General features: G+C 44.7%; 40 protein-coding genes and 2 tRNA genes (1 of these 42 only partly in view). 24 read left to right on the top strand and 18 right to left on the bottom strand.

Features of this window, described 5'->3' with window-relative positions; all coding sequences use genetic code 11:
• Together V202x_RS16755 and V202x_RS16750 are read left to right on the top strand one after the other, a co-directional pair.
• The coding region (locus V202x_RS16755; protein WP_232098533.1) for a hypothetical protein at positions 1–221 on the top strand (221 nt) is incomplete at its 5' end.
• Positions 222–1192: 971 nt separating this feature from the next.
• Positions 1193–1654 (top strand): Flp family type IVb pilin, encoded by a 462-nt coding sequence (locus tag V202x_RS16750; protein WP_145177374.1) that lies wholly within the window; start codon positions 1193–1195, stop codon positions 1652–1654.
• A 178-nt stretch (positions 1655–1832) separates the two neighbouring features.
• Here the strand turns inward: V202x_RS16750 and V202x_RS16745 are convergent.
• Positions 1833–1905, bottom strand: a tRNA-Ala gene (locus tag V202x_RS16745).
• A gap of 275 nt (positions 1906–2180) precedes the next feature.
• Here V202x_RS16745 and V202x_RS16740 point away from each other — a divergent pair.
• Positions 2181–2738, top strand: a complete 558-nt coding sequence (locus tag V202x_RS16740; RefSeq protein ID WP_145177371.1) for a DinB family protein — start codon at positions 2181–2183, stop codon at positions 2736–2738.
• Positions 2739–2759: 21 nt separating this feature from the next.
• Here V202x_RS16740 and lexA read toward each other — a convergent pair whose 3' ends face one another.
• From lexA to V202x_RS16725, 3 genes are all read right to left on the bottom strand, one after another.
• The gene (lexA, locus tag V202x_RS16735) at positions 2760–3365 is read right to left on the bottom strand and encodes a transcriptional repressor LexA (RefSeq protein ID WP_145177368.1); all 606 of its coding nucleotides are present in this window, start codon (positions 3363–3365) and stop codon (positions 2760–2762) included.
• Positions 3366–3557: 192 nt separating this feature from the next.
• A complete protein-coding gene (locus V202x_RS16730) occupies positions 3558–7085 on the bottom strand; it encodes an acyl-[ACP]--phospholipid O-acyltransferase (RefSeq protein WP_145177363.1) in 3528 nt (1175 codons plus the stop codon).
• Positions 7086–7383: 298 nt separating this feature from the next.
• Positions 7384–8361 carry a vWA domain-containing protein gene (locus V202x_RS16725; RefSeq protein WP_145177360.1) on the bottom strand — a complete coding sequence of 326 codons (978 nt, stop codon included), beginning with the start codon at positions 8359–8361 and terminating at the stop codon, positions 7384–7386.
• Positions 8362–8655: 294 nt separating this feature from the next.
• Between V202x_RS16725 and V202x_RS16720 the strand changes: the two genes are divergently transcribed.
• The 7 genes from V202x_RS16720 to V202x_RS16690 all read left to right on the top strand — a co-directional run bounded on the left by V202x_RS16720 (position 8656) and on the right by V202x_RS16690 (position 17675).
• Entirely contained in the window at positions 8656–9171 is a 516-nt protein-coding gene (locus V202x_RS16720; protein ID WP_232098532.1) for a thiol-disulfide oxidoreductase DCC family protein, read from the top strand.
• A 36-nt stretch (positions 9172–9207) separates the two neighbouring features.
• Positions 9208–10593, top strand: a complete 1386-nt coding sequence (locus tag V202x_RS16715; protein ID WP_232098531.1) for a sulfatase — start codon at positions 9208–9210, stop codon at positions 10591–10593.
• A gap of 98 nt (positions 10594–10691) precedes the next feature.
• A complete protein-coding gene (locus V202x_RS16710) occupies positions 10692–10967 on the top strand; it encodes a hypothetical protein (protein WP_145177357.1) in 276 nt (91 codons plus the stop codon).
• 16 nt (positions 10968–10983) lie between these two features.
• Positions 10984–12636, top strand: a complete 1653-nt coding sequence (locus V202x_RS16705; RefSeq protein WP_145177354.1) for a PQQ-binding-like beta-propeller repeat protein — start codon at positions 10984–10986, stop codon at positions 12634–12636.
• 280 nt (positions 12637–12916) lie between these two features.
• Positions 12917–14653: a DUF1549 domain-containing protein gene (locus tag V202x_RS16700; protein ID WP_145177350.1), complete on the top strand. Its 1737-nt coding sequence runs from the start codon at positions 12917–12919 to the stop codon at positions 14651–14653.
• 65 nt (positions 14654–14718) lie between these two features.
• Positions 14719–15993 (top strand): DUF1501 domain-containing protein, encoded by a 1275-nt coding sequence (locus V202x_RS16695; protein ID WP_145177347.1) that lies wholly within the window; start codon positions 14719–14721, stop codon positions 15991–15993.
• Positions 15990–17675, top strand: coding sequence for a hypothetical protein (locus V202x_RS16690; RefSeq protein ID WP_145177344.1), 1686 nt, complete (start codon positions 15990–15992; stop codon positions 17673–17675). Before V202x_RS16695 ends, V202x_RS16690 begins: the two co-directional genes overlap by 4 nt.
• Before the next feature lie 8 nt (positions 17676–17683).
• Here the strand turns inward: V202x_RS16690 and V202x_RS16685 are convergent, their stop codons facing one another.
• Positions 17684–18145: an SRPBCC family protein gene (locus tag V202x_RS16685; RefSeq protein ID WP_145177341.1), complete on the bottom strand. Its 462-nt coding sequence runs from the start codon at positions 18143–18145 to the stop codon at positions 17684–17686.
• A gap of 71 nt (positions 18146–18216) precedes the next feature.
• Positions 18217–18960: a hypothetical protein gene (locus V202x_RS16680; protein WP_197992930.1), complete on the bottom strand. Its 744-nt coding sequence runs from the start codon at positions 18958–18960 to the stop codon at positions 18217–18219.
• Between the two features lie 368 nt (positions 18961–19328).
• Here V202x_RS16680 and V202x_RS16675 point away from each other — a divergent pair, with 368 nt between their 5' ends.
• The 12 genes from V202x_RS16675 to V202x_RS16620 all read left to right on the top strand — a co-directional run bounded on the left by V202x_RS16675 (position 19329) and on the right by V202x_RS16620 (position 30558).
• A complete protein-coding gene (locus V202x_RS16675) occupies positions 19329–20171 on the top strand; it encodes an MlaE family ABC transporter permease (protein ID WP_144987759.1) in 843 nt (280 codons plus the stop codon).
• Between the two features lie 40 nt (positions 20172–20211).
• Positions 20212–21027, top strand: coding sequence for an ABC transporter ATP-binding protein (locus V202x_RS16670; RefSeq protein ID WP_145177338.1), 816 nt, complete (start codon positions 20212–20214; stop codon positions 21025–21027).
• An 80-nt stretch (positions 21028–21107) separates the two neighbouring features.
• The gene (locus V202x_RS16665) at positions 21108–22259 is read left to right on the top strand and encodes an MlaD family protein (protein WP_145177335.1); all 1152 of its coding nucleotides are present in this window, start codon (positions 21108–21110) and stop codon (positions 22257–22259) included.
• A 426-nt stretch (positions 22260–22685) separates the two neighbouring features.
• The gene (locus tag V202x_RS16660) at positions 22686–24059 is read left to right on the top strand and encodes an alkaline phosphatase PhoX (RefSeq protein ID WP_145177332.1); all 1374 of its coding nucleotides are present in this window, start codon (positions 22686–22688) and stop codon (positions 24057–24059) included.
• 289 nt (positions 24060–24348) lie between these two features.
• Positions 24349–25203 (top strand): GntR family transcriptional regulator, encoded by an 855-nt coding sequence (locus V202x_RS16655; RefSeq protein WP_145177329.1) that lies wholly within the window; start codon positions 24349–24351, stop codon positions 25201–25203.
• A 727-nt stretch (positions 25204–25930) separates the two neighbouring features.
• Entirely contained in the window at positions 25931–27181 is a 1251-nt protein-coding gene (locus V202x_RS16650; RefSeq protein WP_145177326.1) for an RNA polymerase sigma factor, read from the top strand.
• Between the two features lie 87 nt (positions 27182–27268).
• A complete protein-coding gene (locus V202x_RS16645) occupies positions 27269–27664 on the top strand; it encodes a YciI family protein (RefSeq protein ID WP_232098530.1) in 396 nt (131 codons plus the stop codon).
• A gap of 14 nt (positions 27665–27678) precedes the next feature.
• A complete protein-coding gene (locus V202x_RS16640) occupies positions 27679–28158 on the top strand; it encodes a DUF1579 domain-containing protein (RefSeq protein ID WP_145177323.1) in 480 nt (159 codons plus the stop codon).
• A 21-nt stretch (positions 28159–28179) separates the two neighbouring features.
• Complete coding sequence (locus V202x_RS16635) at positions 28180–28566, top strand: YciI family protein (RefSeq protein WP_145177320.1); 387 nt, start codon at positions 28180–28182, stop codon at positions 28564–28566.
• 50 nt (positions 28567–28616) lie between these two features.
• The gene (locus tag V202x_RS16630; RefSeq protein ID WP_145180632.1) at positions 28617–28994 is read left to right on the top strand and encodes a YciI family protein; all 378 of its coding nucleotides are present in this window, start codon (positions 28617–28619) and stop codon (positions 28992–28994) included.
• 92 nt (positions 28995–29086) lie between these two features.
• The gene (locus V202x_RS16625; protein WP_145177316.1) at positions 29087–29983 is read left to right on the top strand and encodes an SgcJ/EcaC family oxidoreductase; all 897 of its coding nucleotides are present in this window, start codon (positions 29087–29089) and stop codon (positions 29981–29983) included.
• A gap of 167 nt (positions 29984–30150) precedes the next feature.
• Complete coding sequence (locus V202x_RS16620) at positions 30151–30558, top strand: DoxX family protein (RefSeq protein ID WP_145177313.1); 408 nt, start codon at positions 30151–30153, stop codon at positions 30556–30558.
• Here the strand turns inward: V202x_RS16620 and V202x_RS16615 are convergent, their stop codons facing one another.
• Positions 30559–31782, bottom strand: coding sequence for an anion transporter (locus tag V202x_RS16615; RefSeq protein ID WP_145177309.1), 1224 nt, complete (start codon positions 31780–31782; stop codon positions 30559–30561).
• A complete protein-coding gene (locus tag V202x_RS16610; RefSeq protein WP_145177306.1) occupies positions 31779–33008 on the bottom strand; it encodes an MFS transporter in 1230 nt (409 codons plus the stop codon). The genes V202x_RS16615 and V202x_RS16610 overlap by 4 nt, the downstream gene beginning before the upstream one ends.
• A 712-nt stretch (positions 33009–33720) precedes the next feature.
• On the opposite strand from V202x_RS16610, the gene V202x_RS16605 reads away from it, so the two are divergent.
• Positions 33721–34149 (top strand): PilZ domain-containing protein, encoded by a 429-nt coding sequence (locus V202x_RS16605; RefSeq protein ID WP_145177303.1) that lies wholly within the window; start codon positions 33721–33723, stop codon positions 34147–34149.
• A 451-nt stretch (positions 34150–34600) separates the two neighbouring features.
• On the opposite strand, the gene V202x_RS16600 is transcribed toward V202x_RS16605, so the two are convergent.
• The 5 genes from V202x_RS16600 to V202x_RS16580 form a co-directional block, all read right to left on the bottom strand.
• Positions 34601–38008, bottom strand: a complete 3408-nt coding sequence (locus tag V202x_RS16600; RefSeq protein ID WP_145177299.1) for an ATP-binding protein — start codon at positions 38006–38008, stop codon at positions 34601–34603.
• Positions 38009–38019: 11 nt separating this feature from the next.
• A complete protein-coding gene (locus V202x_RS16595) occupies positions 38020–38601 on the bottom strand; it encodes a DUF4194 domain-containing protein (protein WP_145177296.1) in 582 nt (193 codons plus the stop codon).
• A complete protein-coding gene (locus V202x_RS16590; protein WP_145177293.1) occupies positions 38598–40082 on the bottom strand; it encodes a DUF3375 family protein in 1485 nt (494 codons plus the stop codon). Before V202x_RS16590 ends, V202x_RS16595 begins: the two co-directional genes overlap by 4 nt.
• A gap of 375 nt (positions 40083–40457) precedes the next feature.
• A complete protein-coding gene (locus V202x_RS16585; protein ID WP_197992928.1) occupies positions 40458–41060 on the bottom strand; it encodes a class I SAM-dependent methyltransferase in 603 nt (200 codons plus the stop codon).
• A gap of 130 nt (positions 41061–41190) precedes the next feature.
• A tRNA-Pro gene (locus V202x_RS16580) sits at positions 41191–41264 on the bottom strand.
• Between the two features lie 404 nt (positions 41265–41668).
• Here V202x_RS16580 and V202x_RS16575 point away from each other — a divergent pair.
• Positions 41669–42142 carry a PEGA domain-containing protein gene (locus V202x_RS16575; RefSeq protein WP_145177287.1) on the top strand — a complete coding sequence of 158 codons (474 nt, stop codon included), beginning with the start codon at positions 41669–41671 and terminating at the stop codon, positions 42140–42142.
• A 64-nt stretch (positions 42143–42206) separates the two neighbouring features.
• Here the strand turns inward: V202x_RS16575 and V202x_RS16570 are convergent, their stop codons facing one another.
• The 5 genes in view from V202x_RS16570 to V202x_RS16550 are tightly spaced (at most 43 nt apart) and all read right to left on the bottom strand, a layout consistent with a single transcriptional unit that may run on beyond the window.
• Positions 42207–43874 (bottom strand): sodium:solute symporter family transporter, encoded by a 1668-nt coding sequence (locus V202x_RS16570; protein WP_197992927.1) that lies wholly within the window; start codon positions 43872–43874, stop codon positions 42207–42209.
• A gap of 33 nt (positions 43875–43907) precedes the next feature.
• Positions 43908–44942 carry a succinylglutamate desuccinylase/aspartoacylase family protein gene (locus tag V202x_RS16565; RefSeq protein ID WP_145177281.1) on the bottom strand — a complete coding sequence of 345 codons (1035 nt, stop codon included), beginning with the start codon at positions 44940–44942 and terminating at the stop codon, positions 43908–43910.
• Between the two features lie 43 nt (positions 44943–44985).
• The gene (locus V202x_RS16560; RefSeq protein WP_145177278.1) at positions 44986–46104 is read right to left on the bottom strand and encodes a mandelate racemase/muconate lactonizing enzyme family protein; all 1119 of its coding nucleotides are present in this window, start codon (positions 46102–46104) and stop codon (positions 44986–44988) included.
• Positions 46105–46136: 32 nt separating this feature from the next.
• Complete coding sequence (locus V202x_RS16555; protein WP_145177275.1) at positions 46137–47522, bottom strand: DUF1501 domain-containing protein; 1386 nt, start codon at positions 47520–47522, stop codon at positions 46137–46139.
• A 15-nt stretch (positions 47523–47537) separates the two neighbouring features.
• Positions 47538–47879, bottom strand: partial view of a PSD1 and planctomycete cytochrome C domain-containing protein gene (locus tag V202x_RS16550; protein ID WP_145177272.1) — the end only. The gene runs 3039 nt beyond the window's last position; 342 of the gene's 3381 nt are visible here — the last part of the coding sequence; the start codon falls outside the window, past its right edge — the gene reads right to left on this strand; it ends in the stop codon at positions 47538–47540.

Here is a 47879-nt window from a genome sequence, read left to right as displayed (position 1 = left end):
GCTTTGGTCGCATGGACCTGTTGACCGTGGTATTACACGAATTCGGTCACACCCTGGGTTATGCCGACCTGGATGCGGACGAAGCGGGACACGATCTGATGAGTGAATCCCTGGGTGAGTCGCTCAGACGCCTGCCCGTGATCGAAGAAGCGGCAGACACGTCCGACGTGGATGACTTCTTCAGTTCGATTGTCGAGGGCGACAATCCGCTGTTGAACTAGTCGTCTGACTGCGAAAAACTTCAGCCCCCTCGAACTTTGGTTTGATGGGGCTTTTTTTGTGGAATGCAGACAGCTTGAGATTCATTCTACTCAGTTCAAGCGAGCAATTCTGCTTTCACATTCTGATACCTTCCCGCTCGCGCTCTCTCATCTGCTCTGAGTCAAAATCTAACTCTCAGTGACAGCCTGGTGATTCTCACTTTGGCACAATTCGTTTCATAATCTGCATAATCCCTACGATTGGTATTCTTGTCAAAAGTGTTAAAACCGGTGTAAAGCAAGTTGAACATTTCGAACGTCCAGGGGTTTTTTTGAAAACGGCCTCAATAAAAAGTTATGATTATAGGGGTTTTATAAGTTAATACTATTATTAGCTTTATAGCGATTGTAGTGGTGCTGATTGTTGTGTGAATTACAGGAGTGGCACGTGTATTGCGATTTGTATTGATCAGACCGAATATTTCGGACTTAACGAAAAGACCGGATTTAACGGTTATATCAAAATCTTGATTATCAGCTTCTGTGGCATGAATGTTGGCCGAGGAGTGCATCGCATAGAGAGTGTGTGTGGCGACCTGAGAGACCGTTACACAAGTCGGTGACCTGAGAGACCACCGATGACTGATTGACTGAAGCGGGGAGAGATTCTGGTTTACTTATCCTGATTTTTTATGGTGAGTGAGGTATTGAGTTCCGCCTTGATAACCAGAGAAGGGAAGCCTGAGAAACTTTCCTTTCCCGCTTTAGCCAATCAGCAATTTCAAAACCGAGTTGAAGAAAATTTCCAAGGAACTATCCCTGTGATGATAAACAGCAGTGTCAAAAAATTTCGCGTTGAAACGAAATGACGCAGGCTGAGAAATGAGATCGAAAATCATTCCAGGCAGATTTATTTCGTGAGACGATTCCAACATCCAAAATTTTCAAATTTATGAAACGCAAGTTAATCAAAATAAACAAAGGAGCTTCAGATGAGTCATCTCGTAAAACAGTTTTGGAACGATGAAAATGGTTTCATCATATCGGCAGAGTTAGTAATCATTCTAACTGTTGCTGTCTTAGGAATGATCGTAGGATTAAGCTATGTTCAGACAGCCGTGGTGAGTGAGTTTTCAGATGTGGGGAGAGCAATTTCCTCTTTGAATCAGAATTATGCCTATACCGGATTTTATTCGACTGGCTTTTGGGGAAAACCGAAAGCATTTTATTCAGGCTCTGCTTATTTCCGATATGATCCTAATCAAGCTGTTCTGGGATATGATGGTTGTAATTATCTGAATCGTGGCAGTTACTCACAAGATTTTCAACTGGAGCCCGAAGTGGTTGAGGAACCATGTGACAGATGTAAGTCGGGAGAAGTACTTGAGGAGCCTTGCCCGCGATGTGAACTTAATCATTCACTACCAACACTGCCCATTGAGCAACCGCAGTAAACAGGCCGTAGTACTGCTGCTCTTTTCTCAATTGTGATATTGACTGGCCTGTATTTCTTTGTGGAATGCAGGCCAGTTTTCCATTAATCAGAGAGAAACTCATTCCATTTCTGCCAGGAACGAAATCGGTAATTGGTAATAAAAAAAGCTTACTGTTAAAACAACAGTAAGCTTGAAATGGAGGATACCGGGCTCGAACCGGTGACCTTTTGGCTGCCAGCCAAACGCTCTCCCAACTGAGCTAATCCCCCTCGATGTGAGGTAGAAACTCTCCTAACGTAAAGGTAAGGATAGAAAATAGTTTCGGCAATTCAAGTGCTGAGAAACAATCTAAATGAAAAAAACAGTTAAAAATTTTCCTATGAATTCAATCCCCATTATGCAGGAGATTTCCGGTCTGATTGCGGGATGATCAATCGCACATTCCCGAACCCATTTTGTGGAATTACACTCTATCTGAATGAAAGTAAACTGGTTATTTTGGCATGAAGGAACTCAACACTTCATTTCTAACGGAGGAAAGTCTGTGTCGGTCAAGTTGATCTCGCGTTTGCATGAACACCGCCAATGGGTGAATCGGGCATTGATTGCGTCTGCTGAAATGCTTTCTGAGATGCAAAGAAAACAGACATTCAAGATAGGTCAAGGTTCTATTTGGAAGTCGTTATTACATCTTTATGCGGCTGAGTATGTGTGGCTCGAAGCATTATTGGGTGACGACTCTCCCACATTACCCGGTGATCTGCCTGAAGAGTTACCGGGCAATCAAAAAGGAACCGGAGCGATCGAATCATTCGCAGAGCTGAAACAGAATTGGGCAGATCTGGATCAACGCTGGAATCGATATTTAATCCAACTGACAGATAATTCACTAGAAGAGATCGTGAATAAAAGAAGTACCAGTTCTGGTAAAGGGAAAATACATCAAACAACGCGCTCTGATGTTTTATTACATGTTTGTACTCACGCCCAATATACAACCGCCCAAGTTGTGAATATGCTACGTCAGGTCGGCGCGAAAACTCTTCCCGATACCATGCTGATTTCAATGGCTAGAGAACAGATGGCCTTGGATTCAGATTAAGCGTAGATTAAAGCAAACAGCTTAAACAAATTTTCGGATCACACCTTTTACGACGCCAAGTACTTTGACGTTATTCGAATAGATGGGAGCCATTGTTGCATTTGCGGGCTCCAGGCGAATGCGTGTTTCTTCCTGATAGAAGCGTTTCAATGTGGCTTCGTGGTCATCAACGAGCGCGACAACGATGTCGCCCTGCTCGCAGGTATCCTGTCTTTTGACAACGACATAATCCCCCTCTTGAATTTGCGCATCGATCATCGATGAGCCTTTGACTTTCAAGCAGAAATTATCGGAAGACTCAAATAGCGAACTGAAGTCAATTTGGGATTCACCTTCAGGAAGTGCCACCGGAGCTCCTGCTTTTAACAAACCAGTGAGAGGAAAGTTCGCTGGTTTTTGCGAATTATCGCAAAGTTGAATCGATCGCGAAATGTTGGACTGTCGTTTAATGAGTCCTTTGCGCTGTAACGCTTTTAAATGCCCGACGACACCATTGGGAGATCGAATTTCAAATGCGTCTCCAATTTCTTTTACGGTAGGGCCATATCCGCGGTTTACGATTTTGTCTTTCAAGAACTGATAGATTTGCATCTGTCGTTCTGTTAGTTTCACATTTTGATTGATCATGCCTGCTTCCAGCCTCTTTCAGCAAAACGAATACATTGTGGAACGTGGAATTAACCACACAATGGCCCGTTATTTACACATATGGACTCATGAGACCGTAAAAACTAACAGCCTATTTGATCGATTAGGTGTAAACGCCTATGAAAGCGAGAGATAAAGGCATTCAACATTCAGCAGTATTTAAAGTTTGGGTTAACTGGTGACTTTAGAGGAAAATGCTTCGCAGGCGAGTTCCTTGATTTTCGCAAGATCTAGTTTACCCGTTCCGAGCAGTGGAATTGAATCCACTTCCAGAAAACTATCGCTAGAAGGAACCCAGAGATTGGGAAGATCTGCTTTGTTAATTTCTTTAAGAATGGTGTCGACCGAGATATTCATAGGCTTATAGAGTACGACCAGTCGTTCTCCCTTTTTAGTGTCGGGGACTGATGTGACCGCGATTTGGACCTCTGGTTCATCTTCATTCGGATCACTGACGATGTCTGTGATAAGTTCTTCAATCCGAACATGAGGCACCATTTCACCTCCGATTTTTGAAAATCGCGTTTGTCGACCTGTGATCTTGATAAACCCGTCTTCATCAATCGTGGCGAAGTCCCCCGTGTTGTACCAGCCATCGATAATTACTTCTGCTGTTTTTTCTTCATTATTCAAATAGCCTTTCATGACATTGGGGCCTTTGATAAACAGCAGGCCTTCCTCTCCGTCGGGTAGATCCTGCATTGTTTCTGGATCTACGGTTTTCGCCATGACACAGGGAATGGCTCGTCCCACCGTACCTGGCTTCGCGCTAATCTCGTCCGGATCCAGTTGTCGGCTGGGTGGGATATTCACAGCAGCGACAGGTGCCAACTCGGTTGTGCCGTAGCCTTCCGTTGGAAAGATCCCGAATTTTTCTTCAAATTCTTTCGCCAGACTTTGAGGTAGTTTTTCTGCACCGGTAATGACAAGATCTAACGATTTAAATTGCTCCGGTGTGCATCGCTTGAGGAAGTGCCTTAAAAACGTAGGTGTTGATGCAAACAATGTGACTTCGTACTTTTCCACCATTTTTCCAACAGTACGTGCATCGGTTGGATTAAAGTGAAAGCAGGCTCTCATATTTCGAAGAAACGGCATCCAAAGCGAAATCGTATAACCAAATGAATGAAAGAAGGGTAAAATTCCCAGAATGCAGTCTCGCGAGGTGAGGTGTAATAAATCATCGGCGGAATTGATATTGGAAACAATATTATGATGTGTCAGCATCACTCCTTTGGGTTTTCCCGTTGATCCCGATGTAAAGATGACTGTGCTCAATTCATCAGGATCGACATTTCGTAATCCGATGACGCGTTCGATGATCCATGCTGGTACGAGAAATGCCTGGAAGAGGCAGATTAGTTTGTCAAAGATAGTCGCTTTTAATTTTAACTCATCCAGAAGCACTACATTCGCATCCATATCGATGGGTTTTTTCTCGATAAACTTCTGGCTTGTCAGAACAGTCTTGATCTCAGCTTCTTTGATACAGTAATTGATGTCACTGTCGGAAAGAGTGTAATTGAGATTAATGGGAACCCGACCCGAGATGGCAAGGCTTGCATTGACGACACAGCCTCCCACAGAAGGTGGCAGTAGCACGCCAATCATCTTTTCATCTTGTTTAAAGACATGCTTATTAAGAAGCCGCCTCATTAAGAGCGCTCCGGTGAGAACCTTTCCGCCGGAAAGTTCAACACCTGTTGAGTCTGCTATTTTTTGTTTGAATCTTCGGTTTTTACATTTTCGAATAAACAGTCTGGGTGGAATCATTTGATAAGTCTTTCGAAAATCGGCCGCTTCAATGCCCAGGTTTTGAACTACCTTTTGTACGTGTTTTTCGTTTTCAGGATGAAGTATAGGTTTTCCGAAGCGAATGGAAACCGGATATGGCCACCGTCGGGGCCATTTCCAGAAAAATTTTCCTCCATGAAAACTGAAGATACTTCCCCAAAGTTCATCGATATAGACAGGAATGACAGGCGCCCCCGTCCCTTTAATGATTTTCATTAAACCAGATTGAAAGGGTTGTAAGTAACCGGATCTGGTTAATTTCCCTTCTGCGAAGATACAGACTAATTCTCCATCTTCAATGGCTTTGCGTGCTGTTTTAATAGATGCCATCAGTGCTTTGGGGCCGTCATCGATATTGATGGGGATTGTGTTGTATAACTCTGTTAGCCACTTAACCCACCGATTCTGAACATAGGTTGAGAAGGCAATCATTCTGACGGGGCGTGAGGAAGTGAGGATGAGAAAGATCCCATCAAGCCAGGAAACATGATTGGCTACCAGGAGCGCCCCTCCTCTTTTAGGTAGGTTATCGTGTCCGCAGACGCGCAATTTATAAATGGTCCGACTGACCATCCAGACGATAGATCGAATCGTCGCGTTCGGAAGCAGTTTGAAAATATAGATGCCGACTGGAATTGTCAGTAAGCCCAACACCATGAAAATCTGGCTGGCTGACATTTTGAAGGATTCTTGCATCACAAAGAAAACACCCGATGCGATGAGAATGAAAAAGAACGCTAGAAAATTAGCGGCTGCCAGAATACTGCCACGTGTTTCCACGTCACTACGATGTTGCAAGAATGTTTCGAGCGGTATGTCAAATAATCCGGAACTGACTCCGAGCAAGAAGAGCCAGAGTAACGATAATAAATAGTAGAAGTGTGAACTGGATTCTGATCCAGGTACAACACTGCTGCCCGTGAAGAACAGTAATAGAGAAGTAACCACAATACCTGCTGCACCGATCGGTACGATTCCCAGCTCAATTCGACCTGCAGACCAGACTCCTGCGAGTATACTTCCTGCAGCGACTCCGAAAACCAGGATTCCCAATAAGGGGCCAATATCTTTTTGGGCTAACCCTAACTCGTGAATTCCATAAGTATCGACATTCATTTGCGCCATGGATGCAAGCATCCAGAAAAAAGCGACTCCCAATGCGGTTCTGAATAAGGGAGTGCTGCTACGAAGCAGTTGCCATTGATGCCATGTTTCTTTCGCAGGATTAAAGGGAAATAGTCGATCTGGATCTGCCGGAGTCAGACTTCGAATCTTCAGACTGATAATTGTTCCAATTACGGCTACGCCAACTAATGCCAATGCTGCGATACTGATGTCTGAGAATGATCCCGGAGAGGTAAGACTGGGTTTAGTAAAATGGTATAAATAATTACCTGCGATAAATCCCAAGGCCGAAGAAACCACTGTAATCAGTCCCATCAAGCCATTGCCTTTTGAAAGCCGATTATCGCGTAGTATTTCGGGTATACTGCCAAATTTCGCAGGACCAAACAGGGCGCTTTGACAGCCCATTAATGCGACGATAATAAAAAGTAAGTATAAGTTTCCTAGTTGAATAGCCCAGATTCCTAAAATCATAATGATGATTTCGGCTATCTTACAAGCCACGATCACGGTGCGTTTACTGAACCGGTCGGCAAGGTAACCTGCCACACTGGCAAGCAGTAGGTAAGGCAGAGTAAAGCAGGCCAGTCCCAACGAGAGTGCCTGTGCGTCTCCGATCTCTGGTTTTGCAATCGGAATGATAAACCAGCGAAACATATTGTCATTCATGGCGCCCAGGAACTGAGTTCCCAGAAGTGCCAGAAATGATGTTGAGTTTAAAGTTCCTTTTTTGGGGTCGATCTTCTGAGTCTCTGTTTCTTCGATAGTGGTAGAATTCATATTTTAACGAGATCCAGATTTTAATGTGTCGTCATCAGAGTACCCCGCCAAAAAAAGAAGGGGTGATTCTATGGGCTACTTTCAGAAACGTCCCAAGAAAGACAGATAATGAAATTGCTTCACTTATTGAAGGCGTAGAATGGTTGAAATTATCACTTTAAATCTGTGACAAAAATAATAAACGGTCATACTATGACAAAAAGTATTTTGCTGTAAAGACTTAGATTCGAACAGACATTGAGAATCTGTGAGAGAGGGAACTTCGGTGTATATCTGTGATGTGATTGGCAGGTGGGGATTACGGAATAAAGGTGTATTTGCCTGAATTCGTTTCAGCAAGTTCCCTGATGAGCTTTTCGCCTTCACGGCTTCCCATACAAATTCCGTTTACGACGACACTTCGATTGCGATTTGTGTTCTTTGCCACTTTATTAAAGGCTTTGACGGTAGACGGGTTGAAGTGCCCGTCAGTGAGAATATAAATCGTGTCTGGTTGAAGACGGAGAGCCAAAATGAGTGCCTCCAGCGGTTCTGTCATCCCGATACCAGGTACTCTGGCTACCCAGGAAAGGAATTTTTGTTTTGCTTCAGCGGTTGCTGGCTGGAGTTGTCTGGCAGGCATTGGTTTTGCGATGTCGCTAAAGAAAATCACAAAGAACTGTTGATGTTTATCCATGGAGTAAATGGTTTTAGCAAGTTCTAATTTGACTCGGCCCAGTCTGGTTTTTCCCACACTATCGTGAGGAAAATTCATACTTTTCGATGAATCAACGACAAAAACAATTTTTTTACTCTTGGGTTTCATACCAAAGAAATCGCCTTTACCCAGCCCATTTCCTGTGCCAGGAGAGGCATTACCAATCGCAGAAGAAGTTAAGAGAGCGCCTACAATATCTGCTGCATGTTTGGTTGTGAGGGTGTCTTCCTGTTGTGTTGTTTGTGGCAGGGGACCGTCTAAAAACGAAGAGAGGGACTCTGAATCCGGGGCAGTATGAAGATCTGACACAGGAGGTAATTTTGAGAGTACCTGCGAACTTGAAGGGGTTTCAGCTTTATCTGTGACTGCTTCTAATTCCAGAATCACTGGTTGAACCGTTTTTGGGGGGGGAGCCCAACGGGTTTGTATTGCAGTGTCTGAATTTGATAAAGGCAATTCTGCCTCTTGCTTCACGACAATTGCCAATCCACAAACAAGAAGCAGATGAAACACAGTTGAAACACCGATACCACTGTTCCAGTGCGATTGTAAACCAGAATGTGACGGTGGCTTGTACATGCATTTCTCTTAAGGAAATCGATCAAAAGCGAGCCCATTAAAAGGACTTCTATTTAGTTTCCTTTGTTATTCTAGCGTCGATTTACATTAAACGACAGAAAGAAATGGATTGATCGCAGCGTCAGGCATACTCATTCTCCATGAAAAACCTTGGGAATCCCTGGGATTCCCCCCAAAGACCAAAAAAACTACTAGAGATAAATACTTGTTCCGTATAATATTAGGTGATGTGAGTCCGCTTCAGGTTTTTTCAGGCCCTTTTCAGCTTATTTCAAGGTTTAGGTATGAAATCAGATGAATAAATCAGCGGCCCTAGATCAGACTGTTCAAAATAATACTTCTGAGTTGCCTCAGGAGAATGTCTCTTTGAGCGCGCGTCAAACAGAGCACAGTGCCATGAATCCTGATATCAAAAAGCCGATTCTGTTTTTTGATGGTATTTGTGGACTCTGTAATTCCAGTGTCGATTTTGCGCTCGTCAGAGATAAAAACGTGCGCCTTTTCTATTCTCCCTTACAGGGGGAAACTGCGAAGCAACTTTTAAGTGAGGAAGATATTCAGCATGTTGACACGGTTGTTTTCCGTCCTACAGATGGAAATCATCTCTATCGACGTTCGGCTGCTGTCGTCAGATTATTGTGGCTATTGACCTTTCCCTGGAATTTTTATGGATGGATTCTGTGGTGTATACCACTGCCGATCAGAGACCTTGGTTATCGTTTGATTGCTGGTTCGAGATATCGGCTTTTTGGCAAACACGAAACTTGTCGCATGCCAACCCCGGAAGAACGTTCTCGCTTTTTACCTTAATACTTCAGACCAGTTATCGTTGACTAAGAGATTTCTATGAGATTGATGCCGTACACAATATTGCTTTTCGCGTTACTGGTTTTGAATAGTCTGTCAGCGAATTTATTCGCTGCCACCCAACCTGCCGAGAGACCCAATTTTATCGTCTTCATCGCAGATGATATGGCCTGGGATGACTGTGGTGCCTATGGACATCCTAAAATCCAAACACCCCATCTTGATCAGTTAGCTGCGGATGGTATGAAATTCAATCATGCCTACTTAACTTGCAGTTCCTGTAGTCCCAGCCGTGCCAGTATCATTACTGGTCGTTACCCGCACAATACAGGAGCGCATCAACTGCATCTTCCCTTGCCGGAAAGTCAGGTGACTTTTGTCGAGAAATTAAAAGAGGCAGGTTACTACACTGCTTCTGCCGGTAAATGGCATATGGGGAAACCAACAGAATCGAAATTTAACCATGTGACAACCAAACTCAATCAGTGGGTTCCAACTCTTCAACAGCGACCTAAAGACAAACCGTTTTTCATGTGGTTTGCATTTACTGATCCTCATCGACCCTATGAGCAAAATATTATAGAACGACCTCACACAAACGAGGATGTAATTGTACCTCCTTATCTACCAGATACCCTGGAGGTGCGACATGATCTGGCACTATACTATGACGAAATCACGAGATTAGATGGTGTTGTCGGGCGGGTGCGTGACGAATTGAAGAATCAGGGTGTGTCATCGAATACAGTGATTGTGTTTCTGAGTGATAATGGGCGTCCCTTTCCGCGCTGTAAGACCACTGTTTATGATAGCGGGATTCGGACGCCCTGGATTGTCACCTGGCCAAAACAGATTAAACCAAAAGCTGTTTGTGACTCCTTGATCAGTTCCGTTGATTTAGCCCCTACCATTCTCGACCTGGCTGGCTTACACATTGACGAAACATTTCAGGGTCAGAGCTTTAAATCATTGCTGCAAAACCCAGGTGCTTCAACTCGCACACATGTCTTCGCCGAGCATAATTGGCACGATTTTGAAGATTTCGGTCGTGCAGTTCGTACGCCTCGATATAAATATATTCGAAATTTTTATACCGATATTCCTGGAACACCTCCCGCCGATGCGGTGCGCAGTGAATCGTTTGTTAAGATGCGTCAATTACGAGATGAAAATAAGTTAACTAAGGATCAGAAAAGTTGTTTTGTGAGTCCGCGTGCAGCAGAAGAACTTTATGATGTAGAGAATGATCCTCATGAGCTAAATAATCTGGCGGGACAAAAAGACTATCAAAAGATTCAACAGGAACTGCGGTCAGCGCTTGACCAATGGCAGGCAGAAACCCATGATCGACTTCCCCGCAATCGTCGACCTGATGAATTTCATCGTGAAACGGGTGAGAGGCTGCCAGCTTTCAAAAAAAAATAATGTCAGTGAATTTGTTCTTTGACGAAAATTATTGAAGCGCATATCGAATTTGCCGAGTAATGCAGTTAGGAAAACTCGTGTTTTAAGGTGAATGAACAATGGTCTCCTCAATCTATTCCAGAGATGTATCAACAACTGACTCTACCCCTCCTACAATTCGACAAAAATTAGCAGTCAGTATGATGTGCTTGTTCGCTTTTCTGTTGCTCTACTTCATGATGTCAGGTCCTCTGGTTTGGATTGAAGACAAAATGAAATTCAAGCCGTTCACGAGGTCCGTCGAGACTGTGTATGCACCGCTGGTTGTGATTGTGAAATCTGATATGAAACCTGCATCGAGTGCGATTAAAGCCTATGTAGGAATGTTCAAATAATAAATCGGAGTTGAGTATGGGGGGCAGTGAATCTGAGGATCAGAGCGTCAAAGTATCTGATCAAGTTTCATCTGAGTCTATTCCAACGCGAAAGCTGAGATGGAAGTGGGGACTCGCGATATTATTCGCTGGAATAGGTTTCACAATTTACCAATGGTTCCAATTAGCCCCAGATCGAACGTATCAGGTGTTTGCCGTCTACGGTGGGATTCGAAATATTTTTATTGGTTTGTTGATTTGGTGGATGTTGATTTCTGGTGTTTCCTGGAAAGCACGCTTTAAAGGCTTATTAGGAACGATTCTCTTTTTTGTACTTTTCTTTTCACTGTTACGGGTGGAAAGTTTTGAAGGAGACATGGTTCCTCGGTTTCAATTTCGCTTTCTGCCGACGGCCGAACAAAGGGCAGAAAAGTATTTTGAACAGGCTGCGAAAATGCCGCAGGAATCAAACGCAGATTCATCGACGCTTGAAGTTTCTCCTGAAGATTGGCCTGCCTATCGGGGAGTTGATCGAGATGGTATTGTTCGGGACCAAAAAATCAGAACGGATTGGGATGTGCGGCCTCCCGAATTACTCTGGAAACATCCCGTTGGTTCTGGTTGGGGATCATTTGCGATTATTGGCGACCGTGCTTTTACTCAGGAACAGCGTGGTGAAAAAGAAACAGTGGTTTGTTATGACGCGTTGTCGGGCAAACAGATTTGGACACACCATGATTATGTTCGATTTACCGAGGTTTTAGGAGGCCCTGGTCCACGAGCGACGCCCACATTTTATGATGGAATGATTTATTCCATGGGGGCAACCGGAATTCTTAACTGTTTGAATGCGATCACAGGAGAACTGGTCTGGTCAAAAGACCTTCTGGAAGAGGAGAAGCTAGATAATCTACAATGGGCTATGTCGGGCTCTCCATTGATTTGGGAAGATCTCGTGATTGTGAATCAGGGGATCCCACAAGAGACTTCAAAGGTGAATCCGCGCTCCGTCGTGGCGTTGGACCGACTGACAGGTGACAAAGTTTGGTCAGGTGGGAAACACAAATCAAGCTATAGCTCTCCACAGCTTTCCATTCTGAATGAAGAACCGCGATTATTGATATTTCATTCCAAGGGACTGGAAGGCTTTACGCCACAAGAGGGGAAATCGTTATGGTTTTTTCCATGGACCAATCAAGCAGGTGTGAACGCGGCTCAACCGATTGTCATTGAACCTTCCTCTATTTTTCTGGGTGCTGGTTATGGAGCCGGTTCTGCGCGGATTACGATTCGTGAATCAGAGCAGCAGGCTGAACCAGATGTAATCGAAGACTGGAAAAGCAAGAGCTTAAAGCTCAAGTTTAATTCGGCTGTAGTTCGAGATGGTTTTGTCTATGGGCTGGATGAGGGAATTCTGACGTGCTTAAATCTGGAGACAGGAAAAAGAGCCTGGAAAAGAGGCCGCTATGGTTACGGGCAGATGATTCTAGTGAATGACAACCTGCTGATTCTGGCAGAAGATGGTCGTGTGGAACTCGTGAAAGCAGATCCAAAGAAATACACGCAGATCGCTACTTTTCAGGCTATCCAGGGGCAAACTTGGAATCACCCGGCATTGGCCCAGGGGAAACTCTTTGTTCGAAACAGTGAAGAGGCCGCCTGTTATGATATTTCTGATGCCGCTAAATAGCCTATTCTTGACCCGTGTTGTTGTTAAAACCGATAGATTACGTAAACAAGCCGCGATTTAGCTGCTTGGTCTGGTTTTCCTAAACCTATGTAAGATCTACGGTTTGTACTTGACTGGCTGAAGACGGGACTGCAAAATAGACGATAAATAAACGCCTACCTATGTGTTGATGTGTTATGACCTTCGAACAACGTGCTGACCAGTTTGGCTGTTCTGTGCGTCCCGCCACAGATAGTTCTACTATCTGAATCAATTGAAGAGAACGGAAGGAAGGAGACCCATGTTTCGAACAAACATGCGTGTTAACGTTTTGCTTCTCGTTATGTTCTTAGGGAACGCTCTTGCAGAGCAGCCCCTGCTTGCTGAATCATCAAAGATATCAGACGGACCGATTGTTGCCGCAAAGCCAGAGCGGAAATCAGTCAAGCCTCTTCATAAAATCATCGATGAGCAGATACAAGCTCGATACAAAGACGATTCTCAATATGTTTCTGCGCTCAGTGGTGACAGTGAATTTTTAAGAAGAGTGTATCTCGATCTGACAGGCCGTATCCCTTCAATCACGCAGACACGAGAATTTTTGGAAGATCGTCGTTCTGATAAGCGAAAAATTCTGGTAAATCAGCTTTTAGAGTCACCAGAATATGCGCGATATATATCACAGCAATTAGATGTGATGTTAATGCGTCGTCTCAAGAAAAAGTACATCAACGTCAATACCTGGGAAGAGTTTTTACGGAAATCTGTGGCAGAAAATAAGCCCCTTGATCAAATCGTCAGAGAGATCTTTGCAGCCGATGGTTCCAATAAAGAAACTCAGGCAGCAGCACGTTTTTATCTAGCCCGAAATGGAGACGTCAATGAGTTGACTCGTGATATTGGAGAGATCTTTCTGGGGGCTGATTTAACTTGTGCACAATGTCATGATCACCCTGATGTCAATGATTGGAAGCAGGATCATTATTATGGCCTTTCCGCTTTTCTGATTCGTAGTTTTGTGTTCACAGACAAAAAAAAGAAACAGACTGTCTTTGCTGAAAAAGCGGAAGGCGAAGTGAAATTCGAATCTGTATTTGAGGTCCGTGATAAAACATCTAAAGGCCCCGAGACGACACTTCCAGTTGTATTTAATGGTACTGCAATTTCAGAGCCTGCATTCAAAAAAGGGGAAGAGTACCAAGTTAAGCCAGCCAAAGATGTCAGGCCGATTCCAAAATACAGCAGACGCGCACAACTCGGTATTGCGATTACCTCACCTCAAAACCGTCGCTTTGCGCGAACCATGTCAAATCGTTTATGGGCTATGATTATGGGGCGAGGACTGGTACATCCACTCAATGCAGATCATTCCGATAATCCTCCCTCACATCCAGAGCTTCTGGATTCTCTTACTGATCAGATGATTGCTCATCAATTTGATCTGAAGTGGTATTTGCGGGAACTGGTGTTGAGTGAGACCTACCAGCGATCGAGTGTCAACGATGCATTCAACCAGAAAGATGCCAAAGAATTAGATGAATCCCAATTCACACACGCAATCATGAAGCCGTTAACACCCGAACAATTTGCGTGGGCGGTCTTACAGGCAACAGGTTTTACTGACATTTATCGGAAAAGTCTGAAAGAGAAATTGACCGAAGAGACGTTGCGAAAAAAACTGGTAGGTTATGAAAAGCGGTTCGTGTCATTGTTTGGTGGTTTGCCAGGTAAACCTGTCAAAGAGTTTGAGGTCACAGCTGATCAAATTCTTTATTTATCAAATGATGGAGCAATCCAGGGATTTGTAACTCCAAGGACTGGGAATACGGCAGATCGAGTTTTGAAAGTACCAGCTGATCAATCAGAGAAAGTAGCAGAGGAATTATATCTCAGTGTGTTAAATCGATACCCAGATCAAGTAGAGACGGAAGAAGTGATAACATTGCTTCAAGGCAAAGCAGGAACAAAACGATCACAAACGGTAAGTGATGTGATCTGGGCGTTAGTCATGTCTTCCGAATTTCGATTTAATCATTAGAAGTACAGTTTGTATCGAGTTTTTTTAGTCAAGAAATTAATTCGAAAGACAGGGAAGGGGAGGCCATGCGTTGTCATTATGCTTGTGGAACCCATGAGAGTCTGACGCGTCGTTCATTTTTAGGTGGAACGACTGCGGGAGCGTTAAGTATGCTCGGTTTTAGCGGGATGACTCAAGTTCAAGCCGCAAAAAAACTTTCAACCCAGCAAAAGCAGGTGGTAGTTTTCTGGCTGTCTGGTGGAGTCAGTCAGTTAGAAACCTGGGATCCGAAACCGGGAACAGAAACGGGAGGGCCGTTTCTGGCAATTCCTACATCGGCTCCAGGAGTGCATATCAGCGAACGTTTGCCATATACCGCGCAACAAATGCACCATCTGGCTTTAGTGCGTGGAGTGAATACGAAAGAAAATGATCACGGCAAGGGAAATTACATTATGCAAACCGGTCGCAAGAAACAGCCCGGATTTGCGTTTCCTTATCTGGGTTCTACGTTTTCAAGCCACCTTGCGCCGCCGGACAGTCCTTTGCCAGGGTACATCTCAATTGGAGTGGGTGGTTCCTCCACTGAGTCCACATTTTTAGGTCCTCGCCATGCACCTTTGGTCTTATCCGGTGGTAAGGCACCCAATAATCTGGAACTACCGAAATCGATGGAACCAGAGCGGGATGTGCTGCGCAGAAAGTTACGCCATAAAATCAGCCAACGTTTCGAGCAAAAAAGAAAGACTGCTCATACCGAAGTTTATAACGAGTCCTTCGATCAAGCGGCTGCTCTCATGGCGCGTCGAGATATTTTTGATTTCAGTAGTTTTTCTGACAAAGATATTGAGCGCTATGGTAAGCACGATTTTGGTCGCCATTGTTTGATGGCAAGACAGCTTATTGAAAAAGGAGTTACCTTCGTCAAAGTAGGGCATACCAATTACGACACTCATTCTGAGAACTTCAACTTTCATATTGAACAACTGGGTGAATTTGACAAGCCGTTTGCCACATTTATCTCTGATTTATCGGACCGCGGTTTATTAGAACACACATTGATCATCTGCATGTGTGAATTTGGGCGGACTCCAAGAATTAATTCACGAGTAGGACGCGATCACTGGGGAACTGCCTGGTCGGTTGCTTTGGGAGGAGCCGGCATCAAAGGAGGAGCCGTTTCCGGAAAAACAAATGAAACGGGTACCAAAGTCATCGATCGTGAAGTCAACGGCGGTCATTTGTTTCACACCTATTATCAGGCAGTGGGCCTGGACTCTACTGAAGAATTTTATCCGAATGGCCAGCCTATTGCGAAAGCAGACCCGAAGGCAGAGCCGATCAAGGAGATTCTGGCGTGAGTTTTTTACATTCGATTTGCTCGAAACTGAGCTACCTGCTTGCTGGGGGGTATGCTGTTGTTACGCTATCATCTCCAGTAATGGGTGCAAAGCCGGACGCAAAACCTGCAGCCCCTGAGGTTCCCCTGCTGGCTGTGAAGCCCATTCTTGATCATGGTCCCACGCCTTTGCCTATGGCTCTCAAGTATGCACAACTGGATGTGTCGAAAGTGTCAAAGCAGTCAGCGGCTCAATTTGAAATTGTTAAAGCACTCTCACAAAAATTTCAAATCCTCAATACAAAAATCGCAGTCATCCAAAAAACAATTCAGGATACGAAGCAACAAATCAAAACAGATTCCAGTTTACTGAAAAAAGCCAGAGCAGAACTCAAACGATTGAGCGAAGTGAAAGCAAAGAGTCCTGCTCGGAAGGGGAGTGAGCCACTCAAAGCGGTTAAGCCTCTGCCTGATCTTGAGCAGCTCTCTATTGAAATTTCTAACAACGAAAAGCAAGTCAAAGCTTTGGCTCAAGCTTTAAAAGAAGTACAAAAGAAACTGGAAGAACTGAAAAAGCAGGTTGCCGTAGAGAAAAAACAACTGGGATTCTTAAAGACAAAAGAGAGTCAGTTCACTGAAATTGCGAGCCTCTTTCGCGAAAAGTCGCCCGTTGCCGATCCCAAACTTTTAAGAGAAGTCGCCTCCTATCAGCACACGCGTCCGTTGTATTCTTGTAAAATTGATCCGAATGGAAACTATTTACTCGCCGGTGCTCAAGACTCCGTGTTCAATCGTTGGGATCTTGTCAGTGCCGCCAATACAAAGCTGTTAGGCCATAACAGTTGGGTCAGACGTTTTGATCTGCATGGCTCTACGTCATTGATGGTTACCGGAGCCTATGAGGGAAAAATTGCCTGGTGGGATATCAATGCTCATCAACCAAAGCCAAAGCACTTAATTGTGGCACATAAAGGATATGTGCGTGGTGTTTCTGTCAGCCCCGATGGTAAGCTTGTTGCGACCGCTGGCAATGATCGTCTTGTTAAAATCTGGTCAATTCAAAAGGCAGAACTCATTCAAACGCTGCAAGGTCATGAACATCAAATCTATAATGTAAAGTTTCATCCTGGCGGTCGATATCTTCTGTCTGGCGATTTGAGAGGAAATCTGAAACAGTGGGATACGAAGACCTGGAAAACAGTTCGTGACTTTGATGGGAGCGCAATCTATAAGTACGATACCACATTTCGTGGACATATCGGCGGAGTGCGTGGAATGGATATCAGCCAGGATGGCAAATACTTTGCGATTAGCGGTATCGGTCAGGTATCCAATGCATTTGCCGGCATAGGTGTGCCAACAGTGGTCTTGTTCGATTGGGAAACTGGTAAGCAGTTGGCGATCATGACTCCCAGCGACAATTTTAAAGGAACCTGCTGGGGAGTTCGGTTTCACCCCCAGAGTGATTTTATCGCAGCCGTGGGGGGAAACTCCTCTGGTATGATTTGGTTCTGGAAACTGGGAGAGCAGAAACCATTCTTTTCTCAGAAGGTAAAAAGTGTACCTTACGACCTGGACTTTCATCCGGATGGCCTGCGTATGTGTATTGCGGGTTACGATAAGACTGCGCGTCTTTTCAGTATGGGACCTAAAGCACCATTTGAGTTAGCCAAACAGAAGGCAAAAACGAAAAAGAAGAAATAGACCACCGTCTATTGAGGAGAGCGACGTACTGATTCCTGTTCAGAGAGCTGCTTTAGTTTGGTCATTTGCGATTTGAGAATGCGCTTTGTCAAACCACGAAACAAAAAGCCCATGATGCGGTGGAACAGAGATCCAAACACCATCTCACAATGATAATCGAGTTGGGTTTTGCGCGCCTGCTTTGTCAATTCGTAGCTTATATTGAATTGATAGGCGGGATTACTCAGCTCGATTCCCCACAGTGTGGGGGGAGTATATTCTGTGACGGATCCTGAATATTGTTGAGTATGACCACCTTCTTTGATGTGGTAGATGAAGCGTGTGCCTACCGGATCATCAACATTCTTCTCCTCTGGATATTCGATCAATTGCAGGCCTTCCATCCAGAGCTTCATTTTTTCGTCATCGGTCAGGAAGTTAAAAACGACTTCAATCGGAGCGATGATTTCCTGATGATATGAAATTTCCATCGTGGCCCGCTCCTGAAATAAGCAGGGCTGAGAGAGCCCTGCCTGGAATGTTTCCTGATTGGTAGAAAATGTTACTTCTTCTTTTTTTCTGGTTTCTTGGGGGCTTCTTTCTTCGCAGCTGGTTTTTTAGCTGGTTTCTTTTCCGCCTTCTTCTCCGTTTTTTTCTTTGCTTTCTTTTCTACTTTTTTAGGGGCAGCTGGCTTTTTGGGAGCAGCGGGCTTCTTGGGGAGCTCCGGTTTTTTAGCTTCTTTGGGTTTGGGTTCTTCTGGTAAACCAATAACTTCCAACCCTGTAATCTGTTTCTCTAAAGCCAAACCCGCGGGACGAGTGACTTTCGTCTGCCAGACATAGAGACGTTTTAACTTTTTCAGTTGATTGAGATTTGATAATCCCGCGTCGGTAATCTGAGTTCCGTAGAGATTCAAATATTCGAGATTTGGCAGTGCTTTCAGATGGACCAGCCCGGCATCGTTCACTTTTGTCTTTTCCAGATGCAAGTGAGTCAAATCCTTCAAGTCTTTTAGCTGTGCCAGCCCTGCTGAAGTGACATCAGTACCACGCAGGTTCAGCGTGGCAACTTTCTTAAGCCCTGCGAGAGTTTTCAAAGTGTTGTCTGTGATTTTTTGATCAGACAAATGAAAGGCAATTTCGAGCCGATCATCATTCTGTGCCAATTCGAGAACGGAACCACCGGCGGCACGAATTTTGGATTTGGCCTGTTCAGTGGCTGGGTCTGCTTTTTTGTCTGCTGCATAGACAAAGGACATCATTGAGAGTGAAACTGCGGAAAACAATGCTACAGGAAAATATCTCATTTTACCTATCCTTACTTTCTCATTCGTGCTTTGGTGCTGATTCAAAATTGAAAGTTCTTTACGTCCTGGTAGAATTTCTGAATCTCTGCTTAATAATGCTATTCACTAAATCAATACGAGTACTAGAGATAGAGCAATCGGCGTCAATTCAATTCGACAAAAGCTATTTTACCAAGGATGAACCAGTTTAGAAAAGACTCAACTCACAAAATGTCACGTTCAGAAACGAAAATTAAGGATGCCTGATAAGTCGGGGAACTTACGTTTCATGGCAGAAATGGTCTCGATTCAAATCGGGAAATCCGGTAACCTTCCCGCCTCTGTCTGTTCTATTGTTTGATTTGCAAAGTCTGAACTGGAAACAAGTAATGTCATCTGCTTCGACTACGTATCCCAGGGATACCATGATTCATGGTTTGGGACGCGGAGTAATTACCACAATTTGTTTAATGGGCGACCTCTTTCTCTTTGGTTGGGAAATGGTCAAGTGGATGATTACACGGCTGCCTCCTCGCAGCAATCTCTGGTCGTGCATGTATCATATTGGCATTCAAAGTATCCCCGTGATTTTGATTACAGGGGGATTCATTGGAATGGTTCTCGCCGTCCAATCTTATGATCAGTTTAAATTGATGCATTTGGAAAATCAGATCGGTGCTGTGATCGCGATCTCGCTGGTGGAAGAATTAGGTCCTGTGCTCGCGGCTATCATGTTGGCAGGGAGAGTGGGAACTTCGATGTCGGCCGAACTGGGAACGATGCGGGTTACCGAACAAATTGATGCCCTCCGTGCACTCGGCGCTGATCCCATTCATTATCTCGTGGTGCCACGGTTCTTAGCCTGTTGTTTATTGATACCACTGCTGACAGTAATTGCCGATGCCATCGGAATCCTGGGAGGCTGGTTTTTTAGTACTCAGGTTTTAGGTGTCGAATCATTTTACTATTGGCATTATTCAAAAGACTTCGTGTTTGCATACGATGTATTAGGAGGCATCTTCAAGAGTTTCTTTTTCGGAGCAGCGATCTCGTTGATCTCTTGTCACCGGGGGTTTCACTGTGGTGCAGGCGCTGAAGGCGTCGGTAAAGCGGCTACCGAGGCATTTGTGTATTCATTTATTGTAATCATGATTCTTGATTTCCTGTTGGGAGTTTCGATCGTGAACTTCTTCCACTTTATGCAGTCTGTTTATCCAGGTGTTCTCAGGTAACGATAAGACGTGACGGATGGTTCCAAAGAAAAGTATTAGTATGGCTGAGCGGAAAGCAAACGATGACTACGTGATTGAATTGCGAAACATCTCGCGTCAATTCGGAACGCAGCAAGTATTGCGTGATGTCTCGTTTGGAGTCCGTAAAGGTGAGACACTGGTTGTGATCGGTGAAAGCGGCTGCGGGAAAAGCGTGACCATGAAGCTGATCATGAATTTGCTGCAACCTACACAGGGAGACGTGTTGTGGAATGGGCGTTCTGTTTCCGATCGAACTCAGCGTGAGTTACACCGAGATCGACTTCGAATTGGCTATCTATTCCAAGGGGCGGCATTGTTTGACAGTTTGTCTGTTTATGAAAATGTAGCGTTCGGCTTAAAACAGAATACGAAATTAAATAAATCAGAAGTGGATCAAATTGTCGTTGAACGTTTAAGGGAGGTCGGACTTTCAGAATCAATCAGCCATAAAAAACCGGCAGAGCTTTCCGGGGGTATGAAAAAACGAGTAGGCCTCGCACGTGCTTTGGCAATGACTCCTGAAGTCATGCTCTATGATGAACCAACAACGGGCCTTGATCCTGTGATGACAGATGTCATCAATGAACTGATTTTGCAGACACGCGCCAGTCGCCCAGTAACGAGTATTGTTGTTACGCACGACATGAGTACGGTTAAAAAGGTCGCGGACAGGATTATTATGTTGTATCCATTAGCTCGTTTGAATTCGGTAGAGAAACAGATTGTATTCGAAGGGACATCAGAAGAGGCGTTCCAATCTTCTTTGCCACGGGTTCATCAGTTTGTGTACGGTGAAGCCGGTGATCGGATTCGTGAACTGGCAGAAGCCAGCTAAATGGTGACAGTGAGTATTCGAATTCTATTAACTATAAAATTAAATTGGATCTCAAGGATGAGATCAATTCAGAGGCATTTATGACGGATCGCCAGATACAATTTCGAGTCGGACTGTTCGTGATTTCCGCGTTGATTACCGGGGCCGCCATGATTTTCCACTTCGGTAAATTGGAAGCGCTATGGAAAAAAAAGTATTCTATCGCAATGCGTTTTGAATCCATTTCCGGAGTTCATCGTGGAACCCCCGTTGTGCGACATGGAATTCGCATTGGGGAAGTCTCTAAGATCGTCACCAGTGATAGTAAGCCTGGTGTTGTGTTGCTTGTTTCCATTCTCGATACACAACACTTACGTAAAGATGCGAGTCCTCAGATTGTCAGTTCTCTGATGGGAGACTCGAAGATTGTGATTTCTCCTGGCGTCAGCTCTGATTTTATCAAACCTGGAGAGCGGCTGATTGGTAAGCCTCCCAGTGATCCGATGGAGATTGTCTACCGGATGGAGCAGCAGGTTTCGAAGACGCTGCAAGCATTTACTTCCACCAGTGGCGAGTGGGAAAAGCTAGCCAAAAATATGAATCGAATCATGGAAACGAAAGAAGGGAATCTGGACGTTGTCGTTGAGCGGGCTGCGACGTCATTGCAGGAATTTTCTCTGGCGATGAAGAAAATGAACCAGATGATGAGTAATGTGAATCAACTGGTCGCTGATCCAAAACAGCAGGAACACCTGAAACGAACGATGGCCGCCATGCCTGCGATGATTGAAAGTACACACCGGACGATTGCCTCCGTCGAAGTCGCTGTGAAAAAGGCGGGAGAAAACCTGGATAACCTCTCTCAAGTGACCGACCCTTTGGCAAAGCACAGCCAGTCGATGGTGGTCAAGCTGGATCGCAGTTTGTCCCGGCTAGATGCGATTATGGCCGAGATGAATTCATTTACGCGTGCCTTAAACCAGGGAGATGGTTCCTTGAAAAAATTCATGTCGGACCCGGAGCTCTATCGTAATATGACCCGCTCCGCCAGTTCTTTAACCGTTCTGTTAAATAACCTGGAACCAATTGCCCGTGACATCCGAATTTTTAGTGATAAGATTGCCCGTCACCCGGAAATCCTTGGAGTGAGCGGTGCCATGAAAGGGAGTTCCGGGCTCAAAGAGCCGACAGAACAACCACGATCCCGCATAAAACAGTCTGGATTTTCGTTTCCTTCGACAAAAGGACGCTAATAGAGCCTTTGATCGCCTGAATAATCGCTTCATATAAATTTAGTCAAATATTTATATGAAATAGCTTTGATTTCAGTGGCTGAAGTTAAAATTTCCATTGAAAAATCAACTGAAATGGGATTGGCTTTCTAAGGATTTCTGCAAATAGGAATGCCTCCTTTTTTACTGTTTTTCAGGCAAAATGAGAGCTTTGATACAGTAGTTCTCTTGGGCTATGAACACAAAATCGTCCATGATGAAGGCGATTACTGAACCAATGTGTTGATAAAAACGTTTAAATTTTTGGAAAAGATAAATTAACTCTACGTTAATCAAAAATTAACAATTCTCTGTATGATTCCAAAAATTAAGTCTGGTCTTTGATTCGTTCAATGATTGATCTCAAACGAATGATTTCCCTTCTCAAGATTGGTAAGCAGAGAATCCGTGCAAAATTCATCTTCTCGACGTGATTTTTTAAAATCCGCCATCGCTGCTCCCGCAGTTGCAACAGTCTTTTCCCGTTTTATCACGAGTTCTAGTGCCAAAGGGATTCAATTTGATAATGGCTCCGAGCTGGTACCAATTCAGGATCAGACGACAGGGCTGCCTTTACTCCGATTACGAGAAGGGTTTCAGTACCAGTCTTTCGGTTGGGTAGGAGACGAAATGTCAGATGGAGTAATCACTCCTGAAGGACATGACGGGATGGGAGTGATTTCCCAGAAAGGGGATGTACTTACACTCTGTCGAAATCATGAGATATATGGTTCGAAAAGTTTTGGTCCGGAAGCACTCACTTATGATCCAAAGGCAGGGGGTGGATGCGCCAATTTACAGTTCGACCTGAAAGCGGGAAAGTGGTTAAAAAGCTGGACCAGTTTGGCCGGTACTGTGCAAAACTGTGCGGGGGGCCCCACACCCTGGGGGAGTTGGTTGTCATGCGAAGAAACAGTGCTTGGCCCCAAAGGAAGTTTTCGAGGTGTCCAATATCAACATGAAAAACATCATGGTTGGGTCTTTGAAGTTCCCTCTGAAGGTAAGGCTTCACTAGAACCCCTTGTTGCATTGGGACGTTTTGTGCATGAAGCACTTGCCGTTGATCCACATGATGGCATCATCTACGAAACAGAAGACCGCGACACTGCCGGTTTCTATCGTTTTCTCCCGAATGAGCGCGAAGTTTTGAGTAAAGGAGGGAACCTGCAAATGCTCAAAGTGAAAGGGAAAGACGATTTAAGAACCAGTGCCAAGCGGGGCGTTCGGTATGAAGCAGAGTGGGTCGATATTGAAGATCCATTGCGTCGTGATACACCCGGAAAAGAAGATGGATTGGGAGTTTATTCCCAGGGAAAAGAAAAAGGAGGCACAACGTTCGGTCGCCTGGAAGGTTGCTGGTTTGGTGATGGTGTTGTTTATTTCAACTGTACCAATGGGGGAGAAGCAGGACTGGGGCAGGTCTGGTCTTTCTCACCACGGGATCAAACATTACAGCTCGTGTTTCAATCAACAAGCCATGACATTTTAGATAGTCCTGACAATCTGACCGTGAGCCCCCGGGGAGGTTTGATTCTGTGTGAAGATGCAGATTTGAAGCCGCTTCGTTTGCACGCACTGAGCCGTAAAGGGATACTGAAAACTGTTGCGATCAATAATATTCAGCTGAAAAAGGGACAGCATAATCAATTGGAAGGTGATTTTACTGGTGGTGAATGGGCGGGGGCCTGCTTCAGCCCGGATGGGAAATGGCTCTTTGTTAACATTCACAAGCCCGGTATTACTTTTGCGATTACTGGTCCCTGGGATGAACTGGGAGTTTAAGCGACGAGGTTTTCTCTGATTTCAATCAAATCCATTGATAACATGTCAGGCCTGTGATTCTAAGTAAGGATCGCAGGCTTCTTTTATGGAATACAGAACGGAATTATAGTGAATCAAAGCCAACAAGTGAGGCTTTCTCTCTTTTCGAGAGGTATAGCCTTTAAAGGGTACAGGATGATCAGTAAACTGAAAGCAAAGCCGGATAGTAGTGTGCTGATTCCTATTCGTTGCTGTTTCAATTGCTTCTGATGAAGTTCCCACGCTCACACGATGGTCTCAGTTTTAAACCATGTCACTCAAAAATTATATTAAAAATGATTTGGAAGCACGCTTGAGAAGCGGGCAGGAACTGCCTGCTCAATTGACACTCGAGTCTTTAGCGGAGCATTACCAGGTCAGCTTTTCTCCAGTGCGTATTGCGATCGCTGAACTGGTTGAAGAAGGTTTGTTGAAAAAGGGGGCGAATCGCAGGTTAGTTTTAAATACGAAAAAAATTAAACCACTCAAGCGAGGGAAAAAATCTGCTTTGCCTGAGCCTCCTGCCGATATGTTTGAAGTGATCACCAATGAGTTTGTGAAACTGAGTTTAAAAGGGGAGCCAATCGATATTCGTGAGGAGGTGACGGCCAGGAAATATGGAATCAGCCGTTCTTCGCTACGGATTATCTTAAACCGATTGGCGGGAACCGGGATTCTGGATCACATTCCCCGTCGTGGTTGGAGACTCAGACCCTTTCGTCAGGAAGACATGCAGGCATTTCTTGAAGTGCGTGAACTACTTGAATTAAAGGCACTTGATCTGGCAAAACCCTATCTGGTCAAAGAAGACTTACAAAAAATTCTGGATGGTAATGTCATTCCCAAATCTGATTCTGAGAGTGTTTTAATTGATAATTCGTTGCATGAATACATCATCGACAAAGCCGGTAATTATTACATTCAAGATTTTTTCCAACGACAAGGCAGGTATTATGACATCCTGTTTGACTGGGAAGACCAGGATCGAAAAACTGCCATCGAAACCGTTCGCCAGCATCGATCCATTTTGAAAGCGCTGATCAAGAAAGACTGGCGCTCGGCCCGCAAAGCACTTTCCTATCACATTCGTGACAACCACCCGATATTAAGCAAGATTGTGAAATAGAAATAGTTCATAAATCAGTACGTATCTTCCCACCTTGACACTACTGTCACATTTTCATCTGAAGCTACGGGGTGACATCGCGTAGAATGCTGTTAAGTGTTACCGTTATGGGAGTGTTATCTTGCTTCGTACAGACACATACTCAGATTTTATCTGGTAGTTCGTGGTTGGAGTTGTTGATTTAGCTTTGCAATATCATCGGGAACGGCGCGAATAGGTCAAGTGAAATATTGTGTGAATGAGTAACGATACGCTCGTCATACGTTTTGGGAATACTTTGATCTGTGGAGAAACGCGTGTGATAACGTTTGATAATCGAGAAAAAAGACATGTTCATTGAGAGTCGATGCGAAATATTCATCTTCAATCCTTTAAAAAATAGCGACTTTTATAGTGCGGGAATCCACAGGTGCCCAAGTATGTATCGCAAAGAAAAAATTCCCACGCGCGCGACGCAGATTGCGCAGTTTCGCTGTTAGCATGATCGTGTCAAGCTGTCCTTACAAGCACTGAATTTTTGAAAGTCAATGAGTTTTTAAATGCTTCGAATTGATGATGAACGTTTTTAGTGATTAAGAGTTTTGTCTAAATGAAGGGCGGAGAAGGTTGAGATTCTATAGATTCAGCAAAGTTGACCCTTTGGTGGTATTCAATTATAAGAGTGACGTTTTGTGCTAATCCAGATAGAAGCATTCATATAAAAGCTATCCAATATGGGATCAAATCGATGAGTGAGAGTAGCACTGCACAGGTTCGACACAAGGTAGATGAACTCTATCGAATGGAATCGCGCCGTGTATTCGCCACACTAATTCGGTTGTTGGGAGACTTCGATCTTGCTGAAGAAGCAATGCATGAAGCGTTTACAGCTGCAGTGGAGCAATGGCAGCGCGATGGAATTCCCCGGAATCCACGTGCATGGCTCGTTTCCACAGGGCGGTTCAAAGCCATTGATTCTGTTCGTCGTCGTAGCCGGTTTGATGCTTCGCTAGAAGAACTCGCCAGACGACTTGAAGAGATTGCAGAGGATAAAGCTGAAAAAGCAAATCATGAGGTGGAAGACGACCGACTGAGGCTGATCTTTACCTGCTGCCACCCGTCGCTCTCACCAGAACTTCAAGTGGCTCTGACCCTGCGTGAAGTGTGTGGATTGAAAACAGAGGAAATAGCGAGCGCGTTTCTGATTACGCCTCCCACGTTGGCCCAACGCATCGTACGCGCTAAGGCGAAAATTCGTGATGCGGGAATTCCTTACGAAGTTCCTTCACTTGCCGAGTTGCCGCCCCGTTTGGACGCAGTGCTTTCTGTGATCTATCTTGTGTTCAATGAAGGTTACTCTGCTTCGTCAGGCGAGTCACTGATCAGGGTTGATCTTTCCGAAGAAGCAATTCGTTTGGGACGGCTCTTACTGGAATTGTTACCCGATTCAGAGGTGATGGGGCTTCTCGCCCTCATGTTATTACAGGAGTCGCGACGTGATGCACGTGCGAATTCAGATGGTGATGTGATCTTGCTGGAGGATCAGGACCGTTCTCTCTGGAATCGTCAACAGATTTCAGAAGGCACGACGTTGGTGAACCGGTCAATTGCTTCAAGGGAGTATGGGATTTACACGATTCAGGCAGCCATTGCATCAGTTCACGCGAACTCTCCTACCGCTGCAGCTACAGACTGGGCGCAGATTGTAAGTTGGTACGATTTATTACTGCAAGCCGAACCCTCGTCTATAGTTGAGTTGAATCGGGCCGTCGCCGTTGCCATGCAGGAAGGACCGTTAGTTGGGCTTGAGCTGGTTGAATCGATTCTTGAACGGGGCGATTTAGTCGAATACCACCTGGCACATGCAGCTCGTGCGGATTTGTGTCGACGTCTGGGGAGAACTGAAGATGCTAAAAAATCTTATGAAAGTGCCCTGAACTTTGCTCGTCAGAAACCCGAGCGTCGCTTTCTTGAAAAACGAATTATTGAGTTGGGATAAAAATTTTTTCGATTTTGTGTCGATTTGCTGTTTGTTTAAACGACTAGTGAGTAAATACTACTTTTTCAGGTTCAAAATCGGGAGAAAATGATGAAATTCGTATGTCTGGGATACATTGATGAAGCAAAATGGGGTGAAATGTCAGAAAACGAGCAATCTGCCTTCATCAACGAGTGTTTTACCTATGATGATGAACTGCGGAGAGGAAGCCATTTTCTAGGTGGTCAAGGACTTCAGAGCAGTCAGAACGCGGTAACGCTTCGCTGGCAGGGAGAGCAGGCGATGGTTGTTGATGGTCCTTTTTCCGAGACGAAGGAGCAGTTGGGGGGAATCCTCTTTTTGGAAGCCAGGGACCTGAACCATGCGATTACGCTCATGTCCAAACATCCGATGGTTCGTGGCGGCGCCTTTGAAATTCGCCCCGCCGATGAAAAGATTAATACCATGATTGAAGAGAGATCTTCACAGAGTTTTAGTAGTTAAGGAGCTAGAAAACAATGTTTGCAAAACCGCAAGAAGAACACAGTTGGCTCGAACAACTCATTGGTGAGTGGGCCGTTGAAACTGAGTGCCAAATGGGACCAGATCAACCACCTAACAAAACAATAGGCCGCATGAATTGTTCCTCGCTGGGAGGTGTGTGGCTCATTGCCGAAGGGGAAGGGGAGGCACCCGAAGATGGAGTCTGGAAATCTGTAATGACACTCGGTTACGACCCTGAGAAGAAACTGTATGTGGGTACGTTTGTGGCTTCCATGATGACACATCTTTGGCTCTATTCCGGTTCGATCGATGAGTCGGGTACCAAGCTGATTTTGGATACCGAGGGTCCGAAGTGGGAACAGGAGGGAATGACGCGCTATCAGGATATTGTGGAAATCATTGATGAGGCGCATTGGGTGTTGACTTCGCAAATCTTCGGCGAAGATGGTGAATGGAATGAATTCATGTCTTCGCATCATCGTCGTAGCAAGTAGAGTTCTGATCAGGAGAAGAAGATGAAATTTCTTTGTTTGGGGTATTACGATGCCGCCTCGATGGAAGGGAAAACGGAGGCTGAGATGGCGGCATTCATGGAAGAGTGTTTCGCCTATGATGATGAATTGCGACGAGGTGGACATTTCACAGGAGGGGAGGCGTTGCAGCCAGCCGAACACGCTGTCACTTTGAGAAACCGCGGAGGTCAGGTCGAGGCAACAGATGGTCCATTTGCTGAAACAAAAGAGCAAATTGGCGGCATTCTGATTCTGGAAGCACGTGACATAAATCAGGCTGTGGAATTGATGTCAAAGCACCCGGGCGTTCGGTTCGGACCTTTTGAGATTCGACCAGCGGATGAAGACATAAATGCATTAATTAAAGCACGCGATGAAGCGATGCGGTGAATTCTTTTTAAAAGTAAGTCAAAAACGAAAAGAGATTTGTCTTGAAATACATGTTACTGATCTACAGTGCCGAAAGTGGTTGGACACAAGACGAGCGTGAGCAATGTATGTCAGATTCAACTGCAGTCTGTCATGAGTTGGACAAGCAGGGTAAGTTTCTTTCAGCGTCTCCTTTGCATTCTGTTGAGATGGCAACCAGTGTTCGAATTCGGAATGGCAAACGACTGGTGACTGATGGACCATTTGCCGAAACGACTGAGCAGCTCGGTGGATACTATGTGATTGACGTCGAGAATCTGGATGAGGCAATCACAGTGGCAAGCCGACTACCACCAGCTAAAAAGGGGACCGTTGAGATTCGACCCCTTGTCGAGTTACCTGATTTGCCTGACCAGGAATCCAAGGCGGATTCGGATTTTGTTCTGTAACAAATTTTTTTCGGTGTAAGAAAATCGTAGTTTGTCTTTTCTGTCCCAAGAACATGGTGACACGAAGTTTTTAATAGATGAGGAGAAAACCGATGAAAGTCATGGTAATTATAAGGGCGACCAAAAGTTCGGAAGCAGGTGAAATGCCGAGCGAGCAACTGCTTACTGAGATGGGAAATTTTAATGAAGAATTGTCAAATGCCGGAGTTTTACTAGCCGGTGAGGGACTGCACCCGAGTTCGAATGGTGTTCGAGTCCGATTCTCGGGGAAGGATCGCACTGTTGTCGATGGCCCTTTTACTGAGACTAAGGAACTCATTGCCGGATTCTGGCTCTGGAAGGTCAACTCGATGCAGGAAGCCATTGATTGGGTGAAACGTTGTCCTTGTCCTAACCCGATGACCGAAGACTCAGATATCGAGATTCGTCAAGTGTTTGAAGCCGACGATTTTGGTGAAGCCTTAACACCAGAAGCACGTGAACAAGAAGAACGAGTTCAAACAGAAGTTGCGGAACGTAACAGTAATGCCCAGGGGATACCAGCTTCCAAGGATGAAGACGAGATTCGATCGCTTGCCAAAGCCTGGTCAGAATCGTTGGAGTCTAAGGACGTGGATGCTATGCTGACAGGCTATTCGGAAGACATTCATTTGTATGATGTCAAACCGCCTTACCGACTCAAAGGGCTTGAAGCATATCGTGCAAACTGGGAAGCATGTTTGCCTTATTTTCCGGCCAAGATGAAATCTGAGCATCGTGATTTTACAGTCACGGTAGATGGAGATGTGGCTTTTGCTCACGGATTGCATCATGTCGTACCGATTGATGAAGAGAGTCCGGTTGGCCAGACCTGGTTGCGAATAACGATCGGCTACCAGAGAACAGAAGGGGAGTGGCGCGTTGTGCATGAACATGTTTCGGTCCCCTTTGATCCAATGACGGAAAAGGTTGCATATATTACTGATGAAGTCATTGCAGAAACAAGTTGAAGGAATTTCGCTTAGTTGGGTATACCTGACCAGGAACGGAGTATCCCTGTGATAGTTAACTTTGAAAATCGAAGAACCTTTCGAGTTGACTCTGTGAGTTATAAAAAATATAACGATTCAAAAGAGTGCGAGTTACACTTCGATAAAGTTTTTCAAAGGAATCAAAAATGAATCAAAGTGAAGTAAAGCCGACATCGACTGCGCAGACTGTGATGATTTGGATCGGGCGTGTGGTTTCGGTTCTCGTTGCACTTGCTTTTGGAATGAGCGCAATGATGAAACTCAAAGGGGGACCCGAGTTTGCTGAAGGGATGGAGAAACTCGGATTGCCGGAGTCGATGATCTTGCCGCTTGCCATTCTTGAAATTTTTTGTGTGCTGCTCTATTTGATTCCATGGACGGCCGTGCTTGGTGCCATATTATTGACTGGATACATGGGCGGAGCGATCTGCACTCATTGGCGCGTAGGTGATCCATTCATGATTCAAGTCGCGATTGGTGTGCTTATCTGGTTAGGTTTGTATCTGCGTGAGAAACGACTTTGGGGAGTCCTTCCGATCAGAAAAATGACTTAGTCAGCTGAATAAACTAACCAGCCAAAGCCAGGCACCTGTTACCGAAAGAGTTACCAGAGTTACTGGAATACCGACGCGGGCATGCGTCTTGAAGTCGATTTTAATACCAGCTTGTCTTGCTGATTCAACCACAATGATGTTGGCGACACTGCCTACAATGATTAGATTACCGGCAAGGGAACTACTGAGAGCCAGCAACGGGCCCACATCGCTTCCCTTGACAATGGGTAACAAGAGCATGATGGCTGGCACATTGGAAACCAGATTTCCCAGAATCACTGTTGAGATAAACAGCGGCGCCGGTTGGTCAAGTGGGATGCCGGCGGACTTGGTCTGAGCGACGAGCCAGTCCATACCGCCGGTAAGTTGAAACGCTTTATTCACAATAAACAGGCTGATAAATAGCACCAACAGAGACCAGTCGACCAGCCCCATGATCTTCCGGGAATGGAATTTTCGGCTGAGCATTAATATTCCCGCCGCACCCAATGCCAGTAATTCGCGCGGCCATGCTGTGAATATAAAACATGCGATTAATAGTGTTAAAACAAGAATTCCTTTGAAGGTCTGCCAACGATCAAACTCAATCTCCGTGTTTTCTAAACTTGCTTCTGTCTCGAAATGCCACTTACCGCGGTATAGAGATACGATGATTCCCCAAACGATGAGCAGCCCGAGTAGGCAGGGAGGCAGTGCGATAAGCAGGTATCCATTGAATGGCACTTTTAATGCTTCACCGATGAGAATGTTCTGTGGATTACCAATAAGCGTGGTTGCACTGCCGATATTAGCCGCACATGCCAAGGCGAGCAAATAGGGGACCGGGTTCAATTTTTTTTCAATACAGAGGTGTGATAGTAGCGGAGCGACTGCCAGGCAAACGACATCGTTTGTGAGTAGGGCACTGAAGGCTCCTGTAAGAGAAATCACAACAGCCAGGAGCGCCGGGGGAGACATGTCTTGTGCAACGACTCTTTTTGTTGCGATACCGTAGAATCCTCCCAGCTGAAATTGTGCCGAGACAACCATCAATCCGAACAGGAGTGCGAGGGTAGGGACATCAATTGAGGCCAATGCGTTTTGTTCGCTAATATTTCCAACAGCTAAGAGGGCAATAGCACCCAGCAACGCAGCACCGGTTCTGTCGACACGTAACCCAGGAATACCACCCAAGAGCATACTGAGATAGACAATAATGTAGACGATGACAACAAAAGTGGTCATGTTGTGGACCGACTCCTACCAGAATTGAATCGCGAAGGTTTAACTTTATCAGGATGAGTTTCCGGCATTAATACCGCTAGAATCAACAAGGCGATTACTCCTAGTGCTGTTAAGAGTGCGTATGACGAACTGTAGCCATATTCTCCAGCCCACCATTCCCCAAGAAACGAGCCAAAGGAGGCACCCAGTCCTTGAATTGTGATCACGACCCCTGTTGCAAAGTTGAATACGCCTGTGCCTCGCGTCAGGTCGGCGACAACAAGGATCACAATGACTCCGTATATTCCAGCTCCGATGCCATCTAAAATCTGTCCAGACATGATGAGATATGGGTTTTCGGTTTGAGAAAACAGCAATCCACGTAGAGGAAGTACGGCAAAGCCAACGAGTAGAAAACGTTTACGCCCCCACTGATCGCATCGTAGGCCGACAAGCACGGCAATACCAATCATGACGATTTGAGCAATGACAACGCAGATGGATATATAGAGTGTGGAAAGTTCTTTGTGTTCCAACGCGAGCTTTTGCCCGGCAAGGGGAAGCATGGCTGCGTTCGAGAGATGGAACATTCCCACACAAACCATAAAGATCAAAAGAGATCGATTTGTAAAAACCAATGCTAAGGCACTTCGCTCTGATTCTGATTGATTATTCTTTTCAATTTTCGAAACTCCACCGCGGGCTATGGTATGATCAATCGACTTTTCAGGAATCATTAAAGCGATTATTGCTGCACTACATGCCAGAAATGCGACGATGGGTGAGACACCCCAAGATACGACATAGGTACCAACTAATCCAATTGCCACGGCTGATACGAGATTACCGGCGTGGTTGAATGCCTGGTTTGAGCCAGTCTGTTTTGTGAGTCCGGAGGGGCCTACAATTCCCAGTGTGATCGCTGCGATTGCCGGAGGTATGACTGCTGCTGCTAAGCCTAGAATCGCCGCTGATATCAATACCGGGGCCATTTCCGATGCAAAGGCAGGGACTAAGACACAAATGGCAATCGTCAATGCTGCGCCTGCTGTGAGATAGCGCTTATAACGCGTATTGTCGATCAGCCATCCGGAAGGTGTTTGTGCGATAACGGTCGCCAGATTGAGAGTGAGCAGAAATACTCCGATTGATGCCTCATTCCAGTGAGATGTCGTAATCAGATATGTGGCCATGAAGGGGCCAATGCCATCACCAACATCAGCCGCAAAAAAATTGAGCCAGTTCAAGCGTGGGTTAGTACCACTGCTTCGGTCGGTTTGGTTCGTACTCTCTGAGGGAGTGCTAATTACTGAATTCCTCCGGCTGGGACAATAGACGTGCTTCCTGCATGACTATATCGGTTTGACCCTGCTGATTCAGCATCTTTATCTTATTCGTTCCAAAAGGGATTTGTTGAAATCTGAGAGATTATAAGAAGGTAAAGTCAAAGACGTCAAGTTGTGGTTTAAGTGGGTTCAGTTCGATCTTGTATTGCTATAACGGAAGAAAATCATTGAAAACTACTGATATATTCTTTGAACTTTCTCAGACTGGAAAAACGTGGATTCATTCACAGCAATTGGCTAGAGGCTCTCAGTCCTATTGTTCTCTTTTAGAACCTGTGGTTGAGAATACAGAGAACGAATCGATCTCATTAACAAGGTATATTTCTAACTATGACAGATCATTTTGTATTCGCTTTTTGTATGCGAAGTCAGACGTGGTTGATTGGGAGTGATGAGATGAGACATCCACTCACAGCAATAAATGAATTATGGATTTTCCTATATTGCGGGTTACAACAAATAAAATTAATGAAAGTAATATGCCAGCGACTGCGCTTGGTTTTGAGGAATTTCCCTCAAAAATTTACTGAAAATATGAGTGTATAGAGTTAGTGAAGCTATTACTTTAAGCGACGGACCAATACTACGATACAACTTAGAAAGCACTGTCTCCATGCAAACACTCAATCCAAGTATTCAAGATATAAAAGTAGCGACCAGCAAATCACAGCAACAAGCTGTGGAGAGAATCTTTTCACTTCTGGATAAAATCGAACAAAAGAATTTGATCCAATTTGCAAGCCAACGGTCGCATACACGAAAAACCTTTCGAGGTACTTTAAGTATATTGTTGCCTACAGAAAATCCTGTCCTTGATCTTTGTGACACAGAGGCAATCAATGTGCAAGGCTTGTCTATTTCGCAATCTGGTGTTTCTTTTCTCTTTGCCGGTGATATCGATCGAAAAGATATTTTAGTTGGTCTTACTGTTTTAGACGATAAAGTCATTTGGTTCCATTCGGAAATCGTACGCAAAAAGCAATTTCCAGAAGCTGATTTCTGGGAGTACGGCGTCAAGTTTCTTCGCAAGGTGAATGAATAATCGATTGCTTTTGAGGTGAGTGAAGTCAATCAACTCAACGTTTCACTGAGTTGTATAAAGAAATCTCAGGACTGCTGACTCATTATCTCTACCCTCTTAATATCAAGTGATTTTCACCAATAATCTCCGAGAAGCACATTCCCCAAGTGGTGTTCACAATACGCTGGTAGTGTCGGTACAACGTTTTCGGTGCTAGTACAAACTAGACAAGGAAAATTAGAATGAATCTCAGAAAAGTGTGGAATTCACTATTGGCATGAGTCTGATCGATACTGTTTCTGATGATCTAGGAGCACTTTGAGCACTGATTGATCACAATAATTTGAGTTAGTCTCAATTAAGAAGATAAGTAGGCGTGTCTAAATGATATGATTCAATGATTAAGAACATGGACATGCTTTTATCGTTTACTTCACAATCTGCACTGGTGAGACCAGAGGTATGAAGATTCCTATTTCATAATCTGTTGTTGATTCGCTTTTGGTCTCGCGTTGTGTGAGACTTTCTGTACCACTTCGTCGTACTCGCGGGCTGTCATACTATGGAGAATTGAACAATTTGTCTCAGGATCTTTTACCACGTGCAGATATCGGTCAACAAACGGTTCTGTTACACGGGCTTTGGCATCCAGAGGAGCCACAATCAAAAGTTGCAGCCCAAACTGGTTGAAAAGTTTCAAGGCGTACTCGGCGTTTTGGTCATCTACCTTGGAGAACATTTCATCAACGACCACGAATTGAAATCGGCCGGGAACATTACCTGTTGGATCAATGTCAAACTGATAAGCTAAAGCGGCTACCAGAATGGTAAACGCGAGTTTGGCTTTCTCTCCTCCAGATTGACCTGAACTTCCATCATAACAACTATGAGTCATTCCTGATTGGAGCTCAATTTCTTCTGCAGCAAAGTCGTACCAGTTACGAACATCAATGACTTTTTTTCTCCAATTCGTTTTTTCTTTATCCGACAAGCGTTCGACAAGATTTTTGATACGCACAAACCTTGCTTCGTTCGCCTCAGGAGTCTGTTCCAGAGAATCATCAAGACACTCACGCAACGAGCGTCGAAAATCCTCGATTTCTCGGTCATTTACCGGATGAGGCTTTAATCGCATATACGTTCCAGGTGAATATTCAACATCCTTCAGTGCGTTATTAAGCTGAGTGATTTTGTCTTCGATCAACTTTTGTTCGGTGCGGAGTTCTGTATTGAACAGAGCGATTTCCTGGCTCACTTGATCATTCAGCCGGTTTTTGAATTGGCGTTCATAACGGGGCAGATCTTCCAGGCGAAGCTGATCCAGTAAACCCTGGAAGCTATCGAGTGATTTCAGAGAGGCATCGAGGTCATTTGCTGCTTCTTTAAAATCGCGCAGATATTTTGACATGGCACTAATCAGGTCCTCTTTGATTTTTTCTAAAGGACTTCTCAATTTGTCTATCTGCTTCTGTGTCGAAGTTCGCCAGCTTTGAATTCGTTGTTCAAAATTCTCAATCGACAAAGCTGGTTTTTCCAGTGATTCAGCGATGGTTTTAAACATTTCGTGATGTACGTCAAAATTACCGGCTGTCTGCTGTGACTGTAGCTGAGTGTGAGCCAATGCTACCAGTTTAGTGACGCGACTAATATCACTCTTCAATTTTGCACGTTCCTCGAAACATAGATCACGTTTTGCACTGAGTGTCTGCTCCTCTGATTCTGACCGTTTCAACCGTTTTTGCAGCGTTTGTACGGTTTTATTCGATTCTTCCAGATTCTTTTTTTCTGCTTCAAGTGTAACGATTTCATCTTGGTGACGTTTGATATCGATCTTGTCGAAGTCACTTATATCCAGGGCTGCATCCGCGGCTCGAAACGTATTTTGAATTTCTTCTATCTGGTCATTAATTGAAATGATTTCATCGGTCAGAATTTTGATTTCGGATTCGAGTTCTTGAATATGATGTCGTATACGACTCTGCTTATCAGTGTTATCCCATCCCAATACGAAGAAACGTGGGTTTGTTGTGCGTTCTCGATCATCTTTTTGATGTCGCTTTGAATCGTATTTGACATGGCGTTGTGCAGTCAGGGCGTATTTGGAAACGTCATTGAATTCTTCGATGCTATTACAGCAGTGAAAGTTAAATCGTTGTTGAATTTCTGCTCGTAGCCATGGGGTAAGGTTATGACGCGGCTTAAATTGCAGTTTATTGCAGAGTGACTGCGGATGAATTCGATCACCACCGGCTGAATCCGTGACTTTTCCAACACACAAATAATCCAGTCGTTGACCTGTCCCGTGTGCATCAACAATGCGATTTCCTTCGACATAGTCTCGCACACGCGGATAAAACTGTTCAGCAACCAGCAAGCTGAGAGCAAACGAACGGAGAACCGTCTCGATGGACGCGGTCCAGTTCTGTTGATCAGGCAATACTGAAATCAGTTCCGCTGCAAAAGGAAATAGGCTTTCATCCAGTCCCAGATCGGCGCAGAGTTGACTGCGAATCGTAGAAAAACGAGCAGGCAAGTTACTATGTTGTTTTTGTAGCATATCCAGATCAGCACGTTCCTGTCTCAGTTGGCTTACGATGCTCGCTTTTTGGCCAAGCGTTGTTTCTTGCCTGTTTTTCAGCTCTACTAGTTTGTCACTATTTGACTTGGATATTTCACATAATTGTTTGTTAATCTGTTGGAACTGTTTCGCGTTGCCTACGATGTCATTGATGCCACAAGTTTTTAGATTGTTCTGATATTTTTGGAATGCCTCACGTTTAAAATCTAACTTTGTTTGTTCATTCCGAATCAATCCGGGGATTTGTCGCAGTCGTTCACCGCCCGCATGTTCGATTTCATTTTTTGTCTGTCGTACCGTTTCTCGTGTCTGTTCCAATTCCTGATCTAATCTCTTAATCACAGTTTCCTGTGTTTTCAGATTTTGATTCTGTACCATCAGTTCCGGCTCAAAGATATAGATTTTTAACTGAGGGAAGTACGACTCGGATGCATCCAGCTGATGCTGATAGAAAGTTAATGCCTCATTTTTCTGACGATATTTCTTGCCTATGTGCTCAACAGGAAGTAACAATTCCTGTGCCTGTTGAGCTCGAACCAGCTCATTGTGTGCGATACTCAGATCATTAAAGTGCTTCAGCAGCCCTTGTACTTTATCATGCCAGTTCTGAGCTTCCAGCATATGTCTGCGAATGAATACATTCAGGCTCTGGATATCCTTGACTGCCACCGTCTGGTTGAACATATCAATGGCTTTGCTGCGCATCTGAGTTCGTTTGGTGATCCAACCCAGATATTCGGCATATGCTCTGGTTGTCTGGTATCCTTGTTGTTTGAGATGCTCGCGAACCGCATCAGATTTTTGCAGACCTTGTAGATCGGATTTCAATTCGTGCGATTCATCGACAATCGCATAAACCCGATCATCAGTTCCGTCCGCTTTGAGATACAGTATTTGTGTCAATGTGAAAGATCGTCCCAATTGTTCATCGCTAAATGCAGCAGAAATTGCCGTCAGATGATTTCCTTGTGGGCGTAGAAACTTTACTACATTTGAGTTTGATTCATCGGTTGTTCGATCAAAGGCACCTTTAATATAACTTTTGGGTGTACGCTCGGTTTTTTTCGCTCCTGCTGCTACGTTGTAGTTTCGTGTCTTACCGTCTACCAGTAGAGTCAGTAAGGCATCTACGAGAGTGGACTTTCCTGAACCATTATGGCCAACCAGTAATGCCGTTCGCCCTTTTGGTTCAAAGCGAAAAACAGTTCCAGATTGACTGTCAAAAGTTCCCCAGTTAAAGACCTCCAGTTTCTGTAATCGATAACCGGGGCGATCAGGACATAAGTCACATAAGTGTTGCATGGAGTGATTTCCTATTCGCGCTCATTTGCAATTAGCCGGTCGCGCAAGTGTTCCAGCTCATCAATGGGAATTCGTGCCTTCAATAGTTTGCGGACTTCCCATGAACCGGGTTCCTCTTTAAAAGTAGCAACAAATTTAATTTTTTCGAGTTGATTTAACGCTGTGATGAGTTGTTTGCGTAAAATCACTTCATCTGAATTTGCTGGAAAGCAGGATTTCCAAAGTTCAAACAAAGAGTCGACGTCGATAACACAGCGTTCGTTGTCGAGGTCTTCCTCTTCAAATTTTCGATACTCTTCACGTAATAGAACACACAACAAGGTCGGTTTATAACTAAGAGGAGTTTTCTTAAATAAACGCGGTAAGCGTTCGTAACCTCCCGTGCGTTCCTCATCGCCAAACTGGCGCAGGTAGGCGATACCCTCTGTACGGTCGATTATCAGTGTCAGTCCAATTTCACAGAAATACTCGCTTAAGTCTGATTCATTACTAAGTAGTAGAGACCAGAGGTCAGCTTGCTCCTCGTAGATCACTCCCTGTAGCAGGTTGACCGCAACAATACCACGTTCACGGAACTCCGGAATATCACTCATATGGTGCTACTCCTCAGCCCGGAACGTCTTCGCAGTGTTTCTGATAGAAAGAAAACTCGGGGAATTTCGAATTCCTGCAGTCCGTGTTCAGTATCGATACAAACAACGTCGACTGAGTTTTCATCTACCTCATGACCTTCATCATGTGCAATTTGAATGTAACCCAACATTTCTATTGCGCCATTTACTGGCGGGCAAGTTTCCAATAAATCTGAAAGAGGCAATCGTTCGGTAAACTGAACCTGACTGGCAATATTAAACCGCATGGTATCCCAATCAAGACGTTGCATCTCGGCAAGATTTCGAAATGCGTCGAATCGCGCTTTGTCGTCCGGTTCTTCATGCGTGATTTCGATCGCATCAAATTTGACCGGGGGTTGCCAGAAGGGGCGTTCCAAACCGTGATACAAATCTAGTTCGGTAAAAACATTGATGCCTAATTCAGGAGGTTGTTCTGCCTGACGCACCGCTGCTGCCTGGATTTCACGCAGCACGGAAGCCAACCTGAGTCGACTCGAACTCACTTTTGAATCCAGAAGCCTGCGCAGTGTAGAATTCAATCGGCGTGTGGTGTTCAACACACGTTCTGCTTCCAGAGACAGGCTGCTTATCATACGTTTTACGCGATCTTTTCCTTCTGTTTGTGATTCCAGTTCAACCATCTCTTCTAATTGAATGATAATTTTTTCCAGTTCATCTTGTTGCGATTGTGAGAGTAGAAGGTCGACAAAAGCTATAAAGCTGGCTCCCTGATCTTCTTCCTTGAGTCGATCTTCTGCGTCGAGTGCAAATCCCAGAATCTGACCCCGAGTCTCCATCGCTTCCGTTTGCTGTTTCTGGACATCGCGGGTAATAGATTTGAACGATTCTTCAACAGCCCGAAAGTCACCTTGTAGTGAAATGAGATCAGAAATGGCATCTGCAAATCGCTCTCGAATGGCCGTGGAACTGTGAGTTGAAACGACGTCTCCTGATTCAAGCGAGCGAATTTCATTCTCAACGCGATCGCGTTCAGCGCGGAGATGTTCTAGACGTCGTTCACGGTCAGCAGACCCCCGAACCACAATATCTGAAAGTGTTCCGATAATTCGCGTCAGCCTCGATTCAGTTCCCACAAAACCTAGAGAACGGTCCATCATTTCCGTGAGAAACTTTAATACATCTTCTGAGTGGGGGGTCAGTTGAAAGACCGATTCCGCGTGTTGGGAATCAAAATAACGCCGTAACCATCGAGTCTCACCGGTAGACCATTGTGTCAGATAAGCGTCAGCACTCTCTCGCAGGATTTCTGGTTCTCTTTCGTGGATTTGTTCCAGATAGTGATTGAGTTGTTGCTGAATTTTGGAATGAGGTGTAGCGAGGTTTCCATCTACTTTGAAATGTTGGTTCAGGAAGTGAATTACGTACGCTGAGTGAGTCGCACGAAGTAATTTCGCCGATGGGTTCGTCGAAAAAAATGTATTGAGTCGGTCCAATTCCACAGGTTATATCACCAAATAATCTTATCAGAGCTCTTAGAACACATTCTTTAATGTACACTAGTATTAGAGCAAATGGGACAGGGGATTTCAGAAAATCGTAAGTTTTCAGTGTTTTTGATTTACAGTCTGTAATTAGAAAAGGTGATCCGAAATCGAAGAGCATCGCGGATTGGTACTAGAAAAATGACGATGTTCAAAAACGGATTAGATACATACGTGAACAAGAAGGTTTAGGGAATCCGTGAGATCATTCATGTTAATCGAAAGCGTCAGAGTTTGATGAATGACTTTCAGCTCTTTTCTATTCAGTCCATAATTACCTACTCTTTATTTCGAGTAAAATAAGTGTTTTATATGCAAGCATGGAACAAAGTATCAGATGGTGGTTTGGCTATTGTAAGCTTCTTTCCTGGATGGTATGGCTGGCGTTTTTTTCCACTGATAGATTCCCAGTGGGGGAATGTTCCAGAGGACAAAAGACTTACTTTGGGGTGAACCAAAGTAATTTTCTGCCAGTTCACATACTCGATTTCGAAACTGATAAGTTACGAAAGTACCGCCGGGAGCCAAAACAGAGTGTATGCTCTCAATCAATTTTCGGCCTTCTGCAGACGTCATATTGGAAAAGGGAACGCCTGATACAATCACATCGGGAGGTGGAAAATCATAATGTTTCAGTAATATTTCAAGATCAAAAGCAGATCCTTCTTCTACATATAGCCGCTTATCAGAGATTTGTCGAAGTTGATCAACAAAATCTGAGACGATTTCCACACAGAGCAGGCAAGAGGATCGCGGAATTGCTCTGAGTAGTGCTGCCGTTGTTCCACCCGTTCCTGGTCCCAGTTCGACAACAAATTGAGCTGTCTGAAAACAGGGAAGTGAACTCAGCTTGTTCTGTAAATAACTTGAACTCGGTACAAGCGATGCAACTTGCTTTGGGTTTTCGAAAAAACCTTGGAGGAAGGGATGAATCACTGCTGAGAGCCTCGAAGTTTCCTCGGAAGGTAATTGTGTTATGGCCGTACAGGCTCACAATTTTACTGTTCCTACCGTTAGAAAGCGACATTAAGCCAACATAAGAAATTGGCGCGATAGAAAAAATAAGTCGGGACGACAGGATTTGAACCTGCGACCTCTACACCCCCAGTGTAGCGCGCTACCAGGCTGCGCCACGTCCCGAATTTGAACTCTGAGTCTTTTGGCCTCAGCGATCTATAACTTACTATTTATTCGCACTTTATCGCACGCTCGCCTTAGAAATTCAAGATAACTGACTCAGATACCCACTTTTGTCTGCAAAATAATCAACAGAACTATGAAAAACACTTATATTAAAGGCTTCTTGAGATAAAGAAACATGTGGTACAAACGAGGTTCACGGAAATCAATTTAAATGGCGGTTACAAGTTATGGTTTGTAAGTCTTTAATTACAATGTATTTATGTGAAATGGTTTCTCTCGTTGCAATCGAAACTTCTCTTGGCAGAAAGTGAGAACCAAAGTAGAATCCCCGCTCTTGATTCAGGTTCTGGAACCTGGAGTTTCGTTCGTTTGAGTCCCGGTCATTTCTTGCCAAGTTTTCGATGTCTCATCCCTTTTCAATTGTGAATTCAGGTTCTGGCTTACCAAACTCTGATTATCTCAACACCGCAATGAAACGTGGGGTACTCGTGGTAGCGTTGGTCTTAATAACCTTCGGTCAGTTCGGCTGCGTGCACCGGAGAATGACAATCCGCTCAGTTCCTTCTGGAGCACTTGTGAAAGTGGATGGAGAAGAGATTGGGTATACACCGACATCAGTCGATTTTACTTATTATGCTACAAGAGAGATCACGCTGACGAAAGATGGCTACGAAACGCAGACCATAATGCAAAAAGTGCAAACGCCTTGGTACCAGGTTTTTCCGCTGGATGCCGTTTCTGATAACCTGCTTCCGTTTGAGGTGACAAATCGGTATGAATTTACGTACCAGTTACAACCTAAAGTCGTGGTACCTACGGAGGAACTGTTGAATCGTGGTAACCTGTTGCGAAGTGAAACGCAAATCGGACAGTAAGCCGACCTCAATATTATTTTTCATACTTCCTCTGAGCATAGATATTGTACTCTTTAAACTCTGTCTACCAGAACAAGCCAAAAATAATCCAGAATGATAACATCACTAAGAGGCTTGCATACCAGTTTGGGTTTAAGTACTGCGGGAGTGGTTTTGAAAATGGTGTATCTTTGATTCTGGGGAGGGACTCGCGACTTTCAGATAACCAATTGTGCTTTGATAATTTCATGTCTTTTTCTGAGGGTACTTCTTTTTTTAACCATCCCCACTTAAGAGCCGCGGCGAACATGGCGACGGTCGTTACAATCATAGAGCAGGGGAAGGCATACCATTTTTCAGTCAGAAGGGGACTGAGCCATTCGAGGTCCACGAATTCGCGATCAATGAAGCCGAATAATCCAAATAGAGAACCGGCAATGAGACCAACGAGACCACTTTGACGAGGGACTTGTGTCAGAACTCCTAATAAATAGATCGTAAACAATGGTGTGACGAAAATGGGAATTAAAGTACGAAATGCTTGAATCATATTGTCATAGCGAACGATGAAAGGAATGTAGAGAAATCCCATCAGCAGGATACCGATGGTGGCCCAACGTGTGACTACCAAATAATGTTTTTCGGTTTGATCTTTACAAATCCAGCGAGCATAGATGTCACGTGTAAAGAGTGCTGATAAAGCTGATCCAATTGAGTCAAATGTGCTGATTGCAGCTGAGAGAATTCCAGCTACAACCAGCCCTTTAAAGCCAGGGGCTAAAAACTGATTGGCAAAATAGGGGAATAATTGGTCAGCACCTGAATGTTCTGTGAATTCGGGAACTAGAACACGCCCCATGACTCCCATTAATGTCGTTCCGATCATGATGGGCATAATGAGCAGACAACCAAAGAGCGTTGCTATTTTCATATCCCACAGGGAACGCGCCCCCATGAGACGCATGGTTTGTGTATGATTGACGGTATAATAACCAAGACCCACAATAGTCCAGCCGATTACAATCAAGTAGGGAGACGTAGATTGACTGTCTTGAAACTGACCAATGTGTAACCAGTTAATCAGAGGTTGTCCTTTCGCGTCCGTTGACTGAGATAGCTTTTCAATAGCGGCAGACCAACCTCCGCTGGCCATCCAGACTGCACAGAAAATGGTGATGCCGCCCGCCATCATGATCAGGCTTTGCAATGCATCAGTCCAGACAACAGAGGTCAGGCCTCCCCAGGTTGTATAGGCAGCGGTAAAAATGACCAGCAGTACAATTAAAGTCCAACATTGAATGGGTGAAAACTCAAGGATCCCTTGTAGCATCAAGTAAATAGACCAGATCATCAGACCTAACATACTGGTTCTGTACTGGATTTGTATGAGTGCACTGATAGTTCGAATCGATTTTCCATACCGTGTTTCCAGATACTCGGCGTTAGTAAAAAAACCGCCTCGATAGAGAACGGGTACAACTAAAAATGAGGCCAGAACTGCTCCACAGACGCTCGCTAGTGTAAAGGCTGTGATGATATGCATGCCATGGTTATACGCATATCCGGTCAGTGAAACGGCGTCTGCATTATCGATACTGGTTGCGAAAATTGAGAGGCCCAGACCCCACCAGGGAAGTGAACGTCCTCCCAGAAACCAATCACTACTGGATTTGGTACTCCGGGCCAGATAAAATCCGAAACCGATAACCGATCCATTCAGAACGAAAACGATAACCCAATCCAGCCAACTCATGTGTCTCATTCCTGGTGTTGAAACAGTATTCTGTTATTGAAATGTTTTCAGCACTTGTTCTTCAACATCATGAGCCAGACAGAAAACAATATCTCCCTGACTGGTCAGAGTCGGGCCACGATGGGCGATGGCAATCCCGTTCGAGTTCGCTTCAATAATTGATGGCTTACGGTCTGGACGTTCAAGAAAATAGAGCGCTCCCAGTGGCTGTCCCTCGGAGACCTCAGATCCCACATCCACGAAGCTTTCAAAGAGACCTGACTCTGGTGCAAAAATGTAGTCTTCTGCATTCAGAGCCTGCACCCATCGTGTGGGAGGGAGTCCTAAATCTGTACGACATTTTTCCTCTCCCTGCAGGACTTTCAGATGAACCAATACGTTACGTAATCCTGCTTGTGAGACTTGATGCACGGGAGCCGTAGTGACTTCGCCGCCTCCCATTTCTGTTGTGACCACGGTTTTTCCCATGTTTTCAGCTTCGACTGGTAAAAGACCTTTTCCAGCAATATCTGCATACAGAAAAGCAAAATCTGTATTGTAAGCTTCAGTTGCCAACGCCATTCGGCGACGTTGTTCCAGATTTTCTACCAGATGCATATGAGCACACGGATAAAAATAGACCCCTCGTCCGCCCGTGTGTAGATCTATTACGACCTCAACGAGAGGAAAGATTTCGTGAGTCAGATAATGTGCCATAATTTCGGAAACGGTTCCATCTGCATCACCGGGAAAACAGCGATTTAAGTTTTTACCGTCAATGGGAGAGAGACGGGTTGCCGCTTTTGCAGCCGGAATATTAATAGCGGGGATAAAAATGATGCGACCGGAAATCTGTTCTAATTTCAGTGATTGCATTAATTTCATAATGGCAATCTGGCCCGGGTACTCATCGCCGTGATTGCCTGCCATTAATAGAACTGTTGGCCCTTCTCCATGTGCAATTGTAGAAATCGGTATTTGCAGCTGTGACCAACCACTTAAGTTATAAGAGAAGGGAATATTGAGAGTACCCCATTGAGTTCCTGGCTTGTCGAAATCAATCTTTGTTCGAATTGGTGTTTGAGACATGATGTTGATTCTACTAATTGAGGGAGGAAATCATTTGTGGACTTTATTTTGACTCTGCAACGACGTGGGCTGCAATGAAATCTTCATTGAGCGTGATCCCGAGCCCTGGTCTATCTGGGACTTGAATCATGCCGTCTTCCGCTTGTACTTTCTCATAAGTTAACTCGTGTCTGAGAGGCTCGTCTTCCACACAGTCTTCGAAGATGAATGCATCTTTGCAGGTGGCCAACCAGTGTAGGCTGGCTGCAACGGTGATTGGGCTGGTGTAACAATGGTTACAAGGGCGTGCACCGATTTCAGCGACTCTTTGTTTCAGATAAGAGGCTTCGGTAAACCCATTACGAGCCAGATCAATTTGGTAGACATCAAGTGCTCTTTGGTCAAAATAAGGTCGGAATGACTCACGACCACATTCTTCTTCGCCAGCAGCAATGGGAACTGGAGAACGATCTTTGAGCCAGGCATAGCCAGCGATATCGTGGGGGAAGAGGGGTTCTTCAAGCCAGCCAATATTATATTCAGAAAATGCATGTGCGCGCTGCAATGCAGTTCGGGCGTCCCAGACACAACCTGCGTCAATCAATAATATGCCATCTCCCATTCCTTCACGGGCACCAGCAACAAGTTCGATATCAAGCTTTTCCGATTCTCCCATCGGCTCCCAACCAAATTTCACAGCCGTGTATCCGTTTTCAGTCCAGCGCTGTGCTATGTCACACGTTTCTCGACCATCTCTCCCAAACAGAATCGAAGCATAGGCTTGAAATTCCGTATGATGTTGTCCACCTAAAAGTCGGTGGATCGGTTCACCAAAATGTTTTCCTTTTAAATCCCAAAGTGCCATGTCGATCGCAGCCATTGCGGTGATCGTTACACCGGTTCTGCCAAAGTACATTGTGTGGCGATACATTTTCTGCCAGAGTCGTTCTGTTTCGAGTGGGTTTTCTCCGATGAGTAATTCTCTTAATCCACACGCAACATTGTGACTATAGGGAGCGTCGATCACTGCTTTAACGACTTCTGGTGAAGAATCAGCTTCACCAATGCCTTCCAGGCCGTTGTCGGTTTTAATGCGAACTAGAACCGAATCCTGGCAACTGGCTGTCTTATTCGTGACGGAACCTGATCTGAGAATTTGACAAATGATTTGTTCGATTTTCATGTGTTTTAATGTGCCTTGAGTGAGAAGTATGATTATGCAAGAATTTCTTTGACGACATGACCATGAACATCGGTTAAACGAAAGTCACGGCCTGCATAGCGGTAGGTTAGTTTTTCATGATCAATACCGAGCAAATGCAGCATTGTGGCGTGTAAGTCATGGACGTGGACTTTATTTTCGGAGGCAGCGAATCCTGTTTCGTCGGTGGCTCCATGGACATGTCCACCTTTGACGCCTCCACCGGCCATCCACATGCTGAACCCATAGTGATTGTGATCACGACCATTCATCGCGGGAAGTTCTGCGACTGGGGTACGCCCAAATTCACCTCCCCAGAGCAGCAAAGTGGAATCGAGCATCCCGCGTTGTTTGAGATCAGTCAGAAACGCGGCAATCGGTTGGTCCCATTGACCACATAGCTTTCTTAAGCTTTTTTCAATTCCACGATGATGGTCCCATTCCTGGCCACCACTATGCCAGACTTGAATAAACCGCACTCCTTTTTCAAGCAGACGACGAGTCATCAATAATTGTCGACCTTGTAATCCATCTCCATACATTTCCTGAATATGTTTCGGTTCTTTTGAAAGATCAAGAACGTCTGATGCCTCAAATTGCATACGGTAAGCGAGTTCGAAAGACTGAATTCTCGCTTCCAGTAGCGAGTCGTGTCCTCTGTTTGTTAAATGGCGTTGATTGATTTTCTGGAGCAGGTCTAATTGGCGGCGTTGTCGTTTCGGGGATTGCGGGTTATTGATGTTTTCGATGAGCCGCGAGACGTCAGTCTCTTTCGTATCTAAATGCGTTCCCTGAAAAGAACCCGGGAGAAATGCGGAACGCCAATTCTTAGGCCCTACTACAGGAAATCCATTCGGGCAGAGCACTACGAATCCAGGCAGGTTTTCGTTTAATGAACCGAGGCCGTAATTGACCCAGGACCCGAAGCTGGGACGCGGCAGCGCATTGTCACCACAATTCATCAATAATAGTGAGGGTTCATGATTGGGGATATCAGAATGCATCGACCTGATAATACACATGTCATCGATGTGTGAGGCTGTATTTTGGAAAAGCTCACTGACTTCGATCCCGGATTCGCCATATTTTTTAAACTGAAAAGGAGACTCCAGAGCACCTGATGTTTTACGTTCCGTAGGTAAATTGGGATTCGGTAATGGTTTGCCATGATATTTTTTAAGTAATGGTTTAGGGTCAAAGGTATCAACGTGTGAAGGACCTCCATTCATAAACAGGTGCACGATTTGTTTGGCTTGCGGAGGATGGTGTGTAGTGTTGGCAGCCTGTAAGTGTTCCTTCGAGGTTAGTCCTGCTAATGCTAGCATTCCCATTCCCATACCTGATCGCTTTAACATTTCACGCCTGTCAATTGGTTGTGTGTTTTGAGTGAGATGCTGCATGTGATACTCGTTTATTTAATCGATAAACTGAAATTCATTTGATAACAAAAGAATCTGGGCCAGACTTTGCCAGGGAGTAATTTGTATGCTGTCTGGTTCTCTAAAGTCTTGGGAATAGTGCCAATATCGAACGGCCTTTGGATTTCCCTCTGTTTTCGAGAATGCTACTGTTTCAATAGAATGTGCTATAATTTCCGGTGACCAGACGAACGAGTCGTGTCCGAGCTGACCTGCAGTATCGACGACAAAATCGATTGTTTGTTTTTTTTCAAGTTTGATATTTTCGAGAGTCGTTTCAACCGAAGTTTGGTGAACGTTCCAGGGGCCTAACTTCTTTTCGCCGGCAATGAGTACACG

This window comes from Gimesia aquarii, assembly GCF_007748175.1.
In the GTDB taxonomy this organism is placed as follows: domain Bacteria; phylum Planctomycetota; class Planctomycetia; order Planctomycetales; family Planctomycetaceae; genus Gimesia; species Gimesia aquarii_A.
Note: the sequence above shows the minus strand (reverse complement) of the source record. Positions and strands in the feature narration are given on the sequence as shown.

Excerpts from the sequence above, each read along its gene's own strand:
- V202x_RS16675 (WP_144987759.1), top strand. The coding sequence starts at position 19,329 with ATGTCATCTGCTTCGACTACGTATCCCAGGGATACCATGATTCATGGT.
- V202x_RS16665 (WP_145177335.1), top strand. The coding sequence starts at position 21,108 with ATGACGGATCGCCAGATACAATTTCGAGTCGGACTGTTCGTGATTTCC.
- V202x_RS16600 (WP_145177299.1), bottom strand. The coding sequence starts at position 38,008 with ATGCAACACTTATGTGACTTATGTCCTGATCGCCCCGGTTATCGATTA.
- V202x_RS16710 (WP_145177357.1), top strand. The coding sequence starts at position 10,692 with ATGGTCTCCTCAATCTATTCCAGAGATGTATCAACAACTGACTCTACC.
- V202x_RS16615 (WP_145177309.1), bottom strand. The coding sequence starts at position 31,782 with ATGACCACTTTTGTTGTCATCGTCTACATTATTGTCTATCTCAGTATG.
- V202x_RS16595 (WP_145177296.1), bottom strand. The coding sequence starts at position 38,601 with ATGAGTGATATTCCGGAGTTCCGTGAACGTGGTATTGTTGCGGTCAAC.
- V202x_RS16670 (WP_145177338.1), top strand. The coding sequence starts at position 20,212 with ATGGCTGAGCGGAAAGCAAACGATGACTACGTGATTGAATTGCGAAAC.
- V202x_RS16570 (WP_197992927.1), bottom strand. The coding sequence starts at position 43,874 with ATGAGTTGGCTGGATTGGGTTATCGTTTTCGTTCTGAATGGATCGGTT.
- V202x_RS16705 (WP_145177354.1), top strand. The coding sequence starts at position 10,984 with ATGGGGGGCAGTGAATCTGAGGATCAGAGCGTCAAAGTATCTGATCAA.
- V202x_RS16650 (WP_145177326.1), top strand. The coding sequence starts at position 25,931 with ATGAGTGAGAGTAGCACTGCACAGGTTCGACACAAGGTAGATGAACTC.
- V202x_RS16645 (WP_232098530.1), top strand. The coding sequence starts at position 27,269 with ATGATGAAATTCGTATGTCTGGGATACATTGATGAAGCAAAATGGGGT.
- V202x_RS16725 (WP_145177360.1), bottom strand. The coding sequence starts at position 8,361 with ATGTACAAGCCACCGTCACATTCTGGTTTACAATCGCACTGGAACAGT.
- V202x_RS16620 (WP_145177313.1), top strand. The coding sequence starts at position 30,151 with ATGAATCAAAGTGAAGTAAAGCCGACATCGACTGCGCAGACTGTGATG.
- V202x_RS16700 (WP_145177350.1), top strand. The coding sequence starts at position 12,917 with ATGTTTCGAACAAACATGCGTGTTAACGTTTTGCTTCTCGTTATGTTC.
- V202x_RS16750 (WP_145177374.1), top strand. The coding sequence starts at position 1,193 with ATGAGTCATCTCGTAAAACAGTTTTGGAACGATGAAAATGGTTTCATC.
- V202x_RS16605 (WP_145177303.1), top strand. The coding sequence starts at position 33,721 with ATGCAAACACTCAATCCAAGTATTCAAGATATAAAAGTAGCGACCAGC.
- V202x_RS16695 (WP_145177347.1), top strand. The coding sequence starts at position 14,719 with ATGCGTTGTCATTATGCTTGTGGAACCCATGAGAGTCTGACGCGTCGT.
- V202x_RS16685 (WP_145177341.1), bottom strand. The coding sequence starts at position 18,145 with ATGGAAATTTCATATCATCAGGAAATCATCGCTCCGATTGAAGTCGTT.
- V202x_RS16565 (WP_145177281.1), bottom strand. The coding sequence starts at position 44,942 with ATGTCTCAAACACCAATTCGAACAAAGATTGATTTCGACAAGCCAGGA.
- V202x_RS16575 (WP_145177287.1), top strand. The coding sequence starts at position 41,669 with ATGTCTCATCCCTTTTCAATTGTGAATTCAGGTTCTGGCTTACCAAAC.
- V202x_RS16680 (WP_197992930.1), bottom strand. The coding sequence starts at position 18,960 with ATGAGATATTTTCCTGTAGCATTGTTTTCCGCAGTTTCACTCTCAATG.
- V202x_RS16555 (WP_145177275.1), bottom strand. The coding sequence starts at position 47,522 with ATGCAGCATCTCACTCAAAACACACAACCAATTGACAGGCGTGAAATG.
- V202x_RS16625 (WP_145177316.1), top strand. The coding sequence starts at position 29,087 with ATGAAAGTCATGGTAATTATAAGGGCGACCAAAAGTTCGGAAGCAGGT.
- V202x_RS16730 (WP_145177363.1), bottom strand. The coding sequence starts at position 7,085 with ATGAATTCTACCACTATCGAAGAAACAGAGACTCAGAAGATCGACCCC.
- V202x_RS16560 (WP_145177278.1), bottom strand. The coding sequence starts at position 46,104 with ATGAAAATCGAACAAATCATTTGTCAAATTCTCAGATCAGGTTCCGTC.
- V202x_RS16630 (WP_145180632.1), top strand. The coding sequence starts at position 28,617 with ATGTTACTGATCTACAGTGCCGAAAGTGGTTGGACACAAGACGAGCGT.
- V202x_RS16635 (WP_145177320.1), top strand. The coding sequence starts at position 28,180 with ATGAAATTTCTTTGTTTGGGGTATTACGATGCCGCCTCGATGGAAGGG.
- lexA (WP_145177368.1), bottom strand. The coding sequence starts at position 3,365 with ATGATCAATCAAAATGTGAAACTAACAGAACGACAGATGCAAATCTAT.
- V202x_RS16720 (WP_232098532.1), top strand. The coding sequence starts at position 8,656 with ATGAATAAATCAGCGGCCCTAGATCAGACTGTTCAAAATAATACTTCT.
- V202x_RS16655 (WP_145177329.1), top strand. The coding sequence starts at position 24,349 with ATGTCACTCAAAAATTATATTAAAAATGATTTGGAAGCACGCTTGAGA.
- V202x_RS16640 (WP_145177323.1), top strand. The coding sequence starts at position 27,679 with ATGTTTGCAAAACCGCAAGAAGAACACAGTTGGCTCGAACAACTCATT.
- V202x_RS16715 (WP_232098531.1), top strand. The coding sequence starts at position 9,208 with ATGAGATTGATGCCGTACACAATATTGCTTTTCGCGTTACTGGTTTTG.